Annotated in this window: 52 protein-coding genes, 7 tRNA genes and 1 pseudogene (2 of these 60 running past the window's edge); 16 read left to right on the forward strand and 44 right to left on the reverse strand. The window is 72.5% G+C overall.

Going from position 1 to position 54,492, the window contains the following annotated elements; genetic code table 11:
* Nucleotides 1–311, forward strand: the 3' portion of a protein-coding gene (locus ACZ4MU_RS15065) for a DUF349 domain-containing protein (RefSeq protein WP_467875762.1). 919 nt of this gene lie to the left of the window's left edge; 311 of the gene's 1,230 nt are visible here — the last part of the coding sequence; its start codon lies off the left edge, out of view; the stop codon is at nucleotides 309–311.
* Between the two features lie 120 nt (nucleotides 312–431).
* On the opposite strand, the gene ACZ4MU_RS15070 is transcribed toward ACZ4MU_RS15065, so the two are convergent.
* From ACZ4MU_RS15070 to pgsA, 15 genes are all read right to left on the reverse strand, one after another.
* Nucleotides 432–2,915: a RelA/SpoT family protein gene (locus tag ACZ4MU_RS15070; protein WP_467875764.1), complete on the reverse strand. Its 2,484-nt coding sequence runs from the start codon at nucleotides 2,913–2,915 to the stop codon at nucleotides 432–434.
* A gap of 285 nt (nucleotides 2,916–3,200) precedes the next feature.
* Nucleotides 3,201–3,743, reverse strand: coding sequence for an adenine phosphoribosyltransferase (locus ACZ4MU_RS15075; RefSeq protein WP_467875767.1), 543 nt, complete (start codon nucleotides 3,741–3,743; stop codon nucleotides 3,201–3,203).
* Complete coding sequence (gene secF, locus ACZ4MU_RS15080; RefSeq protein WP_467875770.1) at nucleotides 3,740–4,849, reverse strand: protein translocase subunit SecF; 1,110 nt, start codon at nucleotides 4,847–4,849, stop codon at nucleotides 3,740–3,742. Before secF ends, ACZ4MU_RS15075 begins: the two co-directional genes overlap by 4 nt.
* Before the next feature lies 1 nt (nucleotide 4,850).
* Nucleotides 4,851–6,650 carry a protein translocase subunit SecD gene (gene secD / locus ACZ4MU_RS15085; RefSeq protein ID WP_467875773.1) on the reverse strand — a complete coding sequence of 600 codons (1,800 nt, stop codon included), beginning with the start codon at nucleotides 6,648–6,650 and terminating at the stop codon, nucleotides 4,851–4,853.
* A 144-nt stretch (nucleotides 6,651–6,794) separates the two neighbouring features.
* Nucleotides 6,795–7,265, reverse strand: a complete 471-nt coding sequence (gene yajC, locus ACZ4MU_RS15090; protein WP_467875776.1) for a preprotein translocase subunit YajC — start codon at nucleotides 7,263–7,265, stop codon at nucleotides 6,795–6,797.
* Nucleotides 7,266–7,434: 169 nt separating this feature from the next.
* The gene (ruvB, locus tag ACZ4MU_RS15095; RefSeq protein ID WP_467875779.1) at nucleotides 7,435–8,520 is read right to left on the reverse strand and encodes a Holliday junction branch migration DNA helicase RuvB; all 1,086 of its coding nucleotides are present in this window, start codon (nucleotides 8,518–8,520) and stop codon (nucleotides 7,435–7,437) included.
* 56 nt (nucleotides 8,521–8,576) lie between these two features.
* Nucleotides 8,577–9,182, reverse strand: coding sequence for a Holliday junction branch migration protein RuvA (gene ruvA, locus ACZ4MU_RS15100; RefSeq protein WP_467875782.1), 606 nt, complete (start codon nucleotides 9,180–9,182; stop codon nucleotides 8,577–8,579).
* Entirely contained in the window at nucleotides 9,179–9,724 is a 546-nt protein-coding gene (ruvC, locus tag ACZ4MU_RS15105) for a crossover junction endodeoxyribonuclease RuvC (RefSeq protein ID WP_467875784.1), read from the reverse strand. The genes ruvA and ruvC overlap by 4 nt, the downstream gene beginning before the upstream one ends.
* A 137-nt stretch (nucleotides 9,725–9,861) precedes the next feature.
* Nucleotides 9,862–10,614, reverse strand: a complete 753-nt coding sequence (locus ACZ4MU_RS15110) for a YebC/PmpR family DNA-binding transcriptional regulator (protein ID WP_406554627.1) — start codon at nucleotides 10,612–10,614, stop codon at nucleotides 9,862–9,864.
* 62 nt (nucleotides 10,615–10,676) lie between these two features.
* Nucleotides 10,677–11,264 (reverse strand): pyridoxal 5'-phosphate synthase glutaminase subunit PdxT, encoded by a 588-nt coding sequence (gene pdxT / locus ACZ4MU_RS15115; RefSeq protein ID WP_467875788.1) that lies wholly within the window; start codon nucleotides 11,262–11,264, stop codon nucleotides 10,677–10,679.
* A gap of 19 nt (nucleotides 11,265–11,283) precedes the next feature.
* Nucleotides 11,284–12,198 (reverse strand): pyridoxal 5'-phosphate synthase lyase subunit PdxS, encoded by a 915-nt coding sequence (pdxS, locus tag ACZ4MU_RS15120; protein WP_467875791.1) that lies wholly within the window; start codon nucleotides 12,196–12,198, stop codon nucleotides 11,284–11,286.
* A 254-nt stretch (nucleotides 12,199–12,452) separates the two neighbouring features.
* Nucleotides 12,453–12,998 carry a hypothetical protein gene (locus ACZ4MU_RS15125; RefSeq protein ID WP_467875794.1) on the reverse strand — a complete coding sequence of 182 codons (546 nt, stop codon included), beginning with the start codon at nucleotides 12,996–12,998 and terminating at the stop codon, nucleotides 12,453–12,455.
* Between the two features lie 448 nt (nucleotides 12,999–13,446).
* Complete coding sequence (locus ACZ4MU_RS15130; protein ID WP_467875797.1) at nucleotides 13,447–14,607, reverse strand: glycosyltransferase family 4 protein; 1,161 nt, start codon at nucleotides 14,605–14,607, stop codon at nucleotides 13,447–13,449.
* Nucleotides 14,604–15,500 carry a phosphatidylinositol mannoside acyltransferase gene (locus tag ACZ4MU_RS15135; RefSeq protein ID WP_467875799.1) on the reverse strand — a complete coding sequence of 299 codons (897 nt, stop codon included), beginning with the start codon at nucleotides 15,498–15,500 and terminating at the stop codon, nucleotides 14,604–14,606. The genes ACZ4MU_RS15130 and ACZ4MU_RS15135 overlap by 4 nt, the downstream gene beginning before the upstream one ends.
* On the reverse strand, nucleotides 15,500–16,153 hold the full coding sequence (gene pgsA, locus ACZ4MU_RS15140; protein WP_467875802.1) for a phosphatidylinositol phosphate synthase: 654 nt from the start codon (nucleotides 16,151–16,153) through the stop codon (nucleotides 15,500–15,502). Before pgsA ends, ACZ4MU_RS15135 begins: the two co-directional genes overlap by 1 nt.
* Nucleotides 16,154–16,435: 282 nt before the next feature.
* On the opposite strand from pgsA, the gene ACZ4MU_RS15145 reads away from it, so the two are divergent.
* The gene (locus tag ACZ4MU_RS15145) at nucleotides 16,436–18,634 is read left to right on the forward strand and encodes an elongation factor G-like protein EF-G2 (RefSeq protein WP_467875804.1); all 2,199 of its coding nucleotides are present in this window, start codon (nucleotides 16,436–16,438) and stop codon (nucleotides 18,632–18,634) included.
* Nucleotides 18,635–18,818: 184 nt separating this feature from the next.
* Entirely contained in the window at nucleotides 18,819–20,474 is a 1,656-nt protein-coding gene (locus ACZ4MU_RS15150) for a hypothetical protein (RefSeq protein WP_467875807.1), read from the forward strand.
* 3 nt (nucleotides 20,475–20,477) lie between these two features.
* On the opposite strand, the gene ACZ4MU_RS15155 is transcribed toward ACZ4MU_RS15150, so the two are convergent.
* From ACZ4MU_RS15155 to ACZ4MU_RS15170, 4 genes are all read right to left on the reverse strand, one after another.
* On the reverse strand, nucleotides 20,478–21,038 hold the full coding sequence (locus tag ACZ4MU_RS15155) for an HIT family protein (RefSeq protein ID WP_467875809.1): 561 nt from the start codon (nucleotides 21,036–21,038) through the stop codon (nucleotides 20,478–20,480).
* A 76-nt stretch (nucleotides 21,039–21,114) separates the two neighbouring features.
* The gene (gene thrS, locus ACZ4MU_RS15160; protein WP_467875812.1) at nucleotides 21,115–23,091 is read right to left on the reverse strand and encodes a threonine--tRNA ligase; all 1,977 of its coding nucleotides are present in this window, start codon (nucleotides 23,089–23,091) and stop codon (nucleotides 21,115–21,117) included.
* 139 nt (nucleotides 23,092–23,230) lie between these two features.
* A complete protein-coding gene (locus ACZ4MU_RS15165; RefSeq protein ID WP_467875815.1) occupies nucleotides 23,231–24,427 on the reverse strand; it encodes a serine/threonine-protein kinase in 1,197 nt (398 codons plus the stop codon).
* A complete protein-coding gene (locus ACZ4MU_RS15170; protein WP_467875818.1) occupies nucleotides 24,427–24,993 on the reverse strand; it encodes a DUF4365 domain-containing protein in 567 nt (188 codons plus the stop codon). The genes ACZ4MU_RS15165 and ACZ4MU_RS15170 overlap by 1 nt, the downstream gene beginning before the upstream one ends.
* 140 nt (nucleotides 24,994–25,133) lie before the next feature.
* Here ACZ4MU_RS15170 and ACZ4MU_RS15175 point away from each other — a divergent pair, with 140 nt between their 5' ends.
* The gene (locus tag ACZ4MU_RS15175; protein ID WP_467875821.1) at nucleotides 25,134–25,859 is read left to right on the forward strand and encodes an exonuclease domain-containing protein; all 726 of its coding nucleotides are present in this window, start codon (nucleotides 25,134–25,136) and stop codon (nucleotides 25,857–25,859) included.
* Nucleotides 25,860–25,947: 88 nt separating this feature from the next.
* On the opposite strand, the gene ACZ4MU_RS15180 is transcribed toward ACZ4MU_RS15175, so the two are convergent.
* The 4 genes from ACZ4MU_RS15180 to ACZ4MU_RS15195 form a co-directional block, all read right to left on the reverse strand.
* A tRNA-Val gene (locus ACZ4MU_RS15180) sits at nucleotides 25,948–26,019 on the reverse strand.
* A gap of 39 nt (nucleotides 26,020–26,058) precedes the next feature.
* A complete protein-coding gene (locus ACZ4MU_RS15185; protein WP_467875824.1) occupies nucleotides 26,059–26,523 on the reverse strand; it encodes an SRPBCC family protein in 465 nt (154 codons plus the stop codon).
* A 108-nt stretch (nucleotides 26,524–26,631) separates the two neighbouring features.
* A tRNA-Val gene (locus ACZ4MU_RS15190) sits at nucleotides 26,632–26,703 on the reverse strand.
* 64 nt (nucleotides 26,704–26,767) lie between these two features.
* Nucleotides 26,768–27,178, reverse strand: coding sequence for a TIGR02611 family protein (locus tag ACZ4MU_RS15195; protein WP_467875827.1), 411 nt, complete (start codon nucleotides 27,176–27,178; stop codon nucleotides 26,768–26,770).
* A gap of 189 nt (nucleotides 27,179–27,367) precedes the next feature.
* Between ACZ4MU_RS15195 and ACZ4MU_RS15200 the strand changes: the two genes are divergently transcribed.
* The gene (locus ACZ4MU_RS15200; protein ID WP_003987206.1) at nucleotides 27,368–27,781 is read left to right on the forward strand and encodes an SsgA family sporulation/cell division regulator; all 414 of its coding nucleotides are present in this window, start codon (nucleotides 27,368–27,370) and stop codon (nucleotides 27,779–27,781) included.
* A gap of 205 nt (nucleotides 27,782–27,986) precedes the next feature.
* A complete protein-coding gene (locus tag ACZ4MU_RS15205) occupies nucleotides 27,987–28,544 on the forward strand; it encodes a CGNR zinc finger domain-containing protein (RefSeq protein WP_467875830.1) in 558 nt (185 codons plus the stop codon).
* Between the two features lie 47 nt (nucleotides 28,545–28,591).
* On the opposite strand, the gene ACZ4MU_RS15210 is transcribed toward ACZ4MU_RS15205, so the two are convergent.
* Both ACZ4MU_RS15210 and ACZ4MU_RS15215 read right to left on the reverse strand, forming a co-directional pair.
* Nucleotides 28,592–28,771 (reverse strand): hypothetical protein, encoded by a 180-nt coding sequence (locus tag ACZ4MU_RS15210; RefSeq protein ID WP_406552790.1) that lies wholly within the window; start codon nucleotides 28,769–28,771, stop codon nucleotides 28,592–28,594.
* A gap of 444 nt (nucleotides 28,772–29,215) precedes the next feature.
* Entirely contained in the window at nucleotides 29,216–29,656 is a 441-nt protein-coding gene (locus ACZ4MU_RS15215; protein WP_467875832.1) for a hypothetical protein, read from the reverse strand.
* A 155-nt stretch (nucleotides 29,657–29,811) separates the two neighbouring features.
* Between ACZ4MU_RS15215 and ACZ4MU_RS15220 the strand changes: the two genes are divergently transcribed.
* Complete coding sequence (locus ACZ4MU_RS15220) at nucleotides 29,812–30,330, forward strand: DsbA family protein (protein WP_467875835.1); 519 nt, start codon at nucleotides 29,812–29,814, stop codon at nucleotides 30,328–30,330.
* A 16-nt stretch (nucleotides 30,331–30,346) separates the two neighbouring features.
* Here ACZ4MU_RS15220 and ACZ4MU_RS15225 read toward each other — a convergent pair whose 3' ends face one another.
* The 3 genes from ACZ4MU_RS15225 to ACZ4MU_RS15235 form a co-directional block, all read right to left on the reverse strand.
* Nucleotides 30,347–31,183, reverse strand: a complete 837-nt coding sequence (locus tag ACZ4MU_RS15225; protein ID WP_467875838.1) for a GNAT family N-acetyltransferase — start codon at nucleotides 31,181–31,183, stop codon at nucleotides 30,347–30,349.
* A 69-nt stretch (nucleotides 31,184–31,252) separates the two neighbouring features.
* Nucleotides 31,253–32,074 (reverse strand): aminotransferase class IV, encoded by an 822-nt coding sequence (locus ACZ4MU_RS15230; protein WP_467875841.1) that lies wholly within the window; start codon nucleotides 32,072–32,074, stop codon nucleotides 31,253–31,255.
* Complete coding sequence (locus tag ACZ4MU_RS15235; RefSeq protein WP_467875843.1) at nucleotides 32,075–33,121, reverse strand: chorismate-binding protein; 1,047 nt, start codon at nucleotides 33,119–33,121, stop codon at nucleotides 32,075–32,077. It abuts the gene before it with no gap.
* A gap of 202 nt (nucleotides 33,122–33,323) precedes the next feature.
* Here ACZ4MU_RS15235 and ACZ4MU_RS15240 point away from each other — a divergent pair.
* The 5 genes from ACZ4MU_RS15240 (at nucleotide 33,324) to ACZ4MU_RS15260 (ending at nucleotide 33,808) form a co-directional block, all read left to right on the forward strand.
* Nucleotides 33,324–33,396, forward strand: a tRNA-Gly gene (locus ACZ4MU_RS15240).
* 39 nt (nucleotides 33,397–33,435) lie between these two features.
* Nucleotides 33,436–33,509: transfer RNA gene (locus tag ACZ4MU_RS15245), tRNA-Cys, on the forward strand.
* Between the two features lies 1 nt (nucleotide 33,510).
* Nucleotides 33,511–33,582 (forward strand) — tRNA-Val (locus tag ACZ4MU_RS15250).
* 26 nt (nucleotides 33,583–33,608) lie between these two features.
* Nucleotides 33,609–33,680 (forward strand) — tRNA-Val (locus ACZ4MU_RS15255).
* 56 nt (nucleotides 33,681–33,736) lie between these two features.
* A tRNA-Val gene (locus tag ACZ4MU_RS15260) sits at nucleotides 33,737–33,808 on the forward strand.
* A gap of 60 nt (nucleotides 33,809–33,868) precedes the next feature.
* Here ACZ4MU_RS15260 and ACZ4MU_RS15265 read toward each other — a convergent pair.
* The 4 genes and pseudogenes from ACZ4MU_RS15265 to ACZ4MU_RS15280 form a co-directional block, all read right to left on the reverse strand.
* Nucleotides 33,869–34,180 (reverse strand): TFIIB-type zinc ribbon-containing protein, encoded by a 312-nt coding sequence (locus ACZ4MU_RS15265; RefSeq protein ID WP_358836925.1) that lies wholly within the window; start codon nucleotides 34,178–34,180, stop codon nucleotides 33,869–33,871.
* A 61-nt stretch (nucleotides 34,181–34,241) separates the two neighbouring features.
* Entirely contained in the window at nucleotides 34,242–35,321 is a 1,080-nt protein-coding gene (locus ACZ4MU_RS15270; protein WP_467875846.1) for an aminoglycoside phosphotransferase family protein, read from the reverse strand.
* A 315-nt stretch (nucleotides 35,322–35,636) separates the two neighbouring features.
* A complete protein-coding gene (locus tag ACZ4MU_RS15275) occupies nucleotides 35,637–35,846 on the reverse strand; it encodes a hypothetical protein (RefSeq protein ID WP_467875848.1) in 210 nt (69 codons plus the stop codon).
* 191 nt (nucleotides 35,847–36,037) lie between these two features.
* Nucleotides 36,038–36,303: pseudogene (locus tag ACZ4MU_RS15280) on the reverse strand (hypothetical protein); the annotation flags it as partial.
* 201 nt (nucleotides 36,304–36,504) lie between these two features.
* Here ACZ4MU_RS15280 and ACZ4MU_RS15285 point away from each other — a divergent pair.
* A complete protein-coding gene (locus ACZ4MU_RS15285) occupies nucleotides 36,505–37,731 on the forward strand; it encodes a serine/threonine-protein kinase (protein WP_467876355.1) in 1,227 nt (408 codons plus the stop codon).
* 82 nt (nucleotides 37,732–37,813) lie between these two features.
* Here the strand turns inward: ACZ4MU_RS15285 and ACZ4MU_RS15290 are convergent, their stop codons facing one another.
* From ACZ4MU_RS15290 to ACZ4MU_RS15325, 8 genes are all read right to left on the reverse strand, one after another.
* Nucleotides 37,814–38,629: a TrmH family RNA methyltransferase gene (locus ACZ4MU_RS15290; RefSeq protein ID WP_467875851.1), complete on the reverse strand. Its 816-nt coding sequence runs from the start codon at nucleotides 38,627–38,629 to the stop codon at nucleotides 37,814–37,816.
* A 64-nt stretch (nucleotides 38,630–38,693) separates the two neighbouring features.
* Nucleotides 38,694–39,923: a uroporphyrinogen-III C-methyltransferase gene (cobA, locus tag ACZ4MU_RS15295; protein ID WP_467875854.1), complete on the reverse strand. Its 1,230-nt coding sequence runs from the start codon at nucleotides 39,921–39,923 to the stop codon at nucleotides 38,694–38,696.
* A gap of 143 nt (nucleotides 39,924–40,066) precedes the next feature.
* Nucleotides 40,067–43,630, reverse strand: coding sequence for a nicotinate-nucleotide--dimethylbenzimidazole phosphoribosyltransferase (gene cobT / locus ACZ4MU_RS15300; RefSeq protein ID WP_467875856.1), 3,564 nt, complete (start codon nucleotides 43,628–43,630; stop codon nucleotides 40,067–40,069).
* Between the two features lie 335 nt (nucleotides 43,631–43,965).
* Nucleotides 43,966–45,183 (reverse strand): precorrin-6y C5,15-methyltransferase (decarboxylating) subunit CbiE, encoded by a 1,218-nt coding sequence (gene cbiE / locus ACZ4MU_RS15305; RefSeq protein WP_467875859.1) that lies wholly within the window; start codon nucleotides 45,181–45,183, stop codon nucleotides 43,966–43,968.
* A gap of 115 nt (nucleotides 45,184–45,298) precedes the next feature.
* Nucleotides 45,299–45,955, reverse strand: coding sequence for a GNAT family N-acetyltransferase (locus tag ACZ4MU_RS15310; RefSeq protein ID WP_358836714.1), 657 nt, complete (start codon nucleotides 45,953–45,955; stop codon nucleotides 45,299–45,301).
* 162 nt (nucleotides 45,956–46,117) lie between these two features.
* Nucleotides 46,118–46,981 carry a MetQ/NlpA family ABC transporter substrate-binding protein gene (locus ACZ4MU_RS15315; protein ID WP_467875862.1) on the reverse strand — a complete coding sequence of 288 codons (864 nt, stop codon included), beginning with the start codon at nucleotides 46,979–46,981 and terminating at the stop codon, nucleotides 46,118–46,120.
* A gap of 71 nt (nucleotides 46,982–47,052) precedes the next feature.
* Nucleotides 47,053–47,721: a methionine ABC transporter permease gene (locus tag ACZ4MU_RS15320; RefSeq protein WP_467875864.1), complete on the reverse strand. Its 669-nt coding sequence runs from the start codon at nucleotides 47,719–47,721 to the stop codon at nucleotides 47,053–47,055.
* The gene (locus ACZ4MU_RS15325) at nucleotides 47,718–48,842 is read right to left on the reverse strand and encodes a methionine ABC transporter ATP-binding protein (RefSeq protein WP_467875867.1); all 1,125 of its coding nucleotides are present in this window, start codon (nucleotides 48,840–48,842) and stop codon (nucleotides 47,718–47,720) included. Before ACZ4MU_RS15325 ends, ACZ4MU_RS15320 begins: the two co-directional genes overlap by 4 nt.
* Before the next feature lie 549 nt (nucleotides 48,843–49,391).
* Here ACZ4MU_RS15325 and ACZ4MU_RS15330 point away from each other — a divergent pair.
* Together ACZ4MU_RS15330 and ACZ4MU_RS15335 are read left to right on the forward strand one after the other, a co-directional pair.
* Nucleotides 49,392–49,751 (forward strand): hypothetical protein, encoded by a 360-nt coding sequence (locus ACZ4MU_RS15330; RefSeq protein WP_467875870.1) that lies wholly within the window; start codon nucleotides 49,392–49,394, stop codon nucleotides 49,749–49,751.
* A complete protein-coding gene (locus ACZ4MU_RS15335) occupies nucleotides 49,748–50,191 on the forward strand; it encodes a hypothetical protein (RefSeq protein ID WP_467875872.1) in 444 nt (147 codons plus the stop codon). The genes ACZ4MU_RS15330 and ACZ4MU_RS15335 overlap by 4 nt, the downstream gene beginning before the upstream one ends.
* A 174-nt stretch (nucleotides 50,192–50,365) precedes the next feature.
* On the opposite strand, the gene ACZ4MU_RS15340 is transcribed toward ACZ4MU_RS15335, so the two are convergent.
* From ACZ4MU_RS15340 to ACZ4MU_RS15350, 3 genes are all read right to left on the reverse strand, one after another.
* Nucleotides 50,366–50,869, reverse strand: a complete 504-nt coding sequence (locus ACZ4MU_RS15340; protein ID WP_467875874.1) for a GNAT family N-acetyltransferase — start codon at nucleotides 50,867–50,869, stop codon at nucleotides 50,366–50,368.
* Nucleotides 50,870–50,905: 36 nt separating this feature from the next.
* Nucleotides 50,906–51,400 (reverse strand): sigma-70 RNA polymerase sigma factor region 4 domain-containing protein, encoded by a 495-nt coding sequence (locus ACZ4MU_RS15345; protein ID WP_467875876.1) that lies wholly within the window; start codon nucleotides 51,398–51,400, stop codon nucleotides 50,906–50,908.
* Nucleotides 51,401–51,482: 82 nt separating this feature from the next.
* Entirely contained in the window at nucleotides 51,483–52,658 is a 1,176-nt protein-coding gene (locus tag ACZ4MU_RS15350) for a glycerophosphodiester phosphodiesterase (protein WP_467875878.1), read from the reverse strand.
* Nucleotides 52,659–52,920: 262 nt separating this feature from the next.
* Here ACZ4MU_RS15350 and ACZ4MU_RS15355 point away from each other — a divergent pair, with 262 nt between their 5' ends.
* Nucleotides 52,921–53,592 (forward strand): lysophospholipid acyltransferase family protein, encoded by a 672-nt coding sequence (locus tag ACZ4MU_RS15355; protein WP_358836723.1) that lies wholly within the window; start codon nucleotides 52,921–52,923, stop codon nucleotides 53,590–53,592.
* Nucleotides 53,593–53,838: 246 nt separating this feature from the next.
* On the opposite strand, the gene ACZ4MU_RS15360 is transcribed toward ACZ4MU_RS15355, so the two are convergent.
* Nucleotides 53,839–54,492: the 3' end of an MFS transporter gene (locus ACZ4MU_RS15360; protein WP_467875881.1), read on the reverse strand. 891 nt of this gene lie beyond the right edge of the window; 654 of the gene's 1,545 nt are visible here — the last part of the coding sequence; its start codon lies off the right edge, out of view; its stop codon occupies nucleotides 53,839–53,841.

A 54,492-nucleotide genomic window follows, 5' to 3' on the forward strand; every position in this document is an offset into this window, starting at 1 on the left:
AGCGCTGGGAGGCCATCGGCCATGTGCCGCGCGACGCGCGTCCCAAGGTCGAGGGCCGGATGCACGCCGTGGAGCGGGCTCTGAAGGAGGCCGAGGAGTCGGAGTGGCGCCGCACCAACCCGGAGGCACGCGCGCGTGCCGCCGGGCTGACGGGCCAGCTCCAGGCCGCCGTCGACAAGCTGCGCGGCCAGATCGACGCGGCACGCGCGGCGGGCAACAACGCCAGGGCCGACAAGCTCGCCAAGGAGCTGGAGGGCCGCCAGGCCCTGCTCGACCAGGCTCTGAAGGGCCTGGAGGAGTTCGGCGGCTGAGCACCCGGCTCCCGCAAGGTGGACCGGCGCCCCTCGGGGGCGCGTGAACGAGGGCCCGGCCGTGGTGACACGGCCGGGCCCTCGGGCGCTACGGGGCCCCGTAACGGATTACGGGACGGGCTACGGGCGGCGGGCCGACGTCACCCGGTACACGTCGTACACGCCCTCCACGCCCCGCACCGCCTTCAGGACGTGGCCCAGGTGCTTGGGGTCGCCCATCTCGAAGGTGAAGCGGGAGGTGGCCACCCGGTCGCGGGAGGTCTGCACGGCCGCCGACAGGATGTTGACGTGCTGGTCGGACAGGACGCGGGTGACGTCCGACAGGAGCCGGGAGCGGTCGAGCGCCTCGACCTGGATGGCGACCAGGAAGACCGACGACTGCGTCGGGGCCCACTCGACCTCCAGGATCCGCTCCGGCTGCTGCGAGAGCGAGTCGACGTTGACGCAGTCCGCCCGGTGCACCGAGACACCGCTGCCGCGCGTCACGAAACCGATGATCGGGTCGCCGGGGACGGGCGTGCAGCACCGGGCCAGCTTGACCCACACGTCCTCGACGCCCTTGACCACCACGCCCGGGTCGGCGTTGGCCCGGCGCTTGCTACGTCCGCGCGAGGGCGGCGCCGACTCGGCGATGTCCTCGTTGGCCGCCTCCTCGCCGCCGAGCGCCTGCACCAGCTTCTGGACGACGCCCTGGGCCGCCACATGGCCCTCGCCGATCGCCGCGTACAGCGAGGAGATGTCGGGGTAGCGCATCTCGTGGGCGAGGGTGACCAGGGAGTCGCCGGTGAGGATCCGCTGGATCGGCAGGTTCTGCTTGCGCATGGCGCGCGCGATGGCGTCCTTGCCCTGCTCGATCGCCTCGTCGCGGCGCTCCTTGGAGAACCAGCCGCGGATCTTGTTGCGGGCGCGCGGCGACTTGACGAAGCCCAGCCAGTCGCGCGAGGGCCCGGCGCCGGCCGCCTTGGAGGTGAAGACCTCCACCAGGTCGCCGTTGTCCAGCGTCGATTCGAGCGGTACGAGCCGGCCGTTGACGCGTGCGCCTATGGTCCGGTGGCCGACCTCGGTGTGGACCGCGTACGCGAAGTCGACGGGCGTGGCACCCGCCGGGAGCGCTATGACATCGCCCTTGGGGGTGAAGACGAAGACCTCGTTGCGGGAGAGGTCGAAGCGCAGGGACTCCAGGAACTCGCTGGGGTCCTCGGTCTCCTTCTGCCAGTCGAGCAGCTGGCGCAGCCACGCCATGTCGTTGATGTGGTCGTCCTTGCCGGCCTTCTTCGGCACGTCGGTGCGCACCTTGGAGGCACCGGCGACGGCCTCCTGCTTGTACTTCCAGTGCGCGGCGATGCCGTACTCGGCGCGGCGGTGCATGTCGAACGTACGGATCTGGAGCTCGACGGGCTTGCCGTTGGGGCCGATGACCGTGGTGTGCAGCGACTGGTACATGTTGAACTTGGGCATCGCGATGTAGTCCTTGAACCGCCCCGGAACCGGGTTCCAGCGGGCGTGGACCGTGCCCAGCGCCGCGTAGCAGTCGCGGACGGTGTCCACCAGGACGCGGATGCCCACCAGGTCGTAGATCTCCGCGAAGTCACGGCCGCGGACGATCATCTTCTGGTAGACGCTGTAGTAGTGCTTGGGGCGGCCGGTGACGGTCGCCTTGATGCGGGCGGCGCGCAGGTCGGACTGGACCTCGTCGGTCACTATGGCGAGGTACTCGTCGCGCTTGGGCGCGCGCTCGGCCACCAGCCGCACGATCTCGTCGTACATCTTGGGGTAGAGGATCGCGAAGGCGAGGTCCTCCAGTTCCCACTTGATGGTGTTCATGCCCAGGCGGTGGGCGAGCGGAGCGTAGATCTCCAGGGTCTCGCGGGCCTTCTTCTCCTGCTTCTCCCGCTTGAGGTAGCGCATGGTGCGCATGTTGTGCAGGCGGTCCGCGAGCTTGATGACCAGGACGCGCGGGTCCTTGGCCATGGCGACGACCATCTTGCGCACGGTCTCGGCCTGGGCGGCGTCGCCGAACTGGACCCGGTCGAGCTTGGTGACGCCGTCGACGAGCAGGGCCACCTGGTCGCCGAAGTCGCGGCGCAGGGTGTCCAGGCCGTACTCGGTGTCCTCGACGGTGTCGTGGAGCAGCCCGGCCATCAGGGTCGCCGGGTCCATGCCCAGCTCGGCCAGGATGGTGGTGACGGCGAGCGGATGCGTGATGTACGGGTCGCCGCTCTTGCGCTTCTGGCCGCGGTGCCAGCGCTCGGCGACCTGGTAGGCCGTCTCGACCTGGCGCAGCGTGGCGCTCTCGATCTTCGGGTCGTTGCCGCGCACTATCCGCAGCAGCGGTTCGAGGACCGGGTTGTACGCGGAGGTGCGCTGCACACCGAGGCGGGCGAGCCGGGCGCGGACACGGTTGGAGGAGCCGCCGCCGGAGCGGGCCGGCGGGCTCGCGGGGGGCGTGGCCTTGGGGGCCGGGGCCGCCGCGCGCCGGGGCGTCTGCGGGGCGGCCGGCTCGGGCTCCGCCGCGGGCTGCTGGGGCGCGGCGGGGGCCGCCGTGGGCTGCTCGGCCCGCTGGTCGGGCCGCTCGGCGGAGAGTGGCTGGGCCTCGTCTGGCAAGAGCGCTCCTCTGGAATCTCCCCGGACGGAGTCTGGGGGAGGATCCGGGTCCCCCGGTCAGGCCCGGAAGCCCATGGTATCGATCCTGGGCGGCCGGTTCGTGTCGGGCGGGTGTGACCGGCTGTAGCCGGGGCGCCGCCTCACCGGGGAGAGGCCGCCGTCCCGGGGCGGGAGGGGCGCCCGGTGCGTCCTGCCGGACCGGCCCTCATCAGGCACATCCTCGTCAACGCGGAAGGCGGGCGCCGGATTCCCCGGCGCCCGCCTCCTGATGTCCGCGGCTCTTGCTCAGAGCGTGATGAGAGCCTCCAGCGGGGCCCCGCGCAAGGCGGGTTCCAGCCGCTCGCGCCCGCCCAGGAAGCCGAGCTCCATCAGGACCGCCACACCTGCCACCTCGGCCCCGGCCCGCCGGATGAGCTCCAGCGAGGCCTCGGCCGTGCCACCGGTCGCCAGGACGTCGTCGATGACCATGACGCGGTCGCCCGCGGCCAGGTCCTCGGCGTGCACCTCGATCTCGGCCGTGCCGTACTCCAGCTCGTACGCCTGGGAGAGCGTGGCTCCGGGGAGCTTGCCCGCCTTGCGTACGGGGATGAAGCCGATCCCGGCGCGGACCGCGGCCGGGGCCGCCAGGATGAAGCCGCGCGCCTCCAGGCCGACGATCTTCGTCGCGCCGTGGCGTACGCACAGCTCGGCGAGGGCGTCGGTCAGGGCCGTGAAGGCAGCCGGGTCCGCGAGCAGCGGCGTGATGTCCTTGAACAGCACACCGGGCTTGGGGTAGTCCGGCACGTCACGGATGCGGCTGAGCAGCAGCTCCTGGGTGGAGACCGTCATCGGCGCTTCCCCCGGTTGTTGCGGGAGGGCTGGCGGCGCTGGCCGACGACCGCGCCGGCGGCCGCGGTCGCGTCCTCCGCGTCCTCGCCGCCGTCCTGCGGCTCACCGTCACGGGGCTCCTCGGTCTCGCCCTTGGCCGCGGCGGCGGCCCGCTTGGCGAGCACCCGCTTCTTGAGGGCCTTCATCTGCGGGTCGCGCTCCTTGAGGTCCGCGACCAGCGGGGTGGCGATGAAGATCGACGAGTACGCGCCGGCCGCGAGGCCGACGAAGAGCGACAGCGAGATGTCGTTCAGCATGCCGGCGCCGAGGACGCCGCCACCGATGAACAGCAGGCCCGCCACCGGGAGCAGCGCGACGACCGTGGTGTTGATGGAGCGCACCAGGGTGCCGTTGAGGCTCTTGTTGGCCATCTCGCTGTAGGTGAGCCTGGTCTGCTTGGTGATGCCCCGCTGGCCCTCCTTGAGACCGTCGAAGACGACGACGGTGTCGTAGAGCGAGTAACCGAGGATGGTGAGCAGACCGATCACGGTGCCCGGGGTGACCTCGAAGCCGACCAGCGCGTAGATACCGACGGTGATCGTGATGTCGTGGATCAGCGCGACCAGGGCCGCGAGCGCCATGCGCCACTCGAAGGCGATCGCCAGATAGATCACCACGAGGATCATGAACACGATCAGACCGGTCCACGCCTTGTTGGCGATCTGGTCGCCCCAGCTGGGACCGACGAGGTCGGCGTTGATGTCCTCGGCGGGGACCTTGAGCTCCTTGGAGAGCTCGGTCTTGATCGTGTCCGACTTCGCGGTGTCGATACCGCTGATCTGGATGCGCAGGCCCTTGTTGCCGAGCTTCTGCACGATCGCGTCGTGGCCGGAGGCGCGCTCCGCGACCTCCTCCGCCTGGGCGACCGAGGCGGAGGTCTTCGGGGTGGTGAAGACCGCGCCGCCCTCGAACTCGATACCCATCGTCAGACCCCGCACCGCCAGGCCCAGGATGGCCGTGATGGTGATCAGGATCGAGATGCCGTACCAGATCTTCCGCTTGCCGACGAAGTCGTAGCCGACCTCACCGCGGTAGAGCCGGGCGCCGAGATGACCGAGTCGCGACATCTCACGCCTCCTTCGGGTCGGTGGGGGCGGCGGGGGTGCGGCGGGAGCGGCGCAGCGGCGGCCTGGCGCCCAGACGCTGCGGATCCAGACCGGACCACGGGTGGCCGCCGGCGAAGAACTGCTTGCGCGCCAGGAGCGTCATCACCGGCTTGGTGAAGAGGAACACCACGACGATGTCGAGCAGGGTGGTCAGGCCCAGCGTGAACGCGAAGCCCTGGACCTTGCCGACGGTCACGATGAAGAGCACCGCGGCGGCGAGGAACGACACGAAGTCGGAGACCATGATCGTGCGCCGGGCGCGGGGCCAGGCCCGCTCGACGGCCGGACGCAGGGTGCGGCCCTCGCGGATCTCGTCCCGGATCCGTTCGAAGTACACGATGAACGAGTCCGCCGTGATGCCGATGGCGACGATGGCACCGCAGACCGCGGGCAGGTTCAGCGCGAAGTTGATGGCCGGACCGAGCAGCGCCATGATCACGTACGTGAGCACCGCGGAGACCACGAGGCTCAGGATGGCGACCAGCGCCAGGCCCCGGTAGTACAGCACCAGGTAGATGATGACCAGCCCCAGGCCGATGGCGCCGGCGATCAGACCGGCGTGCAGCTGGTCGGCGCCGAGGGCGGCGGTGACGGTGGTGACGCTCTGCTCCTCGAAGGAGAGCGGCAGGGCGCCGTACGACAGCACGTTCGCCAGGTCGTTGGCGGAGCGCTGGTTGAAGCTGCCGGAGATCTCGGCGCTGCCGCTGAGCGTCTGGCTCACCGACGGGGCGGAGACGACCTGGTTGTCCAGCGCGATGGCGAACTGGTTCTGCGGGGACTGCTGCTTCGACAGCTTGCCGGTGATCGACTGGAACTTCTTCGAGCCCTTGCCCGTGAAGTCCATCTGCACGATCCACATGCCGCGCTGCTGGTCGATGACGGCCTTGGCCTTCTTGACGTCCGTGCCCTCGATCTCGGAGGGGCCCAGGATGTACTTGGCCTCACCGGTCTGGTCGCAGGCCGCGATGGTGTCCGTGGCCTTGCTGCCGAAGGCGGCCTTGGCGCGCGACTCCTTGGTGGAGCAGTCGAGTGCCTCGAACTGCTTCTGGAGCTTGGCCACGGCGGCCGCGTCGCCCGTGGGCGGTACGGGGGGCGTCGCGCCCGGCGTCGCGCCCGGCGTCGTACCCGGCTTGGGGGGCGTCGAGGGGATGCCCGGCGTGGTCCTCGGGGAGGGCTTGCCGTCCGCCTTGAGGGCGTCGGTGAGGGCGCGGCCCTGCGGCGTCGACTTCGCGCTCGGCTTGGCCGACGGCGTCGAGGACGGCTTGTTCTTGTCGCCGTTCTTGCCCGCCTTGTCCGAGCTCTTGCTGGCCGAGGGGCTCGGCGAGCCACTGGGCTGGGGCTTGGCGGGAGTGCCGGCGGCGACCGTCAGGACGGGCCGGAAGTACAGCTTGGCGGTGGTGCCGACCTGCTGGCGGGCCTGCTCCGAGTTCGTCCCCTTGGGGATGTTGACGATGATGTTGCGATCGCCCTGGGTCTGGACCTCGGCCTCGGAGACACCCAGACCGTTGACACGGCGGTTCATGATCGAGACCGCGGTGTCCATGTTGTTCTTGTTGATCGCCTTTTCCTGGCCGGGCTCGGCCTTCGCCCTGAGCGTGATGCTCGTACCGCCGGCGAGGTCGATGCCCAGGCGGGGCGTGTTGTGCCCGGAGGCGAACATGCCGCCCGCGAGGGCCACCATGGCGATCAGGAACAGGGCCAGGGTGCGCCCCGGCCTGCCCTGGGCCCCCGCCGGCCTTCGGCCCTTCTTCGGTGCTGCCACCTTGTCGTTTCTCCCTGTCCAACCGCCCGCGCCGGGTGTGCGCCTGGGCGGCCACGAAGTGTTGTGGGGACGTCCCCCGTGGAAGTCGTCACCCTCGGCGGGACCGGCGGGCGCGCGAGGGCGCCCGCCGGTCCCCGAGAGCGGCTACTTCGCGTCCGACCCGCCGTCTGCCTTGCCGTCCTTGGGCGCGGCGGCGTCGTCCGCCTCGTCCTTCTTGCCCAGGTCGATCTTGTCCGCCGGGGCGGCCTCGGCCGCGTCGGCCGGGTGCTCGGCGGTCCCGGTCAGCGACGAGGCGTCGTCCGGCACGACCGGGAGGTCGGCGGCCTCGTCCGTCTCGCCGTGCACGATGCGGTTGTACTCCTCGTCGGAGAGGACCGCACCGATCGCGTTCTTCGCGTAGACGGCGTGGACGCCCGGCGCCACCTCCAGATGGACCGTGTCGTCGCCGATCTCCTTCACGGTGGCGTACATGCCACCGATGGTGCGGACGCCGGTGCCGGGCTGGATGTCGTTCCGCATGGCGGCGGCCTGCTGCTGCTTCCTCTTCGCGGAGCGGGTCATGAGGAACATGGCCCCGATGAGGATGATGAAGGGGAGAAGGGTCACGGGATTCACGGGACGAACTTCCTTCGCACGACCGCGCAAGGAGTGCGGCCTGATCTGGGGGTGGGTATGCCGACCGGCAAATACGAGGACGGCATCGGCGGAGTCTAAGCGAGTCCGCACAGCTGGAACAACGCCCAGCATCCCACCCGGGTTCCTCCCCGTGCACCCACCCGCGCCGTCACGGCCCGAAGAGCCCCTGTTGTCCGCTTCCCGGCACGCCGCCCTGGCCCTGCTGGGGCGGGACGAGGCCCAGGTGGGCCCAGGCGGCGGGGGTGGCCACCCGCCCGCGCGGGGTGCGCGCCAGCAACCCTTCCCGTACGAGGAAGGGCTCGGCCACCTCCTCGACGGTCTCGCGCTCCTCCCCCACCGCGACCGCCAGCGTGGACAGGCCGACCGGGCCGCCGCCGAACAGTTTCAGCAGGGCCTGGAGCACCGCCCGGTCGAGGCGGTCCAGGCCGCGGCCGTCCACCTCGTACACCCCCAGGGCCGCAGCGGCGATCTCGCGGGTGATCACGCCGTCGGCCTTCACCTGCGCGTAGTCCCTGACGCGGCGCAGCAGGCGGTTGGCGATACGGGGCGTGCCGCGCGAGCGGCCGGCGATCTCGGCCGCTCCCGCCGGGTCGATCTCCACGTCGAGCAGCCGGGCCGAGCGGTGGATCACTCGCTCCAGCTCGGCCGGCTCGTAGAACTCCATGTGGCCGGTGAAGCCGAAGCGGTCGCGCAGCGGGGGCGGCAGCAGCCCCGCGCGCGTGGTGGCGCCGACCAGGGTGAAGGGGGGCAGCTCCAGCGGGATGGCGGTGGCGCCGGGGCCCTTGCCGACGATCACGTCGACCCGGAAGTCCTCCATCGCCATGTAGAGCATCTCCTCGGCGGGCCGCGACATCCGGTGGATCTCGTCGAGGAAGAGGACCTCGCCCTCCTGGAGGGAGGAGAGGATCGCGGCGAGGTCGCCCGCGTGCTGGATGGCCGGGCCGCTGGTGATGCGGATGGGGGCGCCCATCTCGGCCGCGATGATCATCGAGAGCGTGGTCTTGCCGAGGCCGGGGGCGCCGGAGAGCAGCACGTGGTCGGCGGTGGCGCCGCGGGCGCGGGCGGCCCGCAGCACCAGGTCGAGCTGTTCGCGGACCTTCTCCTGGCCGACGAACTCCTCCAGGTCCTTGGGCCGCAGGGCGGCCTCGACGGCCTGGTCCTCGCCGTCGGCCACCGAACCGACCAGCCTCGGGTCGGCGGCGTCGGCTTCGGATCCGGTCTCGTCCCAGTTCATCAGTGCGGTTCTCTCGTCGGGTCGGGCGGCGTCGGGCAGGGCGGGGAACGGGCCGCTCAGCGGGCCCGGTTGAGGGTCTGGAGCGCGGCCTTCAGCAGGGCCCCGATGTTCGGCGACTCGGCGGCCTCGGCCTGGGGGGCCACGGCGGTGACCGCCTCGTCGGCCTCGCGGGTGGCGTACCCGAGGCCGATCAGGGCGGCGTGCAGCTGGTCGCGCCAGCCCGCCGTGACGGGGGCACCGACGGCCGGGGCGCTGCCGACGGGCGCGCCGAGCCGGTCCTTCAGCTCGATGAGGAGCTTCTGGGCGCCCTTCTTGCCGATGCCCGGCACGGCCGTGAGCGCCTTCTCGTCGCCGGAGGCGAAGGCCCGGCGCAGCGCGTCCGGGGTGTGCACCGACAGGACGGCCTGGGCGAGGCGGGGGCCCACCCCGTTGGCGGTCTGGAGCAGCTCGAAGACCTGCTTCTCGTCGTCGTCCGCGAAGCCGTACAACGTCAGTGAGTCCTCGCGGACGACCAACGACGTGGCGAGCTTGGCCTGTTGGCCGAGGCGCAGGGTGGCCAGGGTGTTGGGCGTGCACTGCAGGGCCATGCCGACACCGCCGACCTCGACCACCGCGGCGTCGGGGGCGAGGGCGGCGACCGGGCCGCTGACGAAGGCGATCATCGCGTGACCTTCTTTACGGGGAGGTGGGCACGGCGGGCCTGCTCGTGCGCCTGTTGCAGACGGTTGACGGCGGGGGCGCGCCAGATGTGGCAGATGGCGAGGGCCAGCGCGTCCGCCGCGTCGGCCGGTTTCGGCGGGGCGTCCAGCCGCAGGAGGCGGGTCACCATCGCCCCGACCTGGGCCTTGTCGGCCCGGCCGCTGCCGGTGACGGCGGCCTTGACCTCGCTGGGGGTGTGCAGGGCGACCGGGATGCCGCGCCGGGAGGCGCAGAGCATGGCGACGGCGCTGGCCTGGGCGGTGCCCATCACCGTCCGCACGTTGTGCTGACTGAACACCCGCTCCACGGCGACGAATTCGGGCCGGTGCTCGTCCAGCCACTGCTCGATGCCCTGCTCGATGGCGACCAGGCGGTGGCCGAGCTCCGCGTCGGCGGGCGTGCGGACCACGCCGACGCCGAGCATCGCCAGCGGGCGGCCCGCCACGCCCTCGACGACACCGACGCCGCACCGGGTCAGCCCCGGGTCCACGCCCAGTACCCGCACGCGCCCTCCCCTCGGTGATCCTTGACCCTCGGTGATCTTTGACTCGGCTGCCAGGCTATCCGCTGCCACTGACAACGGCGGCGGGCCGGTGGGATGTGTCCCACCGGCCCGCCGGAAAACGCCCGCGCGGCGCCGTGTTACGCGTCGACCTTCTCCATGACCTCGTCGGAGACGTCGAAGTTGGCGAAGACGTTCTGCACGTCGTCGCTGTCCTCCAGCGCGTCGATCAGCTTGAAGATCTTGCGCGCGCCCTCCTCGTCCAGCTCGACCTGCATGGTCGGGACGAAGTTGGCCTCGGCGGAGTCGTAGTCGATGCCGTTCTCCTGGAGCGCGGTGCGCACCGCGACCAGGTCGGTGGCCTCGGAGATGATCTCGAAGGACTCGCCGAGGTCGTTGACCTCCTCGGCACCCGCGTCCAGGACGGCGCCCAGGACGTCGTCCTCGGTGAGCTCGCCCTTGGGCAGGACGACGACGCCCTTGCGGTTGAAGAGGTACGAGACGGAGCCCGGGTCGGCCATCGAGCCGCCGTTGCGGGTCATGGCGACGCGCACGTCCGAGGCGGCACGGTTGCGGTTGTCGGTGAGGCACTCGATGAGCACCGCGACACCGTTGGGGCCGTAACCCTCGTACATGATCGTCTCGTAGTCGGCGCCGCCCGCCTCGAGACCGGCGCCGCGCTTGAGCGCGGAGTCGATGTTCTTGTTGGGCACCGACTGCTTCTTCGCCTTCTGCACGGCGTCGAAGAGGGTCGGGTTGCCGTCGATGTCGGCGCCCCCGGTGCGGGCCGCGACCTCGATGTTCTTGATCAGCTTCGCGAAGAGTTTGCCGCGCTTGGCGTCGATCACGGCCTTCTTGTGCTTCGTCGTAGCCCATTTAGAGTGGCCGGACATCTGCCTGTCTCCTTCGCGTAACCAATTCTGCGTCGTTCGCCAGAGATCCTACCGGGAGCCGGTCACCGGGCGGCGCGCACCATGTCGACGAAGAGGGCGTGCATCCGGTGGTCGCCGGTGAGTTCGGGGTGGAACGACGTCGCCAGCGCGCTGCCCTGGCGGACGGCGACGATGTGTCCGCCGTGCTCGGCGAGGACCTCGGCCCGCACGCCCACCGACTCCACCCAGGGCGCCCGGATGAAGACGCCCTCGACGGGGCCGACTCCGTTGACCTCGACGGTGGCCTCGAAGGACTCGTTCTGCCGTCCGAAGGCGTTGCGGCGCACGATCATGTCGATGCCGCCGATCGTCTCCTGGCCCGAACGCGGGTCGAGGATCTTGTCGGCGAGCATGATCAGGCCGGCGCAGGTGCCGTAGACGGGCATGCCGTCGGCCACGCGCGCGCGCAGCGGCTCCATCAGCCCGAACAGGACCGCGAGCTTGGAGATGGTGGTGGACTCGCCGCCGGGGATGACGAGACCGTCCACCTCGGCGAGCTCCTCGGGGCGCCGGACCGGCCTGGCCACGGCGTCCGCCGCGGCCAGGGCGATCAGGTGCTCCCGTACGTCGCCCTGGAGTGCCAGGACGCCGATGACGGGTGTACTGCTCATGTCCTTCGGTACCTGTGCCTTACCAGCCGCGGTTGGCGTAGCGCTCGGCCTCGGGGAGGGTGTCGCAGTTGATGCCGACCATGGCCTCGCCCAGGTTGCGGGAGGCGTCCGCGATGATCTTCGGGTCGTCGTAGAAGGTGGTGGCCTTCACGATGGCGGCGGCGCGCTTGGCGGGGTCGCCCGACTTGAAGATGCCGGAGCCGACGAAGACGCCCTCGGCGCCCAGCTGGCGCATCAGCGCGGCGTCGGCGGGGGTCGCCACACCACCGGCGGAGAAGAGGACGACCGGCAGCTTGCCCAGCTCCGAGACCTCCTTGACGAGCTCGTACGGGGCGCGCAGCTCCTTGGCGGCGGCGAACAGCTCGTTGTTGTCGAAGCCGCGCAGCCTGGCGATCTCGTTCTTGATCTGGCGCAGGTGACGGACGGCCTCGACGACGTTGCCGGTGCCGGCCTCGCCCTTGGAGCGGATCATGGCCGCACCCTCGGCGATACGGCGCAGCGCCTCGCCCAGGTTGGTGGCGCCGCAGACGAAGGGGGTGGTGAAGGCCCACTTGTCGGAGTGGTTGACCTCGTCGGCCGGGGTGAGGACCTCGGACTCGTCGATGTAGTCGACGCCGAGCGACTGCAGGACCTGGGCCTCGACGAAGTGGCCGATACGGGACTTGGCCATGACCGGGATGGAGACCGCCTCGATGATCTCCTCGATCATGTTGGGGTCGGACATCCGGGCGACGCCGCCGTCCTTGCGGATGTCGGCCGGGACCCGCTCCAGGGCCATGACGGCCACGGCGCCCGCGTCCTCGGCGATCTTCGCCTGCTCGGCGTTGACCACGTCCATGATCACACCGCCCTTGAGCTGCTCGGCCATGCCGCGCTTCACGCGCGCGGTGCCGGTCTCGGGGTTCTGGACGCTGTTGGGGAGGGTGCTGGACACGGGACCTCGCTGGGGTGGAGAAGGGGTTTCCTGCTGGCGTTTCCTGCCGGGTTTCCTACTGCACCAGAGCGTCGCCCGCCGGACCAGTCCACAGCAAGGGCCAATGTGGAGCCGGTGGATCGTTTTGGCCTGGTCGGGGGTGGGGGTGGGGGCGGTCGCGGCCGCTGTGACCTGCCCCGGTCGCGGTGTGGTGCCCCGGTCGCGAGGCGGTGTGGTGCCCCGGCGGGTGCGGTGGGCCCGGTCGTGGCCAGGAGCTAGGAGCCCGGGCGGTCCGCGAGCGCGGTCGGAGGCTCGTCGTCCATCTCGAAGGCGAGCGGGAACGGGGCGTGGCCGGCCAGCCGGAACCAGCGGACCTTGCGGTGCCTGCGCAGGGCGCGAGCCGCGCGTACGGAGTCGTTGTGGAAGCGGCGGGCCATGGGGACCCGGCGTACGGCCTGGGCCAGCTCCTCCGCCGCGTCCACGCCGCCGGGGGCCTCCCGGACCACGTCGACCTGGGCGGGCTCGCCGAAGACGGCCCGCAGCGCCTGGCTCAGCTCGCTCTCGGCGACCTCCCGCTGCTCCTCCTCGGCCTGGCGGGCCGCGTGGGCGGCCTCGTACAGCACGATGGAGGCCGCCGGGTCCAGGACGCCGGAGGTGGCCAGTTCCTGGGTGACCGAGGCGCGGCGCAGCAACTGGGCGTCGAGGGCGGCGCGGGCGGCGTCGATACGGGCGTGCAGGCGGTCGAGGCGGCCGGCGGTCCAGCTGAGGTAGAGGCCGGTGGCGAGGAGGGCCACGGCGATCCAGATGAGGGTTACGGTCACGGGCGGCAAGGCTACCGGGCGCCTGGGGCGCCTCTTTGCCTGAAGCGTCCGGGGGTGGGTGGGGGTTGGGGGGCGGTCGGTTCTCCCGGGGGCTGCGCCCCCAGACCCCCGGCGGGGCCTGCGGCCTCCGCATCCCGCTTCGGGGCTCCGCCCCGGGGGTCCTTGCCCGTCTGCGGCCCGGTGGTGGGCTGGTCGCGCAGTTCCCCGCGCCCCTTCAGGGCCCGGACCCCGGCTGCGGGCAGTGGTGAGTTGCTCGCGCCCCGTCGAAGCAGTGGGCCTCTGTTGCTCGTGGCCTGACCGTTCGGGCCCGAACCTCCCTCTCCGGAGGCGGGCGGCCCCCCAGGGGCGCGGGGAACTGCGCGACCAGCCAGGCACCGTCCGCAGACGAAAGGCGGCGGGGCGCAGGGGCCGCAGGCCCCGCAAGTTTCCTCCCCCTGCCCCCGGGGGGTCAGTCGCGGGCCAGGCCGAAGCGGGACATGAAGCCCGGGCGTTCGTCCGTCGCCACCGACGCCGCCCCGTCCGTCACCGTCTCGTACACCGCCAGGATGTCCGCCCCCACCGTCGACCAGTCGAAGCGCCGCACATGGGCCGAACCCCGTGCCCCGAGTTCGGCCCGGCGGGCCGGGTCGGCCAGGAGGCGCAGGGCCGCCGTCGCCAGGGCGTCCGCGTCCTCGTTGGCGAAGAGCTCACCCGCGCTGCCCTGGTCCAGGACCTGCGCGAACGCGTCCAGGTCGCTCGCCAGCACCGCCGCCCCGGCGGAGAGCGCCTCGACGAGGATGATGCCGAAGCTCTCGCCGCCGGTGTTGGGCGCCACGTACACGTCGACGCTGCTCAGGAAGCGCGCCTTGTCCTCGTCGCTCACCATGCCCAGGAACTCCACGCGCGGGCGGAGCTCCGCCGGCAGGGACGCCACCGCCTCCTGCTCGTCGCCGCGCCCCGCCACCAGCAGACGGGTCCGCGGCCGTTCCGCGAGGATCCTCGGCAGCGCCTTGATCAGGACCGGCAGGCCCTTCCTCGGCTCGTCGATACGCCCTATGAACCCCAGGGTGTCGCCCTGCCACTCGGGCCGGGGCTCGGCCTTGGCGAAGAAGTCGACGTCGACGCCGTTGGGGATGACGACCGCGTCGCCGCCGAGATGCTCGACCAGCGTGCGCCGCGCGTACTCGCTCACCGCGATCCGTGCGCTGATCTTCTCCAGGGCGGGCTGGAGGATCGGATAGGCGGCGATCATCGCCCGCGAACGCGGGTTGGAGGTGTGGAAGGTCGCCACGATGGGGCCCTGCGCCGCCCAGCAGCTCAGCAGGCCCAGCGAGGGCGAGGCGGGCTCGTGGATGTGGATGACGTCGAAGGTGCCCTCGTGCAGCCACCGCCGTACCCGGGCCGCCGACAGGAACCCGAAGTTCAGCCGGGCCACCGAGCCGTTGTACGGGACCGGGACCGCCCGGCCCGCCGAGACCACGTACGGCGGCAGCGGCGTCTCGTCGTCGGCGGGGGCCAGGACGGAGACCTCGTGGCCGCGCCGGATCAGATGCTCGGCCAGGTCCCTGATGTGGAACTGCACGCCACCCGGTACGTCCCAGGAGTACGGGCAGACGATGCCGATCCTCACGCCCGGCGCTCCTCAAGGTCGGCGAGCCACAGCCGCTGCAGCATGTGCCAGTCCTCCGGGTGTTCGGCGATTCCGGTGGCGAAGGCGTCGGCCAGCGCCTGGGTCATCACGGAGGTCTTCTCCGCGCGCGTGCCCGTCTCGGGCACGTCGATCGGCGGGTGCACCCGGCCCTGCATGACCGGCGACGCGTCGTACCAGAGCGTCACGGGCAGCAGCAGGGCGCCGGTCCGCTGGGCCAGCATCGCGGGTCCGGCGGGCATCCGCGCCGTCTCCCCGAAGAACTTCACCTCGACGCCGGAGGCGGACAGGTCACGGTCCGCCACCAGGCAGACCAGACCGCCCGCCCGCAGCCGCCTCGCCAGCGTGCCGAAGGCCGCGCCGCCGGTGTGCGGCAGGACCTCCATGCCCAGGCCCTCGCGGTAGGCGACGAACCGGTCGTACAGCGTCTCGGGCTTGAGCCGCTCGGCGACCGTGGTGAACGGCGTCTCGAGCGCGGTGGTGACCCAGGCACCCGCCAGGTCGTAGTTGCCCATGTGCGGCAGCGCCAGGACCACGCCCCGCCCGGCGGCGAGGCCGTCGGTGAGGTGGTGCAGGTCCCTGGCCGCGAACCCGGTCCGCATCCGGTCCCTGCTCCAGGCCGGCAGCCGGAAGGACTCCATCCAGTACCGCATGTAGGAGCGCATCCCGGCCCGCGACAGCTCGGCCAGGCGCTGCGGGGAGGCGTCGGGCACCACGCGCGCGAGGTTGGACTCCAGCCGCAGCACGCTCTTGCCGCGCCGCTTCCACACCGTGTCCGCGATCCGCCGGCCCAGGCCCGTGGCCACCGGCTCGGGGAGCTTCTTGACGGTGGCCCAGCCCAGTCCGTAGAGCGTGTCCGTCAGCCGTTCCCGCATCAGGCGGCCTCGCTCGCGGCGGCGGCGTCGGCCTCCGCGCACTCGCGGCGCACCGTCACCACCCGCTGGATCAGCGTGATCAGACTGCCCACGGCCACGATCCACAGCGCGATCGGCAGCAGGATCTGGATGCCCGGCACCCCGAACTTGTGCAGCCCCGCGAGCCCCGCCGCGACCAGCGAGATCACCAGGCGCTCGGCCCGCTCGATCAGGCCGTTGACGGCGACCGGCAGCCCGATCGACTCGCCGCGCGCCTTGGTGTACGAGACGACCTGGCCGCTGGCCAGGCAGAAGATCGCGACCGCGCACAGCACGTTGTCGTCACCGCCGCCCGCGTACCAGAGGGCGAAGCCACCGAAGATGGCCCCGTCCGCGACACGGTCGAGCGTGGAGTCGAGGAACGCGCCCCACCGGCTGGAGATCCCCGCCTGGCGGGCCATGTTGCCGTCGACCAGGTCGGAGAAGACGAACAGGGTGATGACGATCGTGCCCCAGAAGAGCTCCCCGCGGGGGAAGAAGACCAGCGCCCCCGCCATCACTCCGGCCGTGCCCAGCAGGGTCACGGCGTCGGGGCTCACCCCCCGGCGGAGCAGAAACGCGGCGAACGGCGTGAGGACACGCGTGAAGAATGCACGCGCGTACTTGTTCAGCATGGCCTTCCCGACGGTCGGTGTGGCCGCGCGGCCCTGCTGGCCACCGGCTGGCCCATCGTAGCCAGGCCCGCGCGCCTCCACCGCCGCGCACCCTCACCGCCCGCGTTCCCGTACGACGTATGGACGCACCGTGACCGGAGTGGAACGCTGGAAGGACCGCGGGCACGCGAAGCCGCCTTCGCCGGGGTTCTCCCTGGCCGGGGGCCGGGGAGGACTCCGCGCGGCCGCGCCCTCTCACCACCTCACCGTGCAAGAAACGAAAAGCCATACGGGAGGAACGGCATGGGCGACAAGGCGAGTGCACATCCCGGAGCCGCCGGCAGGGCAGCTACGGCCGACCACCCCGCATCCGTACGGAACGTGGTGCTGGTCGGCCACAGTGGATCCGGGAAGACGACATTGGTGGAAGCGCTCGCGCTGACGGCGGGGGCCGTCAACCGCGCGGGCCGGGTCGAGGACGGCGGGACCGTCTCCGACTACGACGAGATCGAACACCGCCAGCAGCGCTCGGTCCAGCTCTCGCTGGTCCCGGTGGAATGGGGCGGCTGCAAGATCAATATCCTGGACACCCCCGGATACGCCGACTTCGTCGGAGAGCTCAGGGCCGGTCTGCGAGCGGCGGACGCGGCCCTTTTCGTCGTCTCCGCCTCGGACGGCGTGGACGGCGCCACCCGTATGGTGTGGGACGAGTGCGCGGCCGTGGGCATGCCCCGGGCCCTGGTGGTGACCCACCTGGAGGCGGCCCGCGCCGACTTCACCGAGATGACCCGGGTGTGCGCCGAGGCCTTCGGCGGCGACGACCCCGACGCCGTACTCCCGCTCTACCTGCCGCTGCACGGAGCCGAGGGACCGGACGGCCACGCGCCCGTCACCGGCCTCATCGGGCTCCTCTCCCAGCGCGTGTACGACTACGCCTCCGGCGAGCGCAAGGAGGCCGAGCCCGGCCCCGAGCACCTCCCGCTCATCGAGGAGGCCCGCAACCGGCTGATCGAGGGGATCATCGCCGAGAGCGAGGACGAGACTCTCATGGACCGCTACCTCGGCGGCGCGGAGATCGACGTCAAGACGCTGGTCGACGACCTGGAGCGGGCGGTGGCACGCGGCACCTTCCACCCCGTCCTCGCCGCCGCGCCCGCCGCCGACGGCGCCCGCCAGGGCATCGGCACCGTGGAGCTCCTGGAGCTGATCACCGGCGGTTTCCCGACCCCGCTGGAGCGCACCCCGCCCGAGGTCACCACCCCGCAGGGCGCCGCGCGCCCCACCCCCCTCTGTGCCCCCGACGGCCCCCTGGTCGCCGAAGTGATCAAGACCTCCTCCGACCCGTACGTGGGCCGCGTCAGCCTGGTCCGTGTCTTCTCCGGCACCCTCCACCCCGACGAGACCGTCCATGTCTCCGGGCACGGAATGAGCGACCGGGGCCACGAGGATCACGACGTCGACGAGCGGATCGGAGCGCTCTCCTCCCCCTTCGGCAAACAGCAGCGCACGCTGGGCTCCTGCATCGCCGGTGACATCGCGTGCGTGGCCAAGCTGACCCGCGCCGAGACCGGGGACACCCTCTCCGGCAAGGACGACCCCCTGCTCATGGCGCCCTGGGACATGCCCGACCCGCTGCTCCCGCTCGCCATCCAGGCCCACAGCAAGGCCGACGAGGACAAGCTCTCCCAGGGGCTCGCCCGGCTCGTCGCCGAGGACCCGACCATGCGCCTGGAGCAGAACCCGCACACCCACCAGCTGGTCCTGTGGTGCCTGGGCGAGGCCCACAAGGACGTGGCCCTGGAGCGGCTGCGCAGCCGCTACGGCGTCCAGGTCGACGTCGTCCCGCACAAGGTCTCCCTGCGCGAGACCTTCGGCGACACCGCCACCGGACGCGGGCGCCACGTCAAGCAGTCCGGCGGCCACGGCCAGTACGCGATCTGCGAGATCGAGGTGGCGCCGCTGCCGCCCGGATCCGGCATCGAGTTCGTCGACAAGGTGGTGGGCGGGGCCGTGCCGCGCCAGTTCATCCCCTCCGTCGAGAAGGGCGTACGCGCCCAGGCGGCCAGGGGTGTGGCCGCCGGCTACCCGCTCGTAGACGTACGGATCACGCTCCTGGACGGCAAGGCCCACTCGGTGGACTCCTCCGACGCCGCCTTCCAGACCGCCGGGGCGCTCGCCCTGCGCGAGGCCGCCGCCGACGCCCGCATCCACCTCCTCGAACCCGTCGCCGAACTCCAGGTCCTGGTGCCCGACGACTACGTCGGCCCGGTCATGAGCGACCTCTCCGGCCGCCGGGGCCGCGTCGTCGGCACCGAGCAGGCGGGCCCCGGGCGCACCCTGGTACGGGCCGAGGTGCCCGAGATCGAGATCGGGCGGTACGCGATCGACCTGCGCTCCGTCTCGCACGGCACCGGCCGGTTCGACCGCCGCTACGCCCGGCACGAGCCGATGCCGCCGCAACTGGTGGAGAAGATCCGCGAATCGATGGAAAAGACCGGTTAGACACGGAAACTGACGGCTCGTCGGGGACGTCGTCCGCCCAGTCCCCTTGCGGTGGACGGCATTCCGACGTCCCGTGTCGCTCGGGCACGGACCCCGATACGCTGGGTCCCTGCTCAGCAGGTGTGCGGGGAACGGCAGTCGGGAAGAGGCCGCGGAGCGACGATGTGCGGCGATGGGGGCGGCAGTGGCGGACCAACCATTCGACTTCTCACCCGGGGCCCAGGTCCCGCTCCAGGGATCGGCGGGCCAGACGGCCGCGACCCAGGCACTCGCCTCGGCCGCCTACCGCGACAGCCCGGTCGTCGACATCCTCAAGGCCAACAACGAATGGCACGAGTCGGTCGTCACCAAGCCCCGGCTCTCGCTCTTCGAACCCAACCTCGGTGAGGCCTTCTCCCGCGCCGTGCAGTCCCGCATGCTCGGCGCCACCCGCAAGGCGCTGATCCAGTCCTTCGGCACCGAACCCCAGACCGTCGTCGAACACTGCCTCGCCGCGATCCGCATCCGCAAGGAGCGCGACACCAGGCTCACCCTCGTCACCGGTGTCTTCGGCGTGCTCTTCCTGCCCGGACTGCTGCTCTGGCTCGGCCTCTTCCAGCTGCGCCGCACCCTCGCCGGCGCCAAGGACCGCCGCGCCGGAGCCCTGGGCAACCTGCTCCTCCTGGCCTTCGCCGTGCTCGCGGTGATCGCCCTGATCAAACTGCCCTTCGGCGGATTCCTCGCGATCTACCTGCGCGCCATGCTGGTGATGCCCGTCCTCGGCTGGTTCTGGGCCAAGCAGATCTGCGAGACCACCGCCAAGGATTTGCGGGCCCGCTGGAACGGCCTGCTCGCCGGGGGCGGCGTCGGCGCCAAGATCCCCGAGGCCGTGCCGAAGAACCCCCACGAGACGGCCGCCGAACGGCTGCGCCAGAGCCTGGCCAAGCTCACCGCCGAACAGCAGAGCAACGCCGTCTTCTACGCCGGCCCCAAGGGCATACTCGGCATGGGCACCCGCTGGGGCAGCTGGCAGCTGGCCGAGGAGCTCGTCTCCAAGGAACCCGGCAAGGAGATCCACGGCTTCCGCAGCTGGGACGTCATCAAGTCCATCCAGGACCGCCTCCAGCTCCTCGAACGCGGCCCCCTGCACACCGGCGGCTTCCCCCGGCCCTCGGTCACCAACTGGGTGGTCTCCCCCGTCGGCGAGAACGCCAAGGAGGTCGCCCGGCCCACCGGCCAGGATGTCGACAGCTTCCAGGTCCGCCAGCACGAGGTCCAGCGGATCTGCAACGAGCAGCAGTTCTCCAGCGGCAACCGCCACTATCTGGGCGTGCAGTTCACCCTCTGGGACGGCCAGCTGGTGATCACCATGATGATCACCGTGACCGTGCTCCACGAGACCCTGCGCATCGAGGTCACCGGGCACGCGCTCGGCCCGGTGCACGCCCTGTTCACCACCAAGCCCAGCCCCAAGACCAAGACGGTCGACAAGGCCTTCAAGTTCTGGGAGAAGAAGGAGATACAGCTCCCGCTGGTCGAGCCGCGCGAGGTCGTCCGCCTCGCCGCCCGCGCCCCGCTCACCTGGTTCCCGCCGCTCCTGGACCACCTCGGGGGCAAGCTGGTGCTGCCCGAGCCGTTCGGTCTGCGGCACGTCTGGGCCGACAAGCCCTGGCGCCACCGCTTCATGGCCGACGACGCGATGCGGGCGGCCACCCCGGTGCTGCGCGTGGTGCACGCCGCCGCGATGAAGGTGCTGGACGAGAACGGCGTGGACACCGAGCGCTTCACCAACCGCTCGATGATCCTCAGCGGCATGGTGCAGGACCCGGCGCCGCGCAAGGCCGACCTGTACGACGCCTGAGCGTCAGCTCCTGGGCCACGCCCGCGCGAGCATCTCGCGGGTGTCGCCCAGGAGTTGGGGCAGGATCTTGGTGTGGCCGACGACCGGCATGAAGTTGGTGTCGCCGCCCCAGCGCGGCACGATGTGCTGGTGCAGATGGGCGGCGATCCCGGCGCCCGCCACCGAACCCTGGTTGAGACCGATGTTGAAGCCGTGCGCGCCGGACGCGGTCCGCAGCGCCCGCATCGCCTGCTTGGTGATCTCCGCCAGCTCGACGGTCTCGGCGGTGTCCAGGTCGGTGTAGTCGGCGACGTGCCGGTAGGGCACGACCATGAGGTGGCCGCCGTTGTACGGGTAGAGGTTCAGCACCGCGTACACATGCTCGCCCCGGGCCACGACGAGCCCGTCCTCGTCCGATTTGGCCGGGATCGAGCAGAAGGGGCAGCCGTCGCCGGCATCCGGGCCGGTCGGCTTGTTCTCGCCCTGGATGTACGCCATCCGATGGGGCGTCCACAGGCGCTGGAAGGCGTCCTGGACACCCACTCCGATCTGCTGTTCCGGCTCACTCGTCATGCTGTGCAGCATATGACTTCACGCGCGGGGACGACGAAGGCCCCCGGGAAGTGATCGCTTCCCGGGGGCCCCGCGACGGTGGGGCGCGTCAGACCTGGGCCCGCTCCTCGACGACCTTGAGGAGCTTGGCGATGGCCTCGTCGACCGGGATGCCGTTCTCCTGCGACCCGTCGCGGTAGCGGAACGAGACGGCACCGGCGGCCATGTCCTCGTCACCCGCGATGACCATGAACGGGACCTTGGCCTTCTGATGGTTGCGGATCTTCTTCTGCATCCGGTCCGAGGACGCGTCCACCTCGACCCGCAGGCCCTTCTTCTTCGCCTCGGCGGCGAACTCCTGGAGGTACTCGACGTGCGCGTCGCCGATCGGGATGCCGACCGCCTGGACCGGGGCCAGCCACGGCGGCATGGCGCCCGCGTAGTGCTCGAGGAGCACCGCGAAGAAGCGCTCGATGGAGCCGAACAGCGCGCGGTGGATCATGACCGGGCGCTGCTTGGAGCCGTCCGGACCGGTGTACTCCAGGTCGAAGCGCTCCGGCAGGTTGAAGTCGAGCTGCACGGTCGACATCTGCCAGGTGCGGCCGATGGCGTCCTTGCACTGCACGGAGATCTTCGGGCCGTAGAACGCGGCGCCGCCCGGGTCCGGGACCAGCGGGAGGCCCTGCTTCTCGGCCACCTGCCGCAGGGTCTCGGTGGCCTCCTCCCAGATCTCGTCCGAGCCGACGAACTTCTCCGGGTCCTTGGTGGACAGCTCCAGGTAGAAGTCGGTCAGACCGTAGTCGCGCAGCAGGTTCAGGACGAAGGTGAGCGTCTTGTCGAGCTCCTCCGCCATCTGCTCCTTGGTGCAGTAGATGTGCGCGTCGTCCTGGGTGAAGCCGCGGGCACGGGTCAGACCGTGCACGACGCCCGACTTCTCGTACCGGTACACCGTGCCGAACTCGAACAGGCGCAGCGGCAGCTCACGGTAGGAGCGGCCGCGCGCGTCGAAGATCAGGTTGTGCATCGGGCAGTTCATGGGCTTGAGGTAGTAGTCCACGCCCTCGTCGAGCTGCATGGGCGGGTACATGCCGTCGGCGTACCAGTCCAGGTGGCCCGACTGCTCGAAGAGCTTCCCCTTGGTCGCGTGGGGGGTGTAGACGAACTCGTAGCCCTCCTCCTCGTGCCGCTTGCGGCTGTAGTCCTCCATCACCCGGCGGATGATGCCGCCCTTGGGGTGGAAGACGGCGAGGCCGGATCCGATCTGCTCCGGGATGGAGAACAGGTCGAGCTCGGCGCCGAGCTTGCGGTGGTCCCGCTTCTCCGCCTCGGCCAGGAAGTCCAGGTGCGCCTTCAGCTCCTCCTTGGAGGGCCAGGCGGTGCCGTAGATGCGCTGGAGCATCGGGTTCTTCTCGCTGCCCCGCCAGTACGCCGCCGCGTTGCGCATCAGCTTGAACGCCGGGATGTTGCGGGTGGTCGGCAGGTGCGGGCCCCGGCAGAGGTCCTTCCAGCACAGGTCGCCGGTCTTGGCGTCCAGGTTGTCGTAGATGGTCAGCTCGCCGCCGCCCACCTCGACGTCCGCGCCGTCGTCGCTCGACGCCGAGCCCTTGATGCCGATGAGCTCCAGCTTGTACGGCTCGTTCGCGAGCTCCTCGCGGGCGGCCTCGTCGGTGACCACGCGGCGGGCGAACTTCTGCCCGCGCTTCTGGATCTCCTGCATCTTCTTCTCGATGGCCTTGAGGTCCTCCGGAGTGAAGGGCCGTGCCACGTCGAAGTCGTAGTAGAAGCCGTCCCGGACCGGCGGGCCGATGCCCAGCTTGGCCTCGGGGAAGAGCTCCTGGACGGCCTGGGCCATCACGTGGGCGGTGGAGTGGCGCAGGATGTTGAGGCCGTCCTCGGAGGAGATCTCGACGGGCTCGACCTCCTCGCCGTCCTTCACCTCGTGGGCGAGGTCCTTCAGCTCACCGGCCACGCGGGCCGCGACGACGGTGCGCTCACCGGTGAAGAGCTCGGCAGCCGTAGTGCCCGTCGTCACCACGCGCTCTTCCCGCTCGGAATCGCGTTGGATGATCACACGGACGTCTGACACCGGTCTCTCCTGACTGAAGGGGGCGCACCAGATTCATCTTGCGGATGCGTGATGAATCCTACCGAGCCGGTGGGGCCGGTCGCGAAACGGTTTGCGCGACGCCGTCCGCGACGCGACCCGAGCCGGAACCCACACCCCCTCACTCCTCCCCCGCGCACGCCTCCTCGAAGAAGGCCACGCTCTCCATGGCCCCCTGGATCGACTTCATCAGCCGGTCCCGCTCGGCGTCGTCGACCTGGACCGTTGCCACGCCGGTCGCCCCGGCGAGCCGGCGGAAGCCGCCCCGGCTCTCCAGCCGGCCCGCCACCCGGATCGGCAGACCGGCGAGGTGGGCGTGGCCGGCGATCCGGTAGTCCTCCTCGTCCAGCTCCATCCGTACGTACGGGATCTCGGCGCCCGCCAGCACCCGCAGGCGTACGGTCCCCGGCCCGCGCGGGCCCGAGCGCCGCAGCCGGACCACCGCGCCGGTGACCCGGACCGGCAGCGCGGGCTCGTCCTGGAGGTAGCGCGCACCGGCCTCGCGCAGGGCGGGCAGATCGCCGGGCGAGAACTCGACGGGGTCGGGGCGCGGCGCGCAGCCGGCCGGGACGCCCGCCGCGGGGGCCCATTCCAGGGCGACGCGGACCCCCTCCGAGCCCGCGACCAGGGCGACGACCGCCTCGGTGAGTTCGCGGCTGGCTCCGGCGCCGACGGCCGTGTCGAAGGCCTCCATGCCGCCGGTGGTGCGGCGGTAGTCGACGGCCTCGCGGACCGCGTGGAGCGCCTCGTAGAGCCGGACGACGACCGGGCGGGCCGGTTCCACGGGGACGAACGCGGTGAGCCGTCCGCCTGGCGCCTGGCCCACCAGGACGCCGTCCAGGGCGGCGAGCGCCTGCCGCCGGTGGCGGGCGCCGTAGTACCCGGCGCGGCCGCGCACGGCGAGCGCGGCGGCCAGGAGCATGCGGTGGGCGGCGCCGCGCAGCCGCTCCTGTTCGGTCCAGGGGGCGGCGCCGCAGGGGCCCGGCGGGGCGCCGCGCCACCAGCGGACCTCGTCGCTGGGCACGGCGAGGGAGACGAGCACCTCGCGCGCGGAGGGCTCGGCCGAGCGGGCCAGCGCGGTGAGTACCTCGCCGATCAGGTCCTCGCTGTCGGGGTAGGCGCGGCTCTCGGGCACCAGCAGGCTGGTGCCGGGTCCGGCGCCGGTGGGCGGGGTCCAGCGCGCGTACCGTCCGGCCGCGCCGCCGCGCCGCTGCCAGCCGTGGCGGCGCAGCAGTACGCCGAGCACGGCCGGGTCCACCTGTGCCGGGACCGGCTCCGGGACCTCGGGCCCGCCGGACTCCCCGCTCGCCAGACGCATCAGGGTCTCCCTCCCACCCCGACCCGGGTCATGATCTCGCAGAGCGCGCGATCGTCGAAGATCCGTGAGGTCGGTATCCGCACTGTGGTTCTGCGCCGTCCGGTCACCGGGTGGCCGGCCAGGTTGGTCCAGTAGCAGCAGTGCCTCAGCGCGAGCCGGTCGTGGCCCGCGCGCAGCCACTCGTCCCGGCTTCTGGGCACGAGCATCACGACCAGGATCTTGTGCACCGAGACGGGGGTGCGGGCCAGCTTCACCAGGTGCTCGTTGTCGAGGGTGAAGGAGAAGGCCCCGCCCGGGGGGTGCGGGGGGATCTGGTACGTGGACTTGAGCTGCACCTTGATCGTGACTTCGTCGTCGACGGTGTGGCCGGGGGCGCTGTGGCTCACGTGCCAGTCGATCCCGTTGTCCGGAAAGGGCTGTGAGAGCGAGCAGCCGGCGGCCGCCGCCACGGCGTGGAGATAGCCCACCTGGAGGGTCTCCATGCAGGCGGTGGTGGCGAGTGAGCCGCGCGGCGGTCCGGTGCGCCCGGTCAGGAGCCCGCTCGGCTCGGGCTGCGCGATCGCCATGGCCGTCGTACGCCTTCCGTCAACTCGCGGGCCCGTCACCTGTGTTGTTGCCGACGGGCGTACGCCGCAAACGGCCCGGGTATCACCGGATCGGGCAGGGGACGCACACCATCTGCCATGGGCGCAAAGGGAGTTGAACCATGACGTGCTGGTATGAAGGCCCCCTGGCCGCTTTCGACACCGAGACGACGGGGGTGGACGTCGAGCGGGACCGGCTGGTCTCGGCCGCTCTGGTGGTGCAGGACGGGCCGGGTTCACGTCCGCGGTCCACTCGCTGGCTGGTGAATCCGGGCATACCGGTGCCGGCCGCCGCGACCGCCGTGCACGGGCTCACCGACGAGCACCTCCAGTTCAACGGGCGGTGGCCCGCGCCGGTGATGGAGGAGGTGGCCAGGGCTCTGGCCGAGGAGTGCGCGGCGGGCCGGCCGCTGGTGGTGATGAACGCGCCGTTCGATCTGACGCTGCTGGACCGGGAGTTGAGGCGGCACCGCGCCTCGTCGCTGGAGCGCTATCTGGACGGGGCGCCCCTGCGGGTGCTCGATCCGCGGGTCCTGGACAAGCATCTGGACCGGTACCGCAAGGGCCGGCGCACCCTGTCCGATCTGTGCGAGCACTACGGGGTGGTGCTGGAGGGCGCCCATGACGCGGCGGCGGACGCACTGGCCGCGCTGGAGGTCGTACGGGCGGTGGGGCGGCGGTTCGCGGCGCGGCTCGAACGGCTGACTCCGGCGGAGATCCACGCGCTCCAGACGGGCTGGCACGCGGCCCAGGCGCGGGGTCTGCAAGCGTGGTTCACGCGCAACGGGACGCCGGAGGCGGTGGATCCGGCGTGGCCGGTGCGGCCCGGGCTCCCGGCCGCGGCCTGAGCGGCGGACCGGGCACGGCCCGGGGTGGTGGCCTGCGTGGAACAAAGCAGGAGGCCGGTCCGTCGTCGACGGACCGGCCTTCTCCCGGTGGGCGATACTGGGTTCGAACCAGTGACCTCTTCGGTGTGAACGAAGCGCTCTCCCACTGAGCTAATCGCCCGGGAACGGACTGAACCATACAGGCCCGGACGGCCCGGGTTCAAACTCCGTCCAGGAGGGCCGTCAGGCCCCGCCGCCCGGCGCGCATCATCAGGGCGTGGTTGGCGAGGAAGACGGGCCGCGCGGGGAGCGAGAGGCGCCGCATCAGCGGCTTGCGCACCTCGACCTCCTGCTCGTACAGCGCGCGTGTGCCGCCGCCCCGGGCGTCGAGCGTCCAGCGGGCCCAGCCCTCCAGGTCACCGCCGGCGGCGACCTCCAGGACACCGGCCGCCTCGTCGCGGCGCCGCTCGCGGACGGTGACGACGAGGTCGTACGGGAGCAGGGAGCGGAACCTGGCGGTGCCCGCGCGGCCGCCGCCGGTGAGGGTGACCTCACGGACCTGCGGCCACCAGCGGGGGTACTCGTCGACGCGGGCCAGGACGGCGAAGACGGCGGCGGGCGGGGCGGGCAGGTGCCAGACGCTGCGGAACCGGTAGTGGCTCCATCGCGCGGTCGTCTGCCTCATGGGGGAAGTCTGCGCCGGGAAGCGGAAAGTACACCGGGTCGGGGGCGCTGGTTCGGCGAACGCCGAAGGCCCGGAGATCCGTGCGGATCTCCGGGCCTTCGGTCCGGGTGGGCGATACTGGGTTCGAACCAGTGACCTCTTCGGTGTGAACGAAGCGCTCTCCCACTGAGCTAATCGCCCGGGCGCACCGCAAACATTACCGCATGTCAGCGGGGCCTTTGACCACGGTGGCGGGTCCCGCCGGTCAGTCGTCGATCTTCCACGGCATGACGAGGCCGAACTTCCAGAGGTAGATCCCGGCGAGCACCGCCATGATCACCAGGGCGACCGTCGTCAGGATGATGTTCCGGCGCCGCACCTTGGGGTCGAGGGCGCGGTGGGCGGCCTCGGTGACCTTCCGCTTGGTCCAGCGCAGCACCAGCTGGGCCCAGACGAACTCGGTCGCCCAGATCGCCATGCCGCCGAAGATCACCAGCCAGCCGGGCCCCGGGAGCGGAAGCATGATGATGCCCGCGACGACCACCGCCAGGCCCACCACGAAGACGCCGACCTGCCAGCTCAGATGGAGCGTCCTGGACGCCTTGATGAAGGCCGGTGCCCGCGACCCCAGCGCCGCCTCGTCCGTCCCGGCCTGCTCGTCACTCCCCGTATTCATACGCTCCAACCTACCCGACGCGGGCGCTCACCAGAATGGCGGCATAACCCAAAGTAATACTCCGCCGTACGAGCTACCTGAACACCCGCAAAACGGCCAGAGGGGTTTACAACGGCACCGTAGGTGGCATGTCGATTTCGCCGACGTGCGAATCCCCGAGCGCACACTGAGCGAAAGGCCCTGGCGCTTATGAACACCACGGTCAGCTGCGAGCTGCACCTGCGCCTCGTTGTGTCGAGCGAGTCCTCACTGCCTGTACCGGCGGGCCTGCGGTATGACACGGCCGATCCCTACGCCGTGCACGCCACCTTCCACACCGGAGCCGAGGAGACCGTCGAGTGGGTGTTCGCCCGCGACCTCCTCGCCGAGGGCCTGCACCGGCCCACCGGTACCGGAGACGTCAGAGTCTGGCCGTCGCGCAGCCACGGTCAGGGCGTCGTCTGCATCGCCCTCAGCTCCCCGGAAGGAGAAGCCCTGCTCGAAGCCCCGGCGCGGGCGCTGGAGTCGTTCCTGAAGCGGACCGACGCCGCGGTGCCACCGGGCACCGAGCACCGCCACTTCGATCTCGACACGGAGCTCTCGCACATCCTGGCGGAGAACTGAGCCAGCCCGAGAGCCCCTCGGCGCCGTCCGACTCGGGGAGACGGCGTACGGACACCCGCATAGGCACGCCCACCTCCTAGGCATCTCACCGGCGCCCGTTTCGCGAGCACCCTCGCGGGACGGGCGCCGGTGCGCCGCGCGCGCGAGCCAGTAGAGTCGGCCAGCATCGGCGGGCACCGGCCCGCAGCAGGCCAGGGAGCGAATCGTGCTGATCCCTCACGACACCCGGATCGCCCTCGACATGGTGGTCGATCTGGTGAACACCGCGCCGGAGGGCGAGGAGCCCGACCGGCTCGCCGATGTCGACGCGCTGTACGGCTTCGCACGGGAGCACGACGTCAGCGGCGTGGACAGCCTCACCGCGCGCGACCTCTCCGGTGTACGGACCGTACGGGACCGGTTCTCGGCGGTCTTCGAGGCGCCGGACGCCCGGGCGGCTGCCGGTCTGGTCAACGAGATCGTGGCCGAGGCGGGCACCACGCCCCAGCTGACCGACCACGACGGCTACGACTGGCATGTGCACTACTTCGCGCCGGGCGCCTCGATCGCCGACCACCTGGCCGCCGACGGCGGGATGGCGCTGGCGTTCATCGTGGTGACGGGCGAGCAGGAGCGGCTGCGCCGGTGCGAGGCGCCGGACTGCGGGCGGGCCTTCGTGGACCTCTCGCGCAACCGCTCGCGCCGCTACTGCGACAGCCGCACCTGCGGGAACCGGCTGCACGTGGCCGCCTACCGGGCCCGGCGCAAGGAAGCCGCGGGCTGAGCCCGGGCGCGGCCCCTGGGGTTTCGCCAGTAGTCCTCCGTGTCCGGTCACAACAGATACAGGTCGTGCACGGCCGCCATGAGCAGCAGACAGCCGATCACCCCGAGAAAGATCATCAGGGGTGGCTGCGAAAGGGCGAAGAGGCAGCCGCGCGGCTCGTCGGCCGGGGGCGCGGGGTGCGGTTCTTCGGGCGGCGCGGGGACGTGCCCCGGGGAAGTGTCCAGCATCTCGGGGTGATGATGGACCAGCGGGAGCACGGCGGTGCGCCAACACGCCCACTCGGAGGGGGAGTTGCTTCGATGTTGACGGGCAGGTGTTCCCCCGGTCCCCGTCGCCGGTCCACCCCGGGGCGCCCTGCTCGGCCGCGGCCGGTGCGGCGCCCGCGCGGGCGGGGAATTGCCGGCCGGGCCCGGGAAATCGCGGCCATATCCTCGCGGGGAGCGCTCCAGGAGCGATCCCGTGGCGGGGCCGGAATTCAGTCCAACTGAAATTCCGTATAAGGGAATGAGCGACCATGGGAATTTCCCGCACGGGCCGGTCACGGCACGTTACGGAGCGTCAGATTCCGACGGTCTTTCAGATTCCGGCGGAGTTCCGCGCCCGCGTCCGCTCCCCTGCCGGGGCGAGGGACGCCCGGCCCCGGGGCCCGGCGTTGGCCCCCGGGAGGGGCGTCAGATCCCGTGCTTCTTCAGGATCGCCTCGATGTCGCTGAAGTCGTCGGCGCCGCCCTTCGCCTTCGGGGCGGGCCTGGGCGCCGACGCGCGCCCGGCGCCCAGGGAAGGCGCCGAGGCGGTCGGGGCGACCGCCTCCCCCCGGGTCGCGGCGGCGGCCCTGCGCTCCTTGCGGGTGCCGCCCCCGGAGCGCCGCTCCACGAACCGGGTGGCGCAGAAGAGCATCCAGGCGATGCCGAGCAGGCCGAAGCCCGCCCAGACGGTCGGCTTGAAGACGATGCCGGACACCCATCCCACGACACCGGTCATGACCAGGGCCACGGGCACCAGCGCGTAGGCGGCGATCCTGGTGGCCGACAGGAAGCGCTTGCGGTACGCCGTGACGGCGGCGATGCCCAGTCCGGCGGCGGACGCGGCGGAGCAGACGGTCTCGGCAAGCATCCGGTTCCTCCAGACATGGGGGGTGTGGCCCTTCCATCCTGCACCGCGCCGCCCCGTCCGGGCCACGGTGGGCCGGGACATCAGGGAGATCTCGGGGGCGGATCCTCCCCAGGTCCCGGTTGGGGCCCCTCGGGCGGTGCTGGAAGACTGGGTCCATGAGCGAGACCACCCCCGAAACCGGCTCCGCCCCCGTCGTCCTCGACGTGTGGTGCGAGCTCCAGTGCCCCGACTGCCACGCCGCCCTGGACGACGTCCGCGCCCTGCGGGACCAGTACGGCGACCGGCTCGACATCCGGCTGCGGCACTTCCCGCTGGACAAGCACAAGCACGCCTACGCCGCCGCCCAGGCCGCCGAGGAGGCGTTCGCACAGGGCCAGGGCTGGCGCTACGTCGAGGCGGTGCTCGCCCGCACCGGGGAGCTCGGCGAGCGGGGCGAGCACGTCCTGCTCGACACCGCGCGGGAACTCGGCCTGGACGCCGAGGAGTTCGACACCGCGCTCATCGACGGCCGGCACCTGCTGATCGTCGACGCCGACCAGGCCGAGGGCAAGGCCATCGGCGTCACCGGCACCCCCACGTACGTCATCGACGGCGAGCGCCTGGACGGCGGCAGGAGCCAGGAAGGGCTGCGTGCCCGTATCCAGGAGATCGCGGACCGGCTGCTGGGCGTCTGAGGACCGCCGCCCCTTCTCAGAGAAGGGGCTTGGCCCGGTTGTACTCGACCGGCTCGTACCCCAGCGACTCGTAGAGCCGCAGGGCCGGGATGTTGTCGGTGAAGACGTGCAGGTCCAGCGTGGACATCCCGTCGGCCAGCGCCGCCCGCTCGGCCAGCAGCATCAGGGACCGGCCGTGGCCCCGGCCCCGGTGCTCCTCGGCGACGGCCACGTCGTACACGTACGCGCCGGGGTTCTCGTCCGGCCGCCGCCGGGCCACCCAGACGTGCCCGACCACCGCGCCGCCGCTGACCAGCACCTCCAGATGGGCGCCGGGCGTCGCCAGGCCCTCGGGGAGCAGTTCGCGGTGGTCGGCCTCGGCCTTGGCGCGGGCCTGGTCGGCCGGGATGCCCCGGGCGATCCAGGCCCGGGCGTAGTTCTCCTGCTCGTCGTGGTGCCAGACGGTGAACTCGGCCTCGGTCATCGGCCGCCCCGCGACCTGGGCGGGCAGGGCGGGCGGCTCGGCGGGCAGCCGCTTGGTCATGACGCGGCTGCGCTCGGTGTAGCCGAGCGCGTCGGCCAGCCGCAGGGCCGCCACGGCGTCCGCCGGCACCGCCGCGCGCACCTGGGTGCAGCCCCAGCCCCGCAGCACCTCCTCGGCGGCGAGCAGGGCGACGGTCCCCCGGCCGCGGCCCCGGTCGGGCTCGTCGACACTCAGCCCGCTGATCACCCCCATGGCGGGGCCGAACGCGGGGTCGGTGGCGAGGGTGATCGTGCCGACGCGTCTGCTGTTGACGCAGACGTCGTACGTACGGGAGGCGGCGCCGTCGGCGCCCTGCTGGAGCGGCCCGGTCGGCCGGATGGTGGTGGTCATCAAGGCCGTTGTACCTGCCGGGCCGCCCCTGCGTCACCGGATTTGCCGGGATGCGGGCTCCACGGGCCGTTACGGGTCGAGGTCGGCGGCGGCCCGCTCGTCGAAGACGCGCATCGCCTTGGCGGTGACCGGGCCCGGCGTGCCCGTCAGCTCCCGGCCGTCCACCCGGTGCACGGCCTGGACGTCCCGGAGCGTGGAGGTCAGGAAGACCTCCTCGGCGCTCTCCAGCACCGCGAGGGGCAGCGCGGTCTCCTGGGCGCCGGTCCACTCCACGACCAGCTCGCGGGTGATCCCGGCGAGGCAGCCGGAGGCGAGCGGCGGGGTGTGCAGCTGTCCGTCGACGACGACGAAGACGTTGGACCCGGTCCCCTCGCAGAGCGCCCCGACGGTGTTGCCGAAAAGCGCCTCGGTCGCGCCCCGCTCGTGCGCGCGGGCCAGCGCGACGACGTTCTCGGCGTACGAGGTGGTCTTGAGCCCGGCGACGGCGCTGCGCTCGTTGCGCGTCCAGGGGACGGTGATCACGGCGGTGGAGTCGGGGCGCCGGGTGCTCTCGCCGAGGGCCACCACCAGGGTGGGGCCCGCGTCGCCCCGGTCGGAGCCGAGCGGGGAGAGGCCGCCGGTGTAGGTGATCCGCAGCCGGCCGAGCGCGACGGGGTTGGCCTCCAGCACGGCGGCGCAGGCGCGGCGGACCTCGTCGAGGTCGGGGTCGGGCAGCCCGAGACCCCGGGCCGAGCGGGTCAGCCGGGCGAGATGGCGGGTGAGCGCGAACAGGGTGCCCTCCCTCGCCTTCACCGTCTCGAAGATGCCGTCGCCCACGGTCATCCCGTGGTCGAGGACGGACACCTGTGCGGCGTCGGCGTCCCGCAGTCCGCCGTTCACCCATATCTGCATCTACGCGGTCCTTCCACTCGGCGTACGGGCGCCCGACGCTACCGCGAGGAGCCTCTCCGCCTTCAGCTCGGTCTCCGCCCACTCGCGCTCGGGGTCCGAGCCCCAGGTGATGCCCGCGCCGGTGCCGAAGCGCAGAACGCCGTGCGGGCGGTCGATCCAGAAGGTGCGTATGCCGACGGCGAGCTCGCCGCGGCGCCGGTCGGCGTCGACCCAGCCGATGCCGCCGCAGTAGGGGCCGCGCGGGGCCCTCTCCAGCGCCTCGATGATCCGCAGCGCGCTGGACTTGGGCGCCCCGGTGACCGAGCCGGGCGGGAAGGAGGCGTCGAGGAGCTCCCGCCAGCCCGCCCCCTCGCGCAGTTCGCCGCGGACGGTCGAGACGAGGTGGACCAGGCCCGGGTGCGGCTCGACCGCGCAGAGCTCGGGGACGGTGACCGAGCCGGTGGCGCAGACCCGGCCCAGGTCGTTGCGGACCAGGTCGACGATCATCACGTTCTCGGCATGGTCCTTCTCCAGGAGGTCCGCCGCCGTGCGGCCGGTCCCCTTGATCGGCCCGGACTCCACGACCCGTCCCGTACGCCGCAGGAACAGCTCGGGCGAGGCGGTGGCGATCTCCACGCCGTGCGCGGGCAGCCGGATCGTTCCCGCGAAGGGGGCCGGGTTGCCCCGGGCGAGCAGGGCGGTGAGCGCGTCGACGTCGGCGCGGGCCGGGTCGGGCAGCGGGGCGCTCAGGACGCGGCAGAGGTTGGCCTGGTAGACCTCGCCGGCCGCGATGTGCTCGCGGATCCTGCGTACGCCCGCGAGGTACGCGGCGCGGTCGAGCGACGACGTCCAGTCACCGGCGGCGGGCCCGCGCCAGGCGCCCGGGACGGGAGCGGGCACGGGTGCGGGCCGTACGTCCGCGAAGCGGGCGCAGACGAGACGGCCCTCGAAGTCGGCCGCGACCGCCCAGAAGCCGGAGGAGTCCAGCGCCTCCGGGTCGGCGGTCACATCGCGGAGATCGGAGGCGAGGAGCCCGCCGAAACGGGCCAGAGGAGCGAGGTCATGCACGGTTGTGAGTCTAGGGGCGCCGCCGCGCGGGCGCCCCGGACCGGGCGCGGACCTGGGACGACACCGGGCGCGGGGCGGGCCGGGCGGCGGGTGCGGGGCGGGCACACCGCAGCACGCTGCACAAACGCGTTTTTGTACTGGCCCGGGAATCCGCTAGAGTTCAACACGTCGCCGGGACGCGCAAGCGGAACGGAACCGACAAGCGGACGTGGCTCAGTTGGTAGAGCATCACCTTGCCAAGGTGAGGGTCGCGAGTTCGAATCTCGTCGTCCGCTCGATGTGGGGGATCTTCCCGAACCCCTGCTCTCACTCCTGGTGGAGTGGCCGAGAGGCGAGGCAACGGCCTGCAAAGCCGTCTACACGGGTTCAAATCCCGTCTCCACCTCCAAGGACGATTAGCTCAGCGGGAGAGCGCTTCCCTGACACGGAAGAGGTCACTGGTTCAATCCCAGTATCGTCCACTGGATCTTCTCGAAGGTCCGTACCCGCGCGATTAGCTCAGCGGGAGAGCGCTTCCCTGACACGGAAGAGGTCACTGGTTCAATCCCAGTATCGCGCACGCAGCAGGCAGTACGACCCGGTCCGCAGCCGTCCTGTATGGTTCTGACCGATCCCGCGCGATTAGCTCAGCGGGAGAGCGCTTCCCTGACACGGAAGAGGTCACTGGTTCAATCCCAGTATCGCGCACAGCCCGGAGCCCCCGGCCTTCTCGAAGGCCGGGGGCTTCGTCGTTCCCCTGGGGGCGGGTCAGGACGAGAAGAGCATGTGGCCGAAGCCCTTGTGGCGCTTGTGGCCGTAGTGACCGCCGTGGCCACCGTGCTGCGGGGCGCCCCAGGCGGGGGCGTGCGGGGCCTGGGCCGGGTAGCCCTGCGGGGCCGGGGGCGCGGGGTAGGCCTGCGGGGCGGGCGGCGCCTGCTGCACCCACTGCGCCTCCAGCTGGGTCAGCGACTCCAGCTCCCCGTAGTCGAGGAAGATCCCCCGGCAACCGCTGCACTGCTCGATCTGGACACCGTTGCGGTTGTACGTGTGCATGGGCGCGTGACACTTGGGACACTGCATGACCGGCTCAACTCCTCGCCGTTACTTCCAATGGGCAAGCAGCACCCTACGTGGGCCCGCGTCACGGCAGTCCGGGCGGGAGTGCCGCGATTCGGGTACAGCTCCCGACCACGGCCTGCTCCGCCTCGTCCGGAGCCCGGCGCCCGGCGGCGCACTTGGCGAGGGCCAGGGCCGCCGCCTGCACGGTCAGGGCGCGGGCGGGCACGTCGAGTTGGGGCCACGGGTCGCCCTCCGGGGGGACTGCGGGGCCGCCCGCCTCCCGGTACGCGGCGAGGAAGCGGGCCCAGTCGGCGGGGTCGAGCAGGCCCGCCGCGTACCAGGCGGCGGGGCGCGCCAAGTCCCAGGCCGGTGCGCCGAGTCCCAGGTCGTCCACGTCGATGAGCAGCCAGTCGCCGGTGCCGGGGTGGCGCACGAGCTGGCCGAGGTGGAGGTCGCCGTGGCAGAGGCGGGCGGCGCCCTCGGCCGGGCCGGGATGCGGGAGCTCGGCCCGGGCCCAGGCGGGGAGTTGGCCCCAGGCCCGCAGCACGGCCTCCCCCGCCGGGCCCCGGACCCCGGCCGCCCGCATCCGCGCCACGGCCCGGGCCGCCTTGAGAGGCCCCCGCATGGCGGGCAGCGGCCCGGGCAGCGCGTCCGTCGGCACCCGGTGCAGGCCCGCGAGCAGCCGCCCGGCCTCCGCCCAGGGGGCGCTGTCGGGGTCCGTGGGGTCCACGGGGGTGCCGTGGGGCCAGAGGGTGACGGGGCGGCACGGCAGGGCTGCGCGTTCATCTGCGGGCCGGTGGGGGCTGGACGCGCGGTTCTCCGCGCCCCTCGGGGGGACGGGGCCGGACGGGACGGAAGCCCCGGTGGGGGCGTGCTTCAGGGGTGCCAGCAGTACGCCGTGCAGGAGGGGGTGTGCGGCGACGGCCAGGCGGACGTCCAGCGCGGCGCGGTCCGTGTCAGGGGCATGTGCCTTGGCCACGACGCGGCCGTGCCGCACGACGGTCCCGTCCGGCCGGTCCGCGAGGACCTCGGCACCGAGGGCGCGGAACCCGTCCCCCGGCTCCCGATCGGCCGCCGCGCACGCACCGCACGGGTGGCGGGGTGAGTGGTGGGCCGCCGTGCGGGCGGCCTCGGCCAGGGTGGCGACGAGTGAGGGAGGCATGAGTCTCCCAGCGTACGGCTTGGCCCGCGCCGGCCGGGAGCCTCCCGGGGGTGCCCGGCAGCCGGAGGTCCGGCGCGTCGGCCCGCTCCGAGGGGGCGCGGGGCTGTGACATGTGCGGCTCCGCCGCGTGGGCGCGACCAGCCACGGACGGCCCGGCGGCCACACCACCGGCCCATGCAAAAGGCGTTGCCCGGACGGCTCCCCAGCCGTCCGGGCAACGCCTTTTTACTGCCGTCCGCCGCACCCCCGTCCCCACGGGGCTGAAATGGCCGGATGTCCCCGACCCGGTCCGCTCTACCGGGTCCGGGGCGCCGCTCAGCGCCCCAGCATCACGCCCACGGACGACGCTTGTGTGACCACCGCGTCCCAGCCGCCGAAGACGACTGTCAGCAGGGCCGCCAGGGGAAGGGCCATGGCCGTCGCCACCAGGGGGTGGCGCGGACCGGACCGGCGGGCGCCGAACGCCGCGGCGTAAGCCCTGCGTCCTCGCGTGCGGAAGACCGTCCGCGTTGCCGTGTCCGCCATGGTCCCTCTCCTGTTCGTATGGACAGCGGCGGGCGTCTGACCTCGGGGGACGAGTGCTACGCCCGCCGCTTGACCACAACAGTAGGGAAACGGCGGGCGCCGGGCGTCATGCCCTCGTACCGATTGCCGGGCCTCCCAGGGGATGAGTGGGTCCCCCTTCCCGTACTCCCCTGGGTGGAGACGCGGGCCCGGGACTTGGGGTCTTCCCGGAGGGGACGGGCCCGCGCCCGCGACGCGTCCTCCCCGGGGACGGGCTGCTCGGCCAGGCCCAGGACCCGGTCGGCCGGGAAGCGCGCGGTGCGCACCACCGCCCCTCCCCCGGGGTGACTTCGCTCACTTCCGTCACCCCCCGGCGGACCGCTGTCGCCACCCCGCGACCCGTCCGGCTTGCCACCACTTCGTACCTCCGTGTCGTGGTAGCCGCGTCCACGACCCTCTCCACGCAGTCACCCTTCACCGAATCAATCCCCCTTCTGCGACGGACCGTTGAGCGGGCGCTCGCGCCGGCGCGCCCGGCACGGGCGGCTGCTGACCACTCCTCACGTTTCCCACCGGGCACTGACAATCGATCGGGGGGTGAGGGCGCGGCCTATGAGCACACCGGGCCGGGGGTACGTAAGCTGTGCCACGTCAACAGGACCGGGCAGCGGGGATGAACATGGCGATGATGCGGCTCCGGCGCGAGGACCCGCGTGTCGTCGGCTCGTTCCGGCTCCACCGGCGCCTGGGCGCGGGTGGCATGGGTGTCGTCTACCTCGGCTCCGACCGGCGCGGCCAGCGGGTCGCGCTGAAGGTGATCCGCCCCGACCTCGCCGAGGACCAGGAGTTCCGCTCGCGCTTCGCGCGCGAGGTGTCGGCGGCCCGGCGCATCCGCGGCGGCTGCACGGCCCGCCTCGTCGCGGCCGACCTGGAGGCGGAGCGCCCCTGGTTCGCGACGCAGTACGTACCGGGTCCCTCACTGCACGACAAGGTCGCCGAGGAGGGCCCGCTGGCCGCGGCCGAGGCGGCCGCGATCGGCGCCGCGCTCTCCGAGGGCCTGGTGGCGGTGCACGAGGCCGGGGTGGTGCACCGGGACCTGAAGCCGTCCAACATCCTGCTCTCCCCCAAGGGCCCCAGGATCATCGACTTCGGCATCGCCTGGGCGACCGGCGCCTCCACGCTGACCCACGTGGGCACGGCGGTGGGCTCGCCCGGCTTCCTCGCGCCCGAGCAGGTGCGCGGCGCGGCGGTCACGCCCGCCACCGACGTCTTCTCGCTGGGCGCGACGCTGGCGTACGCGGCGATGGGCGACTCGCCCTTCGGGCACGGCAGTTCGGAGGTCATGCTCTACCGGGTGGTGCACGAGGAGCCGCAGCTGCACGGGGTGCCGGACGCGCTGGCGCCGCTGGTGCGGGCCTGTCTGGCCAAGGACCCCGAGGAGCGGCCCAGCACGCTCCAGCTCTCGATGCGGCTCAAGGAGATCGCGGCGCGGGAGGCGCAGGGCGGCGGCGGTCTGGACGCGCGCCCGCCCGCCCAGCGCGACCGCTCCGAGGCGGACCGGCCCACCGGGCGGCTGCCCGAGCGCACCGAGCGGTACGAGCACGACGAGCGTACGCAGCGGTACACGGAGAGCGGGCGGGGTACGGGCGCGGGGCAGCGGGCCGGGGCGCCGCGTCCCTCCGCGCCGCGCACGGGGGGCTCCCGGCCGCCCGCGCCCCGCAGTGGTGCCCGGACGGGCAGCCGTACGAACGGGACCAACGGGCGTCCCGGTACGCGCCCCGGGGCCCGTACCGGGACGGGACGGCTGCGCCCGGCCAATCCACGGCTGCTGCGCCAGCGGCTGATCGTGTTCTTCGTCGTCACGCTGATCGTGGCGCTGGGGATCGCCGCCGCGCAGCAGCTCTAGGGGCCTGACGGCGGCTGTGCGGCCGCGGGGTGCCCGTGGCCAGTCGCGCGGGGCATCCGGTACCGGGACGCTTGGTCCCGTGCTATTCCGGCCTGCCCGTCGCCACCGCGTAGAACGCCACCGCCGCCGCCGCGCCCACGTTGAGCGAGTCGACGCCGTGGGCCATCGGGATGCGGACCCATTCGTCGGCCGCCATCAGGGCCTGGGTGGAGAGGCCGTCGCCCTCGGCGCCGAGCATCAGGGCCACCTTCTCCAGCCGGTGGGGCGCGGCCTCGTTGATCGCCGAGGCCTTCTCGTCCGGGGTGAGGGCGAGCAGCCGGAAGCCCGCTTCCCGTACCGTCGCCAGGCTCTTGGGCCAGGACTCCAGGCGCGCGTAGGGGACGGAGAAGACGGCGCCCATGGAGACCTTCACCGAGCGGCGGTAGAGCGGGTCGGCGCAGTCCGGCGAGAGCAGGACTGCGTCCATGCCGAGGGCGGCGGCGCTGCGGAAGATCGCGCCGATGTTGGTGTGGTCGTTGACGGCTTCCATCACGGCGACCCGGCGGGTGGTGGCCAGGATCTCCTCGGCCGACGGCAGCGGCTTGCGCTGCATCGAGGCGAGGGCCCCGCGGTGCACGTGGTAGCCGGTGACGCGCTCGGCGAGGTCGGGGCTGACCGCGTAGACGGGCGCGGGGAGCTCGTCGATGACGTCGCGCATGACGTCGACCCACTTGGCCGAGAGCAGCATGGACCGCATCTCGTAACCGGCGTCCTTGGCCCGTCTGATGACCTTCTCGCCCTCGGCGATGAACAGGCCCTCGGCGGGCTCGCGCCTGCGCCGCAGCTCGACGTCGGTCAGGCCCGTGTAGTCCCGCAGACGCGGGTCGTCGGGGTCGTCGATGGTGATGAGATCAGCCACAGGGTGATACTGCCTTGTCCTGGGTGTGGTGCCAACGGCGCGGACCGAGATCCGTTACCGCCGGTTACATGGTCGGGAGCGCGGGACCGACGGCGACCACGTCACCGATCACGATGACGGCCGGCGGCCGTACGTCCTGCGTGGTCACAGTCTCCCCCACGGTGGCCAGCGTCGCGTCGACGCGGCGCTGGGCGGCGGTGGTGCCCTCCTGGACCAGGGCCACCGGGGTCTGTGGGCTCTTGCCGTGGGCGATCAGCGTCCGGGCGATCGCGCCGATCTTGTCGACACCCATCAGGATCACCAGCGTCCCGGTCAGCCGGGCGAGCGCCTCCCAGTCCACCAGCGAACGCGGGTCGTCGGGCGCCACATGGCCGCTGACCACGGTGAACTCATGGGCCACGCCCCGGTGGGTGACGGGGATGCCCGCCGCGCCCGGCACCGAGATCGAGCTGGAGATGCCGGGGACGACCGTGCAGGCGATACCCGCCTCGGCGAGCGCGTGCAGCTCCTCCATGCCGCGACCGAAGACGTACGGGTCGCCGCCCTTGAGCCGGACGACGGCCTTGCCCGCCTTGGCGTGCTCGATCAGGGCGTTGTTGATGGCCTCCTGGGCCATGAAGCGGCCGTACGGGATCTTCGCCGCGTCGATCACCTCGACGTGCGGCGGGAGTTCGTCGAGCAGGTCGCGCGGGCCGAGCCGGTCGGCGATGACCACATCGGCCTCGGCGAGCAGCCGGCGGCCGCGGACGGTGATGAGGTCCGGGTCGCCGGGGCCGCCGCCGACGAGGGCGACGCCGGGGGTGCGGTCGCGGTGGTGCGGGGCGACCAGGGTGCCGTCGCGCAGCCCCTCCACCACCGCGTCGCGGACGGCGGCGGTGCGGCGGGGGTCGGGGGCGCCGCCGGTGAGCACGGCGACGGTGACGCCCTCGGTGCGGCCGGTGGCCGGGGTCCAGGCGGTGGCCTGGGTGGCGTCGTCGGAGCGCACGCACCAGACGCGGCGGCGCTCGGCCTCGGCGGAGGCGCGCCGGTTGGCCTCGGCGTCGCTGCTGGCGACCAGGGCGTACCAGGCGTCGGCGAGGTCGCCGTCCTCGTAACCTCGGCGGTGCCAGGTGATCTCGCCGGTGTCCGCCATGGCCTCCACGGAGGGGGTGGCCCCCGGGGAGACCAGGACGACGTCGGCACCGGCCGCGATGAGGGCGGGCAGGCGGCGCTGGGCGACCTGGCCGCCGCCGACGACGACGACGCGGCGGCCGGTCAGGCGCAGGCCTACGGGGTACGCGGGGTGTTCTGCCATGGCGGGTGGCTCCTGGTGCGGCGTCGTCGGGCGTCGTCGAAGGACGGGGCGTCGCCCCGGACCTCATTGTCTGCGGACCGTCGCCCGGTGCGCCCGCCCGTTCCGCACTGCGGGACGGGCGGGCACACCGGGTACGGCCGTGGCTACTTCTCGGTGACTCCGGCCGAGTCGAAGGTCGCGACCTCGTGCATCGCCCGCGCCGCGCTCTGGACCAGCGGCAGGGCCAGCAGCGCGCCGGTGCCCTCGCCCAGGCGCAGGTCCAGGTCGACCAGCGGGCGCAGCCCCAGCTTGTTCAGGGCCGCCGCGTGGCCGGGCTCCGCGCTGCGGTGGCCCGCGATGCACGCCGCCAGGGACTCCGGGGCGATGGCCCGGGCGACCAGGGCCGCGGCGCCCGCGCTGACACCGTCCAGGATCACCGGCGTACGCAGCGAGGCGCCGCCGAGGATGAAGCCGACCATGGCCGCGTGCTCCAGGCCGCCGATCCCGGCGAGGACGCCGATCGGGTCGGCCGGGTCGGGGCTGTGCAGCTCCAGGGCGCGGCGGACCACGTCGACCTTGCGGGCGTGCGTCTCGTCGTTGATGCCGGTGCCGCGGCCGGTGACCTCGGCCGGATCGACGCCGGTGTAGAGCGAGATCAGGGCGGCCGACACGGTGGTGTTGGCGATGCCCATCTCACCGGTGAGCAGCGCCTTGTTGCCCGCCGCCACCAGGTCGCGGGCGGTCTCGATGCCGACCTCGACGGCCGCGACGACCTCCTCGCGCGTCATGGCGGGGCCGGTGGTCATGTCGCCGGTGCCGGGGCGCACCTTGCGGGGCAGCAGCCCCGGGGTGGCCGGGAGTTCACTGGCCACCCCGACGTCGATGACGCAGACCTCGGCGCCGACCTGGTTGGCGAAGGCGTTGCAGACCGCGCCGCCGCCCAGGAAGTTGGCGACCATCTGGCCGGTGACCTCCTGCGGCCAGGGGGTGACGCCCTGGGCGTGCACCCCGTGGTCGCCCGCGAAGATGGCGACGGCCGCGGGCTCCGGGATCGGCGGCGGGCACTTGCGGGACAGTCCGCTGAGCTGCGCGGAGATGATCTCCAGCATGCCGAGCGCACCGGCCGGCTTGGTCATCCGCTTCTGCCGCTCCCACGCCTCGCCGAGCGCCTTGGCGTCCAGCGGGCGGATCCCGGCGACGGTCTCCTGGAGCAGGTCGTGCGGGTCCTCGCCGGGCAGGGCGCGGCGGCCGTACGTCTCCTCGTGGACCACCCAGGACAGCGGGCGCCGCTTGGACCAGCCCGCCTGCATCAGCTCGGGCTCCTCCGGGAACTCGTCCACGTACCCCACGCACAGGTAGGCGACGACCTCCAGGTGCTCGGGCAGACCCAGCGCGCGGACCATCTCGCGCTCGTCGAAGAAGGAGACCCAGCCGACGCCGAGGCCCTCGGCGCGGGCGGCGAGCCACAGGTTCTCGACGGCGAGCGCCGAGGAGTACGGGGCCATCTGCGGCTGGGTGTAGCGGCCCAGGGTGTGCCGGCCGCCACGGGTGGGGTCGGCGGTGACCACGATGTTCACCGGGGTGTCGAGGATGGCCTCGATCTTCAGTTCCTTGAACTGCTTGGCGCGGCCCTTGGGCAGCGACTTCGCGTACGCGTCGCGCTGGCGCTGGGCGAGCTCGTGCATGGTGCGGCGGGTCTCGGCGGAACGGATGACCACGAAGTCCCAGGGCTGCGAGTGGCCCACGCTCGGGGCGGTGTGGGCGGCCTCCAGGACGCGCAGCAGCACCTCGTGCGGGATCGGGTCGCCACGGAAGCCGTTGCGGATGTCGCGGCGCTCGCGCATCACGCGCAGCACGGCCTCGCGCTCGGCGTCCGCGTAGCCGGGGGCCGGGGCGCCCGCGGGGGCGTCCTCGTCGTGGACCTCGGCGAAGGGCTCACCCTGCTCGGTCGCGGCGGCGGGGACGAGCTCCTCGGCCGCGTCCTCGTCGTCCTCGATGATCACCGGGGCGGGGATCCGCTCCTGCGGCGCGGCCTCGGGAGCGGCCGGGACCGTCTCGGGCCGCGGCTCGGGGACGGACTCGGTACGCGGTACGGGCACGACGGGCGCCGCCGGGGCGGCCACGGCCTGCGGCTCCGCCGCGTCCTGCTCGGGAAGGGGGGCCGGGAACTGCCCCTGGGCCTCCGGGGCGGGCGCGGGCGCCGCCACGGGCGCCGGGGCCCGCGACGCCACGGCGACCGGCTCCGGCGCGGTCGCGGCCATCACGGCGACGGGCTCGGCCACCTCCTCCGGCTCCCGCGACGGTTCCTCCGGGGCCTCGTCGTGCGCCGCTGCGGCGGGCGCCACCGGCGCCACGGCCTCGGCACCCGTCTCGACGACCGGCTGCGGCGCCGACTCCACGGGGACGGCTTCGGGCTCGGGGGACGGCACCGGCTGCGGTGCCCGCGCCTGGGGCTCGGCCGGCGCGGCGGCCGTCTCGGCAACCGCGTCGGCGGGCGCCGGAACGGCCTCGGGTACGGATACGGGAGCGGGCTCGGCGGCCTGGGCCGCGACCTGCTCGGCGGCCGCCGGGACCGGCTGCGGCCCGGCCGGGGCCGAGCCCTCCACCGGCGGGAACTGAGCGGCGGCGGGCGGCTGCACGGCCGCCTCGGGCATGCCCTGCGGCGTCGGAGTCGGCGCCTCGGCGGGCGCCGGCTGCTCGGAGGCGACGGCGTGTACGGGCGCGGGCGCGCCGACCGGAGCGAGCTCCTGCGGAACGACCGTTTCTGCGCCGCTGACCAGGCCGTTCTGGGGCTGCTGGGACTGCTGGGGTTCCGGCTGCGCGAGGGGCTGCTGGGACTGCACGGGCTGCGGCTCGGCGGCCTCGGCAGGCTGGGGCTGGGCGACGTCGCCAGGCTGCGGCTGGGCGGGCTGCGGCTCGGCGGCGTCGGCGGGCTGCGGCTCGGCGGCCTCGGCGGGCAGTGGCTGAACGGCCTCGGCAGTCGTGGGCTCAACGGCCACGGGCTCGGCCGCCACCGGCTCGGCCGGCGGGAGCGGCTGCCCGGCCGACTGGGGCGCGGGCTGCGGCTCCGGGGCGGGCGCGGGCTGCGGCGCGGATGCCTGGGCGGGCTCGTGCGGCGCCGCGGACTCCCACGGCGTCGCCCCCTGCGGGGGAAGCTCGCTCAGCTGGGGCGCGGGCACCGGCGCGGCCGTCTCCTCGCGGGGCACGTCGAGGTACTCGGGGCCGGTGGTCGGCGGGCCGGGGGCGCGCACCGGCGCCGGGTTGGCGGGGGCGCCCGCGGCCGGTCCCCGGTCGGCCAGCGACCGTACGACACCGCCGGAGGCGTCCGGTACCGGCGGGCCCATGTGCAGCGGGCGGCGGGCGGTCGGGGCCGTCACGGACGGGGCGGCGGGCGGGGTGCGGACGGCGCCGAGGTCCACCGAGCCGGAGTCGCGGCCACCTGCCTCGTGGGCGCCGGGTCCGGCGGCCTGCTCCGGGGCGGCGGGGACGGCGTGCGCCGGGGACTGCGCAGGCACGGCGGCCGCGAGCGGGGCGGGCGCGGACTGCGGATCGATCCAGGCGCCCTGGGCGCCCGGCATCAGCAGGAGGTCGTCGTCGTCCGCGCCGAGCGCCGAACCGTCGGAGGGGTCGAGGAAGGTGTACGCGCCGGGAGCGGGGACGCCCGGCTGCTCCACCATGCCCGCGTCCTTGGGCAGTCCCTCGCCCGGGACCTGGCCGGTGTCAGTCATGCGTACCCCTCGTCCATCTGTAGTGCTTCTTCGGCCTGCGCCCGGGGACGCCCTCGCACGGCACGCCCCGCCCCCGTCGACAACAACGAGCGGGCCCGCCGCGCGGTGCGAACGGCCCGCGGACACACAGCATTCTCGCGGGAGATCGCCGACCTGGCGCCCCGTCTCGGCCACGGAACGTGTGGGGTGCGCCACGTTGCGCTCCACCGGGATCCGACGTACCGCGGCAGGGTCCCAAACCGGTTACCCATTCCGGACATTGACGAACGTAGCGCCGAACGGCCCGGTGCGGTACAACAGTCGGCCAGCCTACCCCGGACGACACGCCGGAGAGATCACGGGGACCTTTCCGGGCGCCTTCCGGAGAGCAGGAAGGCGACCGAGCGTTCCCGTTCCGACCAGACGCTCGTGTCCAGGTCCACGGACTGGAACAGGGCGCACTCCACGTCGTACCCGCCGGCTTCGAGGGCCGCGCCGATCGCCTCGGCGCCGTCGCGGGTGGCGGCGTGCGCGACGATCCGCTCGGGGCGGCGGTCGGCGCAGGCGGAGACGACCCGGGCTCCCCCGCCGCCGACGCGGACGACGTCGGGCTCGGGCAGCGACTCCAGCACGTGCGGGGCGCGGCCCGCGACGACCTGGAGCTGGACGCCGAAGCGGCGGCCCGCGGCCTCGGTGCGGGCGCAGGCGTCCGGGTCGGCGTCGACGGCGATGACGGCGGCCCCGAACCGGGCGGCCTCGGCGGAGAGCGCCCCGCTGCCGCAGCCGATGTCCCAGACGAGGTCGCCGGTGCGCGGGCCGAGCCGGGCGAGCTGGGCCGCGCGCAGATCGGCGGACTCACCGGGGCCGAGCGCATCTCCGTACGCGTGCGCGGGCAGCGCCCAGCCGCGGACCTGCCGCGGGTGGGCCGGGTCGCGTCCGGCGATCCAGCCGGCGCCCGGCGCCGCGCCCTGGGCGCCGCCGATGACTATGACCAGGTTGGGGTCGCGCCAGGCGTGGTCGGCGACCTTGTCGGAGGTCAGGACGGTGACCTGTTCGCGCTCGCTGCCGAGCTCCTCGCAGATGACGAAGGTGCGGTGGACGCCTTCGAGGAGCAGGGCGAGTTCGGCGGGCCCGGCGCCCGGCGAGGTGAGGACGGCGACCTTGGTGTGCGCCCGGCAGACGTTGACGGCGCGGCGCAGGGTGCGGCGGTGGGCGACGACGATCTCGGCGTCGTCCCAGGGCATCCCGGCCCGGGCGAAGGCGGCGGCCACGGCCGAGACGGCGGGCACCACCTCGACCTCCAGGCCGTGTTCGGGGGCGCGCAGGGTGCGGACCACGCCGAAGAAGCCGGGGTCCCCGTCGGCCAGCACGACCGCGCTGCCGCGGTGACCGGCGATCCGGCGGGCCGCGAGGTCGACGCTGCCGAGCCGGATCCGCTCGGCGCGCGGGGGCACCTCGGGCAGCGCCAGGTGGTGGGCGGCGCCGGCCACCAGGGTGGCCGCGGACAGCGCGGACCTGGCCGCCGAGGTGAGCGGCGAGCCGTCCCAGCCGATCACCGTGACGCGGTCGGCCATCGTCGTCAGTCTCCAGGAGTCGTCGCAGGTCGGGGCGGCCCCGGTGGGCCGGGCCAGGGTGAGGTTACCTGGTGCGGGGCGGGTGGGGGCGGGGCGAGCGGGGGCGGTGGCCGGTTCAGTTCCAGTCGGCGAACGAGGCGTACCCGGCGTCGGCGAGCTGGTCGGCGACGCCGTCGAGGTCCTCGGGGAGCAGACTCCACACGATCAGGTCCGTGCGGATGTCCGTCCAGCCGCCGTCCTCCGTCTGGGTGCGCGCTATCCAGGCGTTGCGCAGTACGCCCTCGCTGATGCAGCCGATCTTCTGCGCGACCTGCTGGGAGGCGGTGTTGTCGGCGGCGGTGCGCAGCTCGATGCGCTCGAAGCGCTGGTCGCGGAAGAGCCACTGCGCGGCGGCGAGCACGGCCTCGGTGGCGTAGCCCTCGCCGCGCGCCCAGGGGGCGATGACGTAACCGACCTCGGTGGCCAGGGTGCGCCAGTTGGTGTTCTGGAGGTGGATGACGCCGACGAGGCGCTGGGTGAGGAACTCGGTGACGGCGAAGACGATGCCGCGCCCCGAGGTGCGCTCGGCGGGGGCGTGCAGACGGACGAACTCCAGGGCGTCGCGGGCCGTGTAGGGGTGGGGCACGGAGGTCCAGGCGATGACGTGCTCGTCGTTCATCATCTCGATGTGCGCCGGGATGTCGTCCTCGTCGAAGGCGCGCAGCACCAGCCGGTCGGTGCTGATGGAGATGTCCGGGAACACCGGGGTCGGGGTAGTCATGTGCCGCTCCATGCCGGGGGACGGTCGTCAGGCCGTAAAGGCACAGCATGCAGCATCGGCGCGGGGATGCGCATGGCCGGGGTTGGGCCCGCGGGGCGGGCGGACGCGCGGGGGCCCCGCGCACCGGGCGGTGTGCGGGGCCCTCGGACAGTGACCGGAACTGACCGGCTGGGGTCAGGACTTGACGGCGCCGAAGGCCGGGACGACCGAGCCCTGGTACTTGTCCTGGATGAACTTCTTGACCTCGGGGGAGTTGAGGAGCTCGGCGAGCTTCTTAATCCTCGGGTCGGCCTCGTTGCCCTTCTTGACGGCGAGGAAGTTGGCGTACGGGTTGCCCTCCGCCTTCTCCAGGACGAGCGCGTCCTTGGCCGGGCTGAGCTTGGCCTCGATGGCGTAGTTGCCGTTGATGACCGCGGCGTCCACGTCGTTCAGGGCGCGGGGCAGCGTGGCGGCCTCGATCTCCTTGAACTTCAGGCCCTTGCTGTCCTTGATGTCGGAGAGCTTGGCGGAGGTGCCGACGCCGTCCTTGAGGGTGATCAGGCCGTTGCCCGCGAGCAGCTGGAGCGCCCGGCCCTCGTTGGTGGTGTCGTTGGGCACCGCGACCGTCTGGCCGGAGGTGATCTCCTTCGCGGACTTGACCTTCTTGGAGTAGAGGCCGAGCGGCTCCAGCTCCACGTTGACCACCGGCACGATGGTGGTGTGGTTCTTCTGGTTGAAGTCGTCCAGGTACGGCTTGTGCTGGAAGAAGTTGGCGTCGACCTGGCCCTGCTGGGTGGCGGTGTTCGGCAGGACGTAGTCCGTGAACTCCTTGACCTCCAGCTTGAGTCCGGCCTTCTGCGCCAGGTTCTTCTTGACGAAGTCGAGGATGTCGGCGTGCGGGGTCGGGGAGGCCGCGACGACGAGCGCCTGGGCGGGGTCGGCCGAAGCGCCCTTGGCCGACGAGGACTTCGGGTCGGAGGAGGTGCCGCAGGCGGTCAGGCCGAGGGCGAGCGCGGCGGTGGCGGCGGCGGCCGCGGTGAGCTTGATGTTCTTACGCACGAAAAGTGCCTCTTTCTGGTGGTGCGGTGGGTCGCCCGGACAAGGAGTGCGGGCTCGGGGTGGAGAGGAGGTCAGGAGGTGCGGCCCCGGCGGGCCAGCAGGCGCACCGCGCCGTCGCCGATCAGCTGGACCACCGTGACGATGGCGATGAGCACACCGACGGTGACGAGCATGAACGGGGTCTCGAAGCGCTGGAAGCCGTAGGTGATGGCCTTGGACCCGAGGCCCTCGCCGCCGACCGCGCCGGCCATGGCCGAGTAGCTGACCAGGGTGATCACGGTGGTGGTGAGCGCGGCGATCAGCGAGGGCAGGGCCTGCGGGAGCAGCACCTTGCGCACGATGGTCGGGATGGAGCCGCCCATCGACTGGACGGCCTCGACCAGCCCGTGGTCGACCTCGCGGATCGCGGTCTCGACGAGCCGGGCGAAGAACGGGATGGCGCCGACGGCGAGCGGCACGATCATCGCGGTGGGGCCGATGAAGGTGCCGACCACCCAGGTGGTGAAGGGGATCAGCGCGATCAGCAGGATGATGAACGGCATCGAGCGGCCGATGTTCACGATCACGCCGATGACCTTGTTCACCGGGCGGTTCTGCAGGAGGCCGCCCTTGTCGGTGAGGACCAGCAGCACCCCCAGCGGCAGTCCCCCCGCGACGGTGACCAGGCTGGACCAGAGCACCATGTAGAGGGTGTCGACGGTTCCCTGGGACAGCAGGGGCTGCATCTCGGACCAGTTCACTTGGCACCTTCCTCGACCAGTGCGGCGGGCTGCGCCTGCTCCGGGATGTCCGCTTCGGCCGCGGTCGTGTCTTGGGCGGTTTCTGCGGCTTCGGCGGTTTCTGCGGTTTCTGCGGTTTCGGCCTCGACCACGTCGACCTGGAGGCCCTGCTCGCGCAGGAAGCCGACCGGGACGACGTTCTCCTCGTACCGCCCGGGCAGCTCGATGCGCATCCGGCCGATCTGCCGGCCGCCGACGGTGTCCATCGCGGCGCCGAGGATCGAGATGTCGACGTTGTACGTGCGCGACAGCTGCGAGATGACCGGCCGGGTCGCGGCCTCGCCGTGGAAGGTCACGTCGATGACGGTCCGCTCGGGGCCCGTGGCCTCGCCGGTCACCGGGAACAGCTCGGCGGCGAGTTCGGAGCCGGGGGTGGCGAGGAGTTCGCCGACGGTGCCGGACTCGACGATCCGGCCCCGCTTCATCAGCGCGGCCGAGTCGCAGACCGTCTTGACGACGTCCATCTCGTGGGTGATGAGCAGGACGGTGAGGCCGAGCTGCTGGTTGAGGTCGCGCAGCAGCTGGAGGATGGAGCGGGTGGTCTCCGGGTCGAGGGCGCTGGTCGCCTCGTCGGAGAGCAGCACCTTGGGGTCGCCGGCCAGCGCCCGGGCGATGCCCACGCGCTGCTTCTGGCCGCCGGAGAGCTGGGCGGGGTAGGCCCTGGCCTTGTCGGCGAGGCCGACCAGGTCGAGGAGTTCGAGGGCCTTGCGGGAGCGCTCCTTGCCGGAGACGCCGAGGATCTCCAGGGGCAGCTCGATGTTGCCCTGCACGGTCCGCGCCGAGAGCAGGTTGAAGTGCTGGAAGACCATTCCGATGCGGCTGCGCGCCCGGCGCAGCTCCTTGCCGGCGCGCCGGCCGCGCCCGGCGAGGGCGGTGAGGTCGACGCCGTCGACGGTCACCGTGCCGGTGGTCGGCCGCTCCAGGAGGTTGACGCAGCGGATGAGGGAGGACTTGCCGGCGCCGCTCTGGCCGATGACGCCGAAGACCTCGCCCTCGCGGACATGGAGATCTACGCCGTCCAGGGCGGTGACCTCGCGGCCGCGCGACTGGTAGACCTTGGTGAGGCCCGTAGTGGTGATCACAGGATTTCCGTCACTGTCGAGTGCGCGGCGCGGTGTCCGCCGGGCACGGGGCAATCGTGTTCGGGACGCGTCACAGCCACATCGGTGGTAACCGGGAGGCATGGCGTGCGCGGGCATGGCTCATGGGTCTCGCTTCGGGGCGCGAGGCTCAGGCGGGGGCCCTCAGAAGGCGCACATTCGACACATACAACGAGCACCGGGCGCGTTCATCGCCTCGGTCGCAAGGGTGCGGCTGCTCGTCGTGGTCATGCGTGAAGTAAAGCAGAAGGTCGTAAGAGCCGATCCACGCTGTCCGTATAGCGGACAGCATTCGCCCGCCATCCGGACGCCACCGCAGCGCCACGTGGGACGGCGAAGACCCCAGGTCAGCGCCGTCCCCCCCGCCCTGGCCTGGGCCGATACGCACGATTGCGGTGTCACGGGGAGACCGCCGCCGCGCCCCTTCCCCCCGGGCGCTCTGTGGCCAAGGCCACGGTGGGACGCGGGGGCCGGCCGGGCGCGCCCGGGGCGGGCGCGTGGGGGGCTTCGGCCCGTAATACGCTCGTTCCCATGCTTGACGCCCTGACGGTCGCGGTCGCCGCCGCCGCGCTCGCCCTCGCCGCCTGGTGCGGCTTCGCCGCCTACCGGGACCAGCCGACCAAGGACTGGCACTTCATCGGCATGGCCGTGGTCTCCGTGCTCGCCCTCGCGCAGCTGGTGGTCGGCCTGGTGCAGCTGGGGCGCGGCGAGCGGCCCGAGCAGGGCGTGGCGATCTTCCTCGCCTATCTGGTGGGCTCGTTCGCGGCCGTCCCGGCGGCCGGTCTGCTGTCGCTGAGCGAGCGGACCAAGTGGGGCTCGGTGACGGTCTCGGCCGGCGCGGTGGTGCTCGCGGTGCTCGAAGTGCGTCTCTACGACATCTGGGGAGGGTGACCGTGACCGAGCCGACCACCAGGTCCACCGAGCGCGACACGTCCGGCCGCAAGAGCCTGGGCAGCGGCCCCGGCCGGGTGCTGGTCTGGTTCTACGGGGTGTTCACCGTCGCCGCCGCCTCCCGCTCGATCGTCCAGATCGTCCAGGACTTCGGCAAGGCACCGCTGGCGTACGTCCTGTCGGCGGTGGCCGCCGTGGTGTACGGGTTCATCACCTTCTCGCTGGTGCGCGGCGGCGAGCGGCTGCGGCGCACGGCGCTGGTGTGCTGCGCCGCCGAGCTGGTCTTCGTCCTGACCGTGGGCACCTGGACGCTCGCGGACCCGTCCGCGTTCCCCGATGCCACGGTCTGGTCGGACTACGGTGCCGGATATCTCCTCATCCCGGTGATCCTGCCCGTGCTGGGCATGGTGTGGCTGCGGCGTAACAGGGCCACCGCCTGAAGGTGCTCTGTCCGCGGACCGCATCTGGCCGGTCGCGCGGTTCCCCGCGCCCCTGAAAGGCCGCTGCGCGGCAATCCCCCGGGCGCCCCGAAGGGGGCATTCAAGGGGCGCGGGGAACTGCGCGAGCAACCCAGCACGGTCCGCAGCCGAAAGGTCACCGCATCCCGTGGAGCGCTACGCGCTGGCGACGAACTGCCGGGCGGCCGCGTCCTTCTCCAGGGTGATGACCGACAGCTTCGGGCCGGCCGCCTCGGTGGAGACCGGCGCGTAGCCGTGCTTGCGGTAGAGCCGCAGGCTGGACTCGCTGCGGTGGCCGGTGAAGAGCCGGAACCGCTTGGCCGACAGCTGCCCGGCGAAGTGCTCCTCTATGGCGCTCAGCAGCCGGCTGCCCAGACCGTGCCCCTGCATCCTCGGGTGCACGATCAGCTTGCCGATCCGGCCGGTGCCCGAGGCGTCCACGCTGCCTCTGACCGAGGCGACCACCTCGTCCCCGAGCCGCGCCACCAGCGCGTACCCGTCGCCGAGCTCGCTGCGCAGGCCGTCGAGGGTCTGGGTGAGCGGTTCGATGGAGTAGTCGCCGTAGAGCTCCGCCTCGCTCTGGTAGCAGAGGTACTGAAGCTTGAGGATCTGCTCGCAGTCCCCCTCACGCGCCGCAGAGATGGTCACGCTCATGCCCATGTGTGCATGCCTTCCGCTCACCCGTCCACCGGTTGTCTAACGCTCCATTCCCCGCGGGCCTGGAGCCGCAACCTCCGCCGCGAGCATTCTGCGCAGGCATCCCAGGCAACGGGAACGCATCGGCCCCAGACTCCCCTGTGAGATATCCAACTCCCCTGCGATTTCTCGGTAAGTGGGGTCGCCGGGCGACAGAAGTGCGGTCAGCAGACGGGGGCAGTTCCCCGGAGTCCTGGCCACGGCCGTACGCAGAGCACGGCTCAGCTCCTCGCTCAAAGCCGTGCGTTCCGGGCCCGCTTCCGGGTCGGCGGCCGGTTCCGCGGCGAACGGCAGCTCCCGCCGGGCCCGGCGGCGGGCCCTTCTGACTTCCGCCCGAACGGCCCAGCGCACCCAGGGCACGGGGTCCGCCGGACGGCTTTCGAGGAGCCGCACCCAGACGTCCTGTTCGAGGTCGGCGGGGTCGACTCCGGCACCGGGGGCCTCCGCGGCGGCCTCGGCGGCCAGCAGCGGGCTCAGCTCTTTGACGAGGTCCATGCCGGGCGGGACGCGGCCGCCGCCGGAGGCGGTTTCGACGGCGGCCGTATGTCACCCGTACGTGAAAATCCGTACGCCCGTACTAGCCGTGGTGGGGGTGCCCGGCCCTGAAGTCCGCCGCGGCGAGCAGCGCGGTGTCCGCGTTGTCGGAGAACACCGCGTCGATCCCGGTGGCGAAGTAGGTCCGCAGCGCCCCGAACACGTCCCCGTAGGCGTTGGGGTCGGTGCCGCGCCGGAAGTCGGCGGGCAGGAAGGTGTTCTCGTTGCGCATCGTGTACGGGTGCAGGACGAGCCCCTGCGCGTGGGCGTCCCGGACCAGCGTGGTCGGCTCTGTGAGCCGGCCATCCCTGTCCTTGGGGATGATCAGGTCCAGGGTCGGGCCGATGCCCTGCGCGAACGAGGCGATCCATCGCAGGCCCTCGGGCTTGATGAGATCGTCGGTGGTGCGCGGGTCGCCGCCCGCCACGAAGTCCCACGGCCTGGTGCCGGTTCCGGAGAGCAGGACCACCGACGGGGTGTCCACCAGCCGGCTCAGCCGCTGGATGCTGCTCGGCTCGAACGACTGGAGGAACTGCGGGGAGTCGGCGCGGTGGCGCCCGTAGCGGCGCAGCAGCCGTGCCACCCGGTCCTCCAGGGGCAGGCCGATGCCGCGGAAGTACGTGGGGTGCTTGGTCTCGGTGTGCAGCCAGATCCGGCGGCCGAGGCGGCGCTCCTCGCGCTCGGCCCACTGGAGGACCTCCTCGAAGGTGGGAACGGACCAGCGCCCGTCGTAGAGCGTGTTGCGCTGACGTACGCCGGGCAGGCGCTCCTTGGCCCGCAGGGTCTTCAGCTCGGCGAGCGTGAAGTCCTCGGTGAACCAGCCGGTGACGGCGGCGCCGTCGATGGTCTTGGTGGCCTTGCGCCCCGCGAACTCGCGGCGGTCGGCGACGTCGGTCGTGGCGGTGATGTCGTTCTCGTGACGGCAGACCAGGTGCCCGTCCCTGGTGGGCACGAGGTCCTGCTCGATGACGTGGGCGCCGAGGTCCAGGGCGTGCCGGTAGGAGCCGAGGGTGTGCTCGGGACGGTATCCGGCGGTGCCGCGGTGCCCGATCACATACGGCACCGGCAGGTCCCGGTACGAGCCGTGGCGGTGCGCCCCGGCGCTCCCCCGGGGCCGCGCGCTCGCGGTCGCGGCGGGCAGCCCGGTGGCCGCCGTGCCCAGAACCGCCGCGCCGAGCACGGTGCGCCGCCCGGGGCTCATCCGCTCACCCTGTGTCATGAACGCTCCTTGTGAAGTGGTGTGTGCCACGCCTGTCCTCTGTCCCGCACCTGTCAACGGGAGGGGACGAGCGTAGGCGTATCCCCCTTAATCGGGGGAGCCCCTTCGGCCAATCAGGGCGGAACATGGCGCAAACACATGTCAACATCGCGTATCCGCTCCGTGACCCGATGTGCGATCAGACGCGGCCCGCGAGTATCGTCCTCACCTGCGCGGACCTCAATCGCGCGGACCCGTCAGCCCACGACACCGGAGGAAAGCGTTGTCCCGACTCGCGCTCATCAAGGCAGTGCTCGGACCGATCATGCGCCTGATGTTCCGTCCGCAGGTGGAGGGCGTCGAGAACATCCCCGGGACGGGTCCGGTCATCCTCGCGGGCAACCATCTGACCTTCATCGACTCGATGATCATGCCGGTGTGCCTGGACCGTCCGGTGTACTTCATCGGCAAGGACGAGTACGTCACGGGCAAGGGCCTGAAGGGCCGTCTGATGGCCTGGTTCTTCAGCGGCGTCGGCATGATCCCGGTCAACCGCGACGGCGGCCACGGCGGTGTCGCGGCGCTGATGACGGGCCGCCAGGTGCTGGAGGAGGGCAAGGTCTTCAGCATCTACCCGGAGGGCACCCGCTCCCCCGACGGCCGCCTCTACCGGGGCCGCACCGGTATCGCCCGGCTGACCCTGATGACCGGCGCGCCGGTCGTGCCGTTCGCGATGATCGGCACGGACAAGATCCAGCCGGGCGGCGCCGGTCTGCCGCGCCCCGGCAAGGTGACGGTCCGCTTCGGCGAGCCGATGGAGTTCTCGCGGTACGAGGGCATGGACCGGGACCGCTATGTGCTGCGGGCCGTCACGGACTCGGTCATGGCGGAGGTCATGCGGCTCTCCGGGCAGGAGTACGTGGACATGTACGCCACGAAGGCGAAGGCGGCGTAGCCGCCGAGCCCTTGAGGGGCGCGGGGGCGAAGGCCGCGCGGCGGCCGAGCCTTCAGGGGCGCGGGGAACCGCGCGACCAGCCACAGACGGCCCGCAGCCGGGACTCACGCAGTCCGTCGGCTGCGGGCCGTCCTGGGCTGAGCGCGCAGTTCCCCGCACCCCTGGGCAACACGGGGCCGAGCCCGCACCCCCGCGCCCCTGGGCGTCCGTGGCCCGGGCCGACGGCGAGGCGCACCCCCGGCCGGCCTACGGGTGCTCCAACCCCTCCTCCAGGCGCTGCCCCCGCAGCAGAAACCACGCCGCCACCGCCGTCGCGAACAGCACCGCGCTCCCCACCGCCGCCGCCGTCTGGAAGCCGTCCGTGAAGGCCTCCCGGGCCGCGCTCAGCATGGGGGCCGCCTGCTCGGCGGGGAGCCGGGCCGCCGCGTCGACCGCGCCGCCGAGCGAGTCGTGGGCCGCGTCGGACACCCCCGAGGGCAGGCCCTCGGGAGCCGTGAAGTCCCGGTAGATCCCCGTGACCACCGAGCCGAGCAGCGCGATGCCGAGGGCCGCGCCCAGCTCGTACGCCGTCTCGGAGACCGCGGAGGCCGCCCCCGCCTGCTCCTTCGGCACACTGGAGAGGATGACGTCGGCGGTGACCGTGAAGGCGAGTCCGGCGCCGAGGCCGCCCACGAACAGCGCGATGCCTAGCGCCACGACCCCGGTGTCGGCCGACACCGCCATACAGGCCGCCAGCGCCGCGCCCACCGCCGCCAGTCCCCCGGCCACCGCGCTGCGCACCGAGGCCCGGCGCGCCACGTACCCCGCCGCGAGACCGGCGCCCACCGCGCCGACGGCCGCGGGCAGTTCGATCAGACCGGCCTCCAACGGCGAGCGGACCTGGACCAGTTGGAGGAACTG

The organism is Streptomyces sp. NPDC026377, assembly GCF_055567715.1.

What these genes read in the sequence shown, in the direction of transcription:
- ACZ4MU_RS15075 (WP_467875767.1), bottom strand. Translation starts at nt 3,743, where the DNA reads ATGACGGTCTCCACCCAGGAGCTGCTGCTCAGCCGCATCCGTGACGTG.
- secF (WP_467875770.1), bottom strand. Translation starts at nt 4,849, where the DNA reads ATGTCGCGACTCGGTCATCTCGGCGCCCGGCTCTACCGCGGTGAGGTC.
- ruvB (WP_467875779.1), bottom strand. Translation starts at nt 8,520, where the DNA reads ATGAACTGGGACGAGACCGGATCCGAAGCCGACGCCGCCGACCCGAGG.
- ruvA (WP_467875782.1), bottom strand. Translation starts at nt 9,182, where the DNA reads ATGATCGCCTTCGTCAGCGGCCCGGTCGCCGCCCTCGCCCCCGACGCC.
- ACZ4MU_RS15110 (WP_406554627.1), bottom strand. Translation starts at nt 10,614, where the DNA reads ATGTCCGGCCACTCTAAATGGGCTACGACGAAGCACAAGAAGGCCGTG.
- pdxT (WP_467875788.1), bottom strand. Translation starts at nt 11,264, where the DNA reads ATGAGCAGTACACCCGTCATCGGCGTCCTGGCACTCCAGGGCGACGTA.
- ACZ4MU_RS15135 (WP_467875799.1), bottom strand. Translation starts at nt 15,500, where the DNA reads ATGCGGGAACGGCTGACGGACACGCTCTACGGACTGGGCTGGGCCACC.
- pgsA (WP_467875802.1), bottom strand. Translation starts at nt 16,153, where the DNA reads ATGCTGAACAAGTACGCGCGTGCATTCTTCACGCGTGTCCTCACGCCG.
- ACZ4MU_RS15145 (WP_467875804.1), top strand. Translation starts at nt 16,436, where the DNA reads ATGGGCGACAAGGCGAGTGCACATCCCGGAGCCGCCGGCAGGGCAGCT.
- ACZ4MU_RS15155 (WP_467875809.1), bottom strand. Translation starts at nt 21,038, where the DNA reads ATGCTGCACAGCATGACGAGTGAGCCGGAACAGCAGATCGGAGTGGGT.
- ACZ4MU_RS15165 (WP_467875815.1), bottom strand. Translation starts at nt 24,427, where the DNA reads ATGCGTCTGGCGAGCGGGGAGTCCGGCGGGCCCGAGGTCCCGGAGCCG.
- ACZ4MU_RS15170 (WP_467875818.1), bottom strand. Translation starts at nt 24,993, where the DNA reads ATGGCGATCGCGCAGCCCGAGCCGAGCGGGCTCCTGACCGGGCGCACC.
- ACZ4MU_RS15175 (WP_467875821.1), top strand. Translation starts at nt 25,134, where the DNA reads ATGACGTGCTGGTATGAAGGCCCCCTGGCCGCTTTCGACACCGAGACG.
- ACZ4MU_RS15185 (WP_467875824.1), bottom strand. Translation starts at nt 26,523, where the DNA reads ATGAGGCAGACGACCGCGCGATGGAGCCACTACCGGTTCCGCAGCGTC.
- ACZ4MU_RS15195 (WP_467875827.1), bottom strand. Translation starts at nt 27,178, where the DNA reads ATGAATACGGGGAGTGACGAGCAGGCCGGGACGGACGAGGCGGCGCTG.
- ACZ4MU_RS15200 (WP_003987206.1), top strand. Translation starts at nt 27,368, where the DNA reads ATGAACACCACGGTCAGCTGCGAGCTGCACCTGCGCCTCGTTGTGTCG.
- ACZ4MU_RS15210 (WP_406552790.1), bottom strand. Translation starts at nt 28,771, where the DNA reads ATGCTGGACACTTCCCCGGGGCACGTCCCCGCGCCGCCCGAAGAACCG.
- ACZ4MU_RS15215 (WP_467875832.1), bottom strand. Translation starts at nt 29,656, where the DNA reads ATGCTTGCCGAGACCGTCTGCTCCGCCGCGTCCGCCGCCGGACTGGGC.
- ACZ4MU_RS15220 (WP_467875835.1), top strand. Translation starts at nt 29,812, where the DNA reads ATGAGCGAGACCACCCCCGAAACCGGCTCCGCCCCCGTCGTCCTCGAC.
- ACZ4MU_RS15225 (WP_467875838.1), bottom strand. Translation starts at nt 31,183, where the DNA reads ATGACCACCACCATCCGGCCGACCGGGCCGCTCCAGCAGGGCGCCGAC.
- ACZ4MU_RS15230 (WP_467875841.1), bottom strand. Translation starts at nt 32,074, where the DNA reads ATGCAGATATGGGTGAACGGCGGACTGCGGGACGCCGACGCCGCACAG.
- ACZ4MU_RS15265 (WP_358836925.1), bottom strand. Translation starts at nt 34,180, where the DNA reads ATGCAGTGTCCCAAGTGTCACGCGCCCATGCACACGTACAACCGCAAC.
- ACZ4MU_RS15270 (WP_467875846.1), bottom strand. Translation starts at nt 35,321, where the DNA reads ATGCCTCCCTCACTCGTCGCCACCCTGGCCGAGGCCGCCCGCACGGCG.
- ACZ4MU_RS15275 (WP_467875848.1), bottom strand. Translation starts at nt 35,846, where the DNA reads ATGGCGGACACGGCAACGCGGACGGTCTTCCGCACGCGAGGACGCAGG.
- ACZ4MU_RS15285 (WP_467876355.1), top strand. Translation starts at nt 36,505, where the DNA reads ATGGCGATGATGCGGCTCCGGCGCGAGGACCCGCGTGTCGTCGGCTCG.
- cobA (WP_467875854.1), bottom strand. Translation starts at nt 39,923, where the DNA reads ATGGCAGAACACCCCGCGTACCCCGTAGGCCTGCGCCTGACCGGCCGC.
- cobT (WP_467875856.1), bottom strand. Translation starts at nt 43,630, where the DNA reads ATGACTGACACCGGCCAGGTCCCGGGCGAGGGACTGCCCAAGGACGCG.
- cbiE (WP_467875859.1), bottom strand. Translation starts at nt 45,183, where the DNA reads ATGGCCGACCGCGTCACGGTGATCGGCTGGGACGGCTCGCCGCTCACC.
- ACZ4MU_RS15310 (WP_358836714.1), bottom strand. Translation starts at nt 45,955, where the DNA reads ATGGAGCGGCACATGACTACCCCGACCCCGGTGTTCCCGGACATCTCC.
- ACZ4MU_RS15330 (WP_467875870.1), top strand. Translation starts at nt 49,392, where the DNA reads ATGCTTGACGCCCTGACGGTCGCGGTCGCCGCCGCCGCGCTCGCCCTC.
- ACZ4MU_RS15340 (WP_467875874.1), bottom strand. Translation starts at nt 50,869, where the DNA reads ATGGGCATGAGCGTGACCATCTCTGCGGCGCGTGAGGGGGACTGCGAG.
- ACZ4MU_RS15345 (WP_467875876.1), bottom strand. Translation starts at nt 51,400, where the DNA reads ATGGACCTCGTCAAAGAGCTGAGCCCGCTGCTGGCCGCCGAGGCCGCC.
- ACZ4MU_RS15350 (WP_467875878.1), bottom strand. Translation starts at nt 52,658, where the DNA reads ATGACACAGGGTGAGCGGATGAGCCCCGGGCGGCGCACCGTGCTCGGC.